Annotated in this window: 52 protein-coding genes (1 of these 52 running past the window's edge); 19 read left to right on the plus strand and 33 right to left on the minus strand. The window is 62.5% G+C overall.

All coding sequences use genetic code 11. From position 1 onward, the window contains the following. On the plus strand, nt 1-1285 hold the 3' end of the coding sequence (tssH, locus tag ACN9MU_RS10070) for a type VI secretion system ATPase TssH (protein WP_426170289.1). Its footprint begins 1400 nt before the window's first position; the window shows 1285 of its 2685 coding nt (coding positions 1401-2685); its start codon lies beyond the left edge, outside the window; it ends in the stop codon at nt 1283-1285. Here the strand turns inward: tssH and tssA are convergent, their stop codons facing one another. From tssA to ACN9MU_RS10095, 5 genes are all read right to left on the minus strand, one after another. Further along, nucleotides 1286-2326 carry a type VI secretion system protein TssA gene (gene tssA / locus ACN9MU_RS10075; RefSeq protein WP_426322086.1) on the minus strand — a complete coding sequence of 347 codons (1041 nt, stop codon included), beginning with the start codon at nt 2324-2326 and terminating at the stop codon, nt 1286-1288. It abuts the gene before it with no gap. Between the two features lie 14 nt (nt 2327-2340). After that, nucleotides 2341-3090 (minus strand): OmpA family protein, encoded by a 750-nt coding sequence (locus tag ACN9MU_RS10080; RefSeq protein ID WP_426170292.1) that lies wholly within the window; start codon nt 3088-3090, stop codon nt 2341-2343. Between the two features lies 1 nt (nt 3091). Beyond that, nucleotides 3092-4069 (minus strand): type VI secretion system-associated protein TagF, encoded by a 978-nt coding sequence (gene tagF, locus ACN9MU_RS10085; protein WP_426170293.1) that lies wholly within the window; start codon nt 4067-4069, stop codon nt 3092-3094. Then, a complete protein-coding gene (gene tssM / locus ACN9MU_RS10090) occupies nt 4066-7908 on the minus strand; it encodes a type VI secretion system membrane subunit TssM (protein WP_426323722.1) in 3843 nt (1280 codons plus the stop codon). The genes tagF and tssM overlap by 4 nt, the downstream gene beginning before the upstream one ends. 160 nt (nt 7909-8068) lie before the next feature. Beyond that, the gene (locus ACN9MU_RS10095) at nt 8069-8908 is read right to left on the minus strand and encodes a M15 family metallopeptidase (RefSeq protein ID WP_426170295.1); all 840 of its coding nucleotides are present in this window, start codon (nt 8906-8908) and stop codon (nt 8069-8071) included. Between the two features lie 379 nt (nt 8909-9287). On the opposite strand from ACN9MU_RS10095, the gene ACN9MU_RS10100 reads away from it, so the two are divergent. Next, nucleotides 9288-9908 carry a hypothetical protein gene (locus tag ACN9MU_RS10100; protein ID WP_426170296.1) on the plus strand — a complete coding sequence of 207 codons (621 nt, stop codon included), beginning with the start codon at nt 9288-9290 and terminating at the stop codon, nt 9906-9908. Between the two features lie 27 nt (nt 9909-9935). On the opposite strand, the gene ACN9MU_RS10105 is transcribed toward ACN9MU_RS10100, so the two are convergent. From ACN9MU_RS10105 to ACN9MU_RS10185, 17 genes are all read right to left on the minus strand, one after another. Beyond that, on the minus strand, nt 9936-10856 hold the full coding sequence (locus ACN9MU_RS10105) for a hypothetical protein (protein ID WP_426344517.1): 921 nt from the start codon (nt 10854-10856) through the stop codon (nt 9936-9938). Between the two features lie 6 nt (nt 10857-10862). Continuing rightward, the gene (locus ACN9MU_RS10110; RefSeq protein ID WP_426170300.1) at nt 10863-11855 is read right to left on the minus strand and encodes a hypothetical protein; all 993 of its coding nucleotides are present in this window, start codon (nt 11853-11855) and stop codon (nt 10863-10865) included. A 24-nt stretch (nt 11856-11879) separates the two neighbouring features. Next, complete coding sequence (locus tag ACN9MU_RS10115; RefSeq protein ID WP_426344518.1) at nt 11880-12842, minus strand: hypothetical protein; 963 nt, start codon at nt 12840-12842, stop codon at nt 11880-11882. After that, entirely contained in the window at nt 12843-13364 is a 522-nt protein-coding gene (locus ACN9MU_RS10120; protein WP_426170303.1) for a carbapenem self-resistance protein CarG family protein, read from the minus strand. 13 nt (nt 13365-13377) lie between these two features. Then, nucleotides 13378-15072, minus strand: a complete 1695-nt coding sequence (locus ACN9MU_RS10125) for a PoNe immunity protein domain-containing protein (RefSeq protein ID WP_426170304.1) — start codon at nt 15070-15072, stop codon at nt 13378-13380. 164 nt (nt 15073-15236) lie between these two features. Further along, nucleotides 15237-16529, minus strand: a complete 1293-nt coding sequence (locus ACN9MU_RS10130; RefSeq protein WP_426322103.1) for a tetratricopeptide repeat protein — start codon at nt 16527-16529, stop codon at nt 15237-15239. 95 nt (nt 16530-16624) lie between these two features. Beyond that, entirely contained in the window at nt 16625-17722 is a 1098-nt protein-coding gene (locus tag ACN9MU_RS10135; protein WP_426322105.1) for an ABC transporter ATP-binding protein, read from the minus strand. A 3-nt stretch (nt 17723-17725) separates the two neighbouring features. Then, complete coding sequence (locus ACN9MU_RS10140) at nt 17726-19015, minus strand: MFS transporter (RefSeq protein ID WP_426322107.1); 1290 nt, start codon at nt 19013-19015, stop codon at nt 17726-17728. A gap of 16 nt (nt 19016-19031) precedes the next feature. Beyond that, complete coding sequence (locus ACN9MU_RS10145; RefSeq protein WP_426337250.1) at nt 19032-20519, minus strand: glycoside hydrolase family 3 N-terminal domain-containing protein; 1488 nt, start codon at nt 20517-20519, stop codon at nt 19032-19034. Then, nucleotides 20516-21319 carry a carbohydrate ABC transporter permease gene (locus ACN9MU_RS10150; protein ID WP_426344519.1) on the minus strand — a complete coding sequence of 268 codons (804 nt, stop codon included), beginning with the start codon at nt 21317-21319 and terminating at the stop codon, nt 20516-20518. The genes ACN9MU_RS10145 and ACN9MU_RS10150 overlap by 4 nt, the downstream gene beginning before the upstream one ends. Next, nucleotides 21316-22155, minus strand: coding sequence for a carbohydrate ABC transporter permease (locus ACN9MU_RS10155; protein ID WP_426170313.1), 840 nt, complete (start codon nt 22153-22155; stop codon nt 21316-21318). The genes ACN9MU_RS10150 and ACN9MU_RS10155 overlap by 4 nt, the downstream gene beginning before the upstream one ends. Next, nucleotides 22152-23516, minus strand: a complete 1365-nt coding sequence (locus tag ACN9MU_RS10160) for an ABC transporter substrate-binding protein (protein ID WP_426170314.1) — start codon at nt 23514-23516, stop codon at nt 22152-22154. The genes ACN9MU_RS10155 and ACN9MU_RS10160 overlap by 4 nt, the downstream gene beginning before the upstream one ends. 17 nt (nt 23517-23533) lie before the next feature. Next, the gene (locus ACN9MU_RS10165) at nt 23534-24547 is read right to left on the minus strand and encodes an SIS domain-containing protein (protein ID WP_426170316.1); all 1014 of its coding nucleotides are present in this window, start codon (nt 24545-24547) and stop codon (nt 23534-23536) included. After that, nucleotides 24537-25649 carry an N-acetylglucosamine-6-phosphate deacetylase gene (gene nagA / locus ACN9MU_RS10170; RefSeq protein ID WP_426322118.1) on the minus strand — a complete coding sequence of 371 codons (1113 nt, stop codon included), beginning with the start codon at nt 25647-25649 and terminating at the stop codon, nt 24537-24539. Before nagA ends, ACN9MU_RS10165 begins: the two co-directional genes overlap by 11 nt. After that, a complete protein-coding gene (locus ACN9MU_RS10175; RefSeq protein ID WP_426172167.1) occupies nt 25646-26323 on the minus strand; it encodes a GntR family transcriptional regulator in 678 nt (225 codons plus the stop codon). Before ACN9MU_RS10175 ends, nagA begins: the two co-directional genes overlap by 4 nt. 60 nt (nt 26324-26383) lie before the next feature. Beyond that, complete coding sequence (locus ACN9MU_RS10180) at nt 26384-27253, minus strand: BadF/BadG/BcrA/BcrD ATPase family protein (protein ID WP_426170319.1); 870 nt, start codon at nt 27251-27253, stop codon at nt 26384-26386. A gap of 283 nt (nt 27254-27536) precedes the next feature. Next, on the minus strand, nt 27537-28901 hold the full coding sequence (locus ACN9MU_RS10185) for a GIN domain-containing protein (RefSeq protein WP_426344520.1): 1365 nt from the start codon (nt 28899-28901) through the stop codon (nt 27537-27539). A gap of 193 nt (nt 28902-29094) precedes the next feature. On the opposite strand from ACN9MU_RS10185, the gene ACN9MU_RS10190 reads away from it, so the two are divergent. The 8 genes from ACN9MU_RS10190 to ACN9MU_RS10225 all read left to right on the plus strand — a co-directional run bounded on the left by ACN9MU_RS10190 (nt 29095) and on the right by ACN9MU_RS10225 (nt 35085). After that, the gene (locus ACN9MU_RS10190) at nt 29095-29280 is read left to right on the plus strand and encodes a hypothetical protein (protein WP_057261510.1); all 186 of its coding nucleotides are present in this window, start codon (nt 29095-29097) and stop codon (nt 29278-29280) included. 3 nt (nt 29281-29283) lie between these two features. Further along, complete coding sequence (locus ACN9MU_RS10195) at nt 29284-29760, plus strand: hypothetical protein (protein ID WP_426344521.1); 477 nt, start codon at nt 29284-29286, stop codon at nt 29758-29760. Between the two features lie 9 nt (nt 29761-29769). Further along, the gene (locus tag ACN9MU_RS10200; protein ID WP_426344522.1) at nt 29770-31440 is read left to right on the plus strand and encodes an AAA family ATPase; all 1671 of its coding nucleotides are present in this window, start codon (nt 29770-29772) and stop codon (nt 31438-31440) included. A 1-nt stretch (nt 31441) separates the two neighbouring features. Further along, nucleotides 31442-32314: a general secretion pathway protein GspB gene (locus ACN9MU_RS10205; RefSeq protein WP_426337255.1), complete on the plus strand. Its 873-nt coding sequence runs from the start codon at nt 31442-31444 to the stop codon at nt 32312-32314. Then, nucleotides 32311-32832: a molybdopterin-guanine dinucleotide biosynthesis protein B gene (mobB, locus tag ACN9MU_RS10210; RefSeq protein WP_426344523.1), complete on the plus strand. Its 522-nt coding sequence runs from the start codon at nt 32311-32313 to the stop codon at nt 32830-32832. Before ACN9MU_RS10205 ends, mobB begins: the two co-directional genes overlap by 4 nt. 52 nt (nt 32833-32884) lie before the next feature. Next, complete coding sequence (locus ACN9MU_RS10215) at nt 32885-33085, plus strand: YjfB family protein (RefSeq protein WP_426344524.1); 201 nt, start codon at nt 32885-32887, stop codon at nt 33083-33085. A gap of 116 nt (nt 33086-33201) precedes the next feature. Next, the gene (locus ACN9MU_RS10220) at nt 33202-33468 is read left to right on the plus strand and encodes a DUF2282 domain-containing protein (protein WP_426337257.1); all 267 of its coding nucleotides are present in this window, start codon (nt 33202-33204) and stop codon (nt 33466-33468) included. A gap of 3 nt (nt 33469-33471) precedes the next feature. Next, the gene (locus ACN9MU_RS10225) at nt 33472-35085 is read left to right on the plus strand and encodes a DUF692 family multinuclear iron-containing protein (protein WP_426337258.1); all 1614 of its coding nucleotides are present in this window, start codon (nt 33472-33474) and stop codon (nt 35083-35085) included. Here the strand turns inward: ACN9MU_RS10225 and ACN9MU_RS10230 are convergent. Genes ACN9MU_RS10230 through fumC form a run of 3 tightly spaced genes read right to left on the minus strand, consistent with a single transcriptional unit; the run spans nt 35065 to nt 37059 of the window. After that, on the minus strand, nt 35065-35352 hold the full coding sequence (locus ACN9MU_RS10230) for a DUF883 family protein (RefSeq protein ID WP_426322131.1): 288 nt from the start codon (nt 35350-35352) through the stop codon (nt 35065-35067). The genes ACN9MU_RS10225 and ACN9MU_RS10230 overlap by 21 nt on opposite strands. A 25-nt stretch (nt 35353-35377) precedes the next feature. After that, nucleotides 35378-35608 carry an RNA-binding S4 domain-containing protein gene (locus tag ACN9MU_RS10235; RefSeq protein ID WP_028100522.1) on the minus strand — a complete coding sequence of 77 codons (231 nt, stop codon included), beginning with the start codon at nt 35606-35608 and terminating at the stop codon, nt 35378-35380. 53 nt (nt 35609-35661) lie between these two features. Then, nucleotides 35662-37059, minus strand: coding sequence for a class II fumarate hydratase (gene fumC, locus ACN9MU_RS10240; RefSeq protein ID WP_426337259.1), 1398 nt, complete (start codon nt 37057-37059; stop codon nt 35662-35664). A 125-nt stretch (nt 37060-37184) separates the two neighbouring features. Here fumC and ACN9MU_RS10245 point away from each other — a divergent pair, with 125 nt between their 5' ends. Next, the gene (locus ACN9MU_RS10245; RefSeq protein WP_426344525.1) at nt 37185-38393 is read left to right on the plus strand and encodes a type IV pilus assembly protein FimV; all 1209 of its coding nucleotides are present in this window, start codon (nt 37185-37187) and stop codon (nt 38391-38393) included. A 331-nt stretch (nt 38394-38724) separates the two neighbouring features. Here ACN9MU_RS10245 and ACN9MU_RS10250 read toward each other — a convergent pair whose 3' ends face one another. Together ACN9MU_RS10250 and ACN9MU_RS10255 are read right to left on the minus strand one after the other, a co-directional pair. Next, nucleotides 38725-38991, minus strand: a complete 267-nt coding sequence (locus ACN9MU_RS10250; protein ID WP_426170339.1) for a flagellar protein FliT — start codon at nt 38989-38991, stop codon at nt 38725-38727. 162 nt (nt 38992-39153) lie between these two features. Then, on the minus strand, nt 39154-39969 hold the full coding sequence (locus ACN9MU_RS10255) for an HDOD domain-containing protein (RefSeq protein ID WP_426170341.1): 816 nt from the start codon (nt 39967-39969) through the stop codon (nt 39154-39156). Between the two features lie 232 nt (nt 39970-40201). On the opposite strand from ACN9MU_RS10255, the gene ACN9MU_RS10260 reads away from it, so the two are divergent. The 3 genes from ACN9MU_RS10260 to ACN9MU_RS10270 all read left to right on the plus strand — a co-directional run bounded on the left by ACN9MU_RS10260 (nt 40202) and on the right by ACN9MU_RS10270 (nt 43158). Then, nucleotides 40202-42247, plus strand: coding sequence for a M13 family metallopeptidase (locus ACN9MU_RS10260; RefSeq protein ID WP_426170343.1), 2046 nt, complete (start codon nt 40202-40204; stop codon nt 42245-42247). Nucleotides 42248-42256: 9 nt separating this feature from the next. After that, entirely contained in the window at nt 42257-42871 is a 615-nt protein-coding gene (locus ACN9MU_RS10265) for a class I SAM-dependent methyltransferase (RefSeq protein ID WP_426322140.1), read from the plus strand. A gap of 80 nt (nt 42872-42951) precedes the next feature. After that, nucleotides 42952-43158, plus strand: coding sequence for a CsbD family protein (locus tag ACN9MU_RS10270; RefSeq protein WP_057261494.1), 207 nt, complete (start codon nt 42952-42954; stop codon nt 43156-43158). A gap of 51 nt (nt 43159-43209) precedes the next feature. On the opposite strand, the gene ACN9MU_RS10275 is transcribed toward ACN9MU_RS10270, so the two are convergent. From ACN9MU_RS10275 to ACN9MU_RS10290, 4 genes are all read right to left on the minus strand, one after another. Continuing rightward, complete coding sequence (locus ACN9MU_RS10275; RefSeq protein WP_426344526.1) at nt 43210-45336, minus strand: hypothetical protein; 2127 nt, start codon at nt 45334-45336, stop codon at nt 43210-43212. Nucleotides 45337-45491: 155 nt separating this feature from the next. Further along, on the minus strand, nt 45492-46154 hold the full coding sequence (locus ACN9MU_RS10280; RefSeq protein ID WP_426337260.1) for a glutathione S-transferase family protein: 663 nt from the start codon (nt 46152-46154) through the stop codon (nt 45492-45494). 637 nt (nt 46155-46791) lie between these two features. Next, nucleotides 46792-49008, minus strand: coding sequence for a DPP IV N-terminal domain-containing protein (locus ACN9MU_RS10285; RefSeq protein WP_426170350.1), 2217 nt, complete (start codon nt 49006-49008; stop codon nt 46792-46794). Nucleotides 49009-49088: 80 nt separating this feature from the next. Further along, complete coding sequence (locus tag ACN9MU_RS10290) at nt 49089-50456, minus strand: MATE family efflux transporter (RefSeq protein WP_426322146.1); 1368 nt, start codon at nt 50454-50456, stop codon at nt 49089-49091. A 97-nt stretch (nt 50457-50553) separates the two neighbouring features. Here ACN9MU_RS10290 and ACN9MU_RS10295 point away from each other — a divergent pair, with 97 nt between their 5' ends. From ACN9MU_RS10295 to ACN9MU_RS10315, 5 genes are all read left to right on the plus strand, one after another. Continuing rightward, a complete protein-coding gene (locus ACN9MU_RS10295) occupies nt 50554-51240 on the plus strand; it encodes a beta/gamma crystallin-related protein (RefSeq protein WP_426322148.1) in 687 nt (228 codons plus the stop codon). A gap of 175 nt (nt 51241-51415) precedes the next feature. Beyond that, on the plus strand, nt 51416-53239 hold the full coding sequence (locus tag ACN9MU_RS10300) for a hypothetical protein (RefSeq protein ID WP_426337261.1): 1824 nt from the start codon (nt 51416-51418) through the stop codon (nt 53237-53239). A 401-nt stretch (nt 53240-53640) separates the two neighbouring features. Further along, nucleotides 53641-53829, plus strand: coding sequence for a hypothetical protein (locus tag ACN9MU_RS10305; protein ID WP_426170357.1), 189 nt, complete (start codon nt 53641-53643; stop codon nt 53827-53829). 648 nt (nt 53830-54477) lie between these two features. Further along, nucleotides 54478-55344, plus strand: a complete 867-nt coding sequence (locus tag ACN9MU_RS10310) for a DnaJ C-terminal domain-containing protein (RefSeq protein WP_426170359.1) — start codon at nt 54478-54480, stop codon at nt 55342-55344. 3 nt (nt 55345-55347) lie between these two features. Then, entirely contained in the window at nt 55348-55659 is a 312-nt protein-coding gene (locus tag ACN9MU_RS10315) for a chaperone modulator CbpM (RefSeq protein ID WP_426322153.1), read from the plus strand. Nucleotides 55660-55671: 12 nt separating this feature from the next. Here the strand turns inward: ACN9MU_RS10315 and ACN9MU_RS10320 are convergent, their stop codons facing one another. Further along, nucleotides 55672-55986, minus strand: coding sequence for a hypothetical protein (locus ACN9MU_RS10320; protein ID WP_426170362.1), 315 nt, complete (start codon nt 55984-55986; stop codon nt 55672-55674). Nucleotides 55987-56078: 92 nt separating this feature from the next. Next, nucleotides 56079-56996 (minus strand): LysR family transcriptional regulator, encoded by a 918-nt coding sequence (locus tag ACN9MU_RS10325; RefSeq protein ID WP_426170364.1) that lies wholly within the window; start codon nt 56994-56996, stop codon nt 56079-56081. Between the last annotated feature and the right edge of the window lie 8 nt (nt 56997-57004).

A 57004-nucleotide genomic window follows, 5' to 3' on the forward strand; every position in this document is an offset into this window, starting at 1 on the left:
CGAACTGGCGGCCGGTGGGGCGCATGAAGAGCGCCTCCAGGAACTGGCTGGCCTGCGCAGCGTGGCACAGGAAGAACTGGCTGCACTGCAAGCGCGCTGGGAGCAGGAGAAGGCGCTGGCAGCGCAGATCGGCGAGGCGCGTGCCAGCGTCGAGGCGGCATCTGCGCAGCAGGCCGGCGCCGGCGGCGCAGCGAGCCAGGCGCACGACATCCAGGCGATGCTCAAGGAGCTGCGCGCGCTGCAAGGCGAAGCGCCGATGGTGCCGGTGCAGGTGGACGGCAACGTGGTGGCTGAAATCGTTGCCGGCTGGACCGGCATCCCGCTGGGCAAGATGGTGAAAGACGAAATCCAGGCCGTGCTGAAGCTGCGCCCTGCGCTGGAAGAGCGCGTGATCGGCCAGCCGCACGCCATCGAAGCGGTGGCGCAGCGCGTGCGCACGGCACGCGCCAACCTGGACGACCCGAACAAGCCTAAGGGCGTGTTCCTGTTCGTCGGCCCGTCCGGCATCGGCAAGACCGAAACCGCGCTGGCCCTGGCCGACGCGCTGTACGGCGGCGAGCGCAAGATGGTGACCATCAATATGAGCGAGTACCAGGAAGCGCACAGCGTCTCCGGCCTGAAAGGCTCGCCGCCAGGCTACGTCGGCTACGGCGAAGGCGGCGTGCTGACCGAGGCAGTGCGCCGCAACCCGTACAGCGTGGTGCTGCTCGATGAAGTGGAAAAAGCCCACCCGGACGTGCTGGAACTCTTCTTCCAGGTGTTCGACAAGGGCGTGATGGACGACGCGGAAGGCCGCGAAATCGACTTCCGCAACACCATCATCATCCTGACCTCCAACGTCGGCTCGGCGACCATGATGCAGGCTTGCCTGAACAAGGAGGCGGAAGAAATGCCGTCGCCGGAAGAACTGGAAGCGGCGATCCGCCCGCAACTGGTGAAAGCCTTCAAGCCGGCCTTCCTTGGCCGCCTGAAAGTGGTGCCGTACTACCCGCTGGGCGACGATGTCCTGGCCAGCATCATCACGCTCAAGCTGGACCGCATCGGCCAGCGCGTGGCCGCCAACCACAAGGCGACCTTCCATTACGACGATACGCTGGTCGAAGCCGTGCTGGCGCGTTGCACCGAAGTCGATTCCGGCGCCCGCAATGTGGACAATATCCTGAATGGCACCTTGCTGCCTGAGATTGCGGAAGCGGTGCTGGCGAAAATGGCGGAGGGCAGTGCGATCGGCCGCATTGAAGTAGCGGCCGACCAGCAGGGGAATTTCAGCTACAGCGTAGTCTGATCAGTTGGACGAGGAGATGCCCAGCATCTCCTCGATATGCTGCAGCGAGTTGGAGTCTTTCACCACGCTGCGCAGCCAGGTGTGCAGGTCCTGCTCACCGGCGTCGGCGGCCTTGTCCGCGAAGTACGAGACGGGGCTGTGCGGCTCGGTGCGGCGGAAGAAGCTGGCGATCTCGCGCAGTTGCGTGATGGCCTGGGCGCGCGAAGCAATCGGGCCGCTCGCTTGCGGCGCAACGCCGGCCACCGGCTGCGCAATGATGATCTGCTCGCCGGCGGGAGCCGTGCCAAGCGGCGTGCCGACCGTGGCCGGCAGGCTGGCGTGCGACGGCATCGCGTCGATCATGGCCTGCACGGCATCGCGCGCTGCTGCAAAGCCGGGGCTGTCATTGCCCAGGAATTCATCGGACACCTGTTCCAGTTCTTTCAGGGCATCCATGCAATAGCGCGCATCGGTCGCGAATTGTTCGCGGAAGCGCGGCGAATTGCGCGAGCGAGCCGTCTCCATGTCGGCCAGTTTTGGCCAGTCCGGATTGCGCGCATGCTCCGGCAGGCTGGCCTGCTTGCGGGCCATGTCGAAGTCGATGGCGGAAAACGCCGTGCCCTGGCCTTCGGTCAGCGGCATTTCACGCAGCAGGGTGGGGGTGCGGCCCAGGATCCAGGCCAGGTTGCCGACGCGCTGCTCCATATCGTCGCCGTCCGGCTCAGGATACAAGCCGTTGTTCCAGAATTCACGGATCAGGCCCGCCAGCAGGCGGAAGGCTTCGCCCAGGCCCTGCATGCGGTGCTGCTTGGCCGCGGCTTCCGCCAGCCAGACCGCCACGCGCAGGTCTTTGCTCTTTTCGCCCAGCAGGGTGCTGCAGCGCTTGACGACGAAGTCCCAGTCGGCCTCTTTCAGTTCGGTGACCCATTCGCCCTGCTCCAGTGAAGGGTCGTCAAAGCGGCGCGCCTGCGCAATGGCGTCGAAGTCGCTGGAGAAGGACAGGTCGTCGCCGGCCGGTTGTGCCGGCGAGATCGGCGCCAGCAAGGTTTCTGCGTTAAACATGGATATCTCCTCGGTTACTGCGCCATGCGGAATTCAATACGGCGGTTGCGTGCACGGCCTTCGACCGTGTCGTTGCTGGCGATCGGGCGATCCGGGCCGGAGCCGGAAGCGACCAGGGTCTCGGCAGCAATGCCCTTGCCGGTCAGGTAGTTGCGGACTGCTTCGGCGCGCGCTTGCGACAGGTTCTGGTTGCTGGCGCGCAGGCCCACGTTGTCGGTATGGCCGATGATTTCAACCTTCTGGCCTTTGAGCTTCAGCATCGCGGCGCCCATTTCGTCGAGGATGGCCCTGCCGGTTGGCGTCAGCACGGCCTGGCCGCTTTCGAACTCGACGATGCGGTTGGCCAGCGTGCGATCGAGCACGCCCTGGTCGGCGGCCGACACGCGCAAGCCGTTGGTGACGGTATAGGTAGGATTCAGCCGGGTGGCAAAGTCGCTGGCAATGCGCTGGCGCTGGGCTTCGTTGGCGACTTCGCCGCGCACGGAAACCGTGGTGCCGTCGATCTTGAGCTGGCCGCGGCTGACCTGTTTCAGGTCGGGCGTAATGAGCTTTTGCACGTAATCGCTCCAGTTGGCCGGCGTGGTGACCTGGCCCACGTTGATCTGGTCGAGCACCTTGTCGGCGCCATAGACTTCGCGCAGCTTGGCCAATACTGCAGCCTTGCTGGCTTCATCGGCCACGGTGCCGCTGGCGACCACCTGGCCGGGTACTTGTGCCTGCGCCGCAAAGGCGGCGCACAGCAGGAGGAGGGGAAGGTAACGCATATCAGTTTCCAATAAAGGAAGTACGCAACGAGTCGTGCGCAGATTTCAGGGAAAGTCCGGGATTGGCGAGGTAGGCCGACACCCTCTGGATCGCATGGTCTTCATTCACCTGGTCCTCGACCCAATTGACCTCGTCGAAGGCGATATGGTGGCCTTCGCCGACCTGCGGGTCCATGATGCTGAGCAGGGTTTGCGGCGAGGCGCCGCTGAAACCGAGCACCAGCACCGGCTTGTCATCCAGCCGTGTCAGGAACAGCGACAGCTCGAAGTCGGCGCGCGCCAGGAATGGCGTGACCACGTGCATCCAGAACGCCGCCACCAGGTAGCGGTAGATCGGGTCGGTAGGCAGGGGCAGCACCAGGCTCTTTTCCAGGCGGCTCGAGCTGCTTGCCATCACCGGTTGCAGCAGGATGCCAAGCGCCAGCAGCACCTGGCGCACGCTGCCGGTGAAGCCGGCCTGCGCCAGCATGGCGTCCAGGCCGCCGACAGTCTGCAGTTCGAGGAAATCGGCAAAGGCGGCATCGTAGGCGCTGGCATGGGTGTCCAGTTCCACGGTGTTGCCGTTCAGGGCTTGCAGCGGCGCGGCCGCATCCTCGGCAGACAGCACGCCGCCGCTCAGGTTTTCCAGGCGGTTCCACAGGCGGTTCAGCACCAGCGGGCTGTTGGCGGCAAAAGACGACGGTTCATCGACGTCGATGCTGCCGGCCATCAGGAACGGAAAGCGGCGGCTGGACTGGTCGCTGCTGGCCGCGATATGGCCGGCGATCGCCGCGCGGCGGCGCGGCCCGAACAGCGCAAAGTGCAGCGGCTGCACGGCGTCGTAGGTCAGTTTCCAGCGCGCGTCGGTGCTCAGCATGTCCATCGAGCGCGCCATCCAGTCGTCCATCATCTGCAGCACTTTCGGGTCGCTGCCGCCTTTTACGAAGTCAGCCCGGCTCGGAATCTTGCCGAAGTAACCGATAGCAGCAGCGCGACTCATTGCGCACCTCCCGCGGCGGCAATGGCTGGTTCGCCACCGGCGCCGGCCGGGGCCGGACCGCCAACCACGGTGTCAGGCAGGCGCAGCTTGCGGAAGCCCTGGCTGGCCTGGGCCGGTGCTGCAACCGGAGCAGGCGCCGAAGGCAACAGGCGCAGGTTGGCTGCCACGGTCACGCCGCCGTTGGTCCAGTTCAGTTCAAAGCTGCCATCCGGACGGCGCTTGCGCTGCGCCGCATCGATCATCTTCTTCAGGCCGAAGTGTCCATTCTCTTCCAGCACCACGACCTTCCTGCCGTCCGGCGTGAAGGCGGTAATGCGCGAACCGGGCACGCCTTGCGGGTTAGGCCAAACCATCGACACCCACGGCTGTTGCTGGCCTTTCCAGCGTACCGACTGGCCATCGATCTCGATGGTGTATTCGCTGACGCCCGTCACGGCCACGGTCTGCAGTTCGAAGCGGGTTTGCGCTTCCTCGCTGCTGGCGGCCTGGTTGGCGACGCCGTTCGCACTGAGCGGCGCAATCCAGCCCGGGAAGGCGGTAGCGACGGCAGGCGAGAGGGTAATGCCCATATTGGCCCAGGTCTTGGCGCTCAGGGAGTCGCCGCGGCGCACCACCAGCGGGCCGATGGTCGTGTTGAAGAATTTCGCCACGGCGCCTTCTGGACCGAACACCTGGCCGATTTCGGCATTGCTGGCTTCCTGCCTGGATTCGGCCGCGAACGGATACTTGGTCTGCAGGTCGCGGCGGAACGGCTCCAGCACCTGCGCCGCCCATACCTTGTTGATCTCGGCTTCGGTCGGCTGCACGATGACAGCAAAGGTTTGCATCAGTGGGCGCACCAGCAACGGACGGATGGCCTGCTTCTGCGGGTCGCTCATGCCGACCAGCATCTGCTCGTCGACATATTTCAGGGCGTCGGCCAGTTCGGAGCCGCTGCCATCCAGCGTTTGCTGCATGAGCTGCTTGGCGCCGGGGCCCGGGTCGCCCTGGTTCTTGATCTGGTTGAAGCGCGCGCGCAGCTTGCCCAGGCTATCCATATAGCCGCGCATCAGCGACGCGTTGTTGTCCTTGACGACCACCAGTTGCGCCACGCCGGCGAATTCCCGGCCGACAGGACCGAGCGGCAGCGGTGCGCCAGGCTGGCCTTGCGGATTTGCCGGCAGGTTGATGTTCACCTGCGAAGGCTTCTGGCGCAGGATGGTTTCGCGGAACCAGTCGCCGATGCCGCGCTGGGCACGCTGCAGGCCGCTATCCAGCAGGGTAGGGTTATCCCACGAGGTTTCCTGGTACACGGTGGTGACCAGCTTGGAAATCGGCGAAGTCTGCGGATCGCCCAGGCGATTCATCGCGGTTGCCGCCGCTTCGAAGCCGTTCAAGTCCTTGATCGCCACGCCCTGCAGGAATTTCTGCCATTCCTTGGCATAGTCGTTCTTGTACAGGTCGACCAGGGCTTTCTGGATCTGCTCAGGGCTGCCTTCCAGCGTCAGGTCGTCCTTGGCGGCGGTCTTCAGCACCCAGTCGGCGCTTTGCAGCTCGTGGTTGGCGGCTTCCTTGAAGGCGTCGCGCACATAGCCTTCCCAGGCGGCACGGGTGTAGGCGCCCGAAATCGAATAGCTGCCCACGACCAGTTCGCGGTCCTGGTCGCCAACGATGCGAGCCACGGTCATGGACGGGAAGCGGGTCGAGGCGCGGGCCTTGACGTCCGCATACACGCGTTCGCGCGCCGGCATGCCGCGCACCACGCCGCGCAGGGTGTTGCGCGACTGGTCGACCAGCGCCAGGCGGTTCTCGACGGTCGGCCAGGAAGGATCGTTGATCTCGGACAGGTAGAAGGCGATCAGGCGTTCGGCGCTGCGGATCATCTGCTCGCGCGGCATCGCCCCGCGATTCGACTCCAGCCATACGCGCCAGAAGCGGGTCAGCTGGTCGTTCAGGTGGCTCGCTTCGGCGCGCGACTTATCACCCAGCATCAGGTAGGTTTTCAGCGCGTTGTAGGCGTCTTCCACGTTTTCTGGTGAGGCGTCCTTGAACTGCTGCGGCCCGGCGTGTGCCACGGCAGGCGCCGGCGTTGCAGGCGCAGTGCCTGGCGTCGCGCCTGGCGCTGCAGGCGCCGCTGCGGCTGCCGGCGTGGCCGCGGCATTGCGCGCCAGCGGTTGCAGGCGCTCGGCATTGGTATTGACTTCGCCCAGGAAGGTTTCCAGGGATTGGCCAACGGGTTTCAGCATCACTTCACGAACGCCGGCGAAGTATTCTTCGCGCAGCTTGCGTTCCAGATAAGCACCCTGGTACAGGCCCAGGCTGACCGACAGTGGACGGTTGTCGCGGAAGCGGTCCAGTTGTTCGATACGGTCCTGCAGGATTTCCAGCGCCTCCAGGCGTGCCGCCAGGTCAGGGCGCTGCTTTTGCAGCTTCACGACTTTGTCGAGATCGGCCTGCACATTGGCCACCAGGGTGCGGTTGCCCATGTAGGACCAGCTCCAGCCGCCCAGCAGCAAGCCGCTCAGCGCCACCGCGCCGAAGAAGGCCGCATAGCGCATGCGCACTTTTGCCGGGCTGGCGTATTGCGCCACCAGGTTCTTGTCCGCAAAGATCACGTTGCGGAACAACTTGAGCAGGAAGTAGCCATGCTGCTGTTCGCTGCCGTGGTGCTCTTCGCGTTGCAGGCTCAGGTCGAAACGCTGCGCCACGCGGTGCGAGGTGGCGGAGACGCCTTCGCCTTCCTGCAGCGCGCTGGTGAAGTAGAAGCCGCGGAACACGGGCTTGAACTGGAAGGGGTTTTCTTCGAACAGCGTCGCGATGAAGGTGCGCAGCGGCGCCTTGACCGAGTTGAACTCCAGCGGGAATGTGAACACGCCGGACGGCAGGCGTTCGCGCCATTGCAGGGCCATATTGGCCAGGCTCATTTCCTTCAGGCCTTCATACAGCTCGTCAAAGCGCGCATCGAACTGGCGCAGCAGGTCTTCGTTCGGCTGGTTCTTGTGGTAGGGCAGGGTGGCGCCCCAGACGCGGTCGCGTTCGCCGATTTCGGAATCGTGGAAGAAGTCGGTGAAGCCGTTGATCAGGTCGGCCTTGGTAAAGACGACGTAGACCGGCGCATGCACTTCCAGCTTTTCGGTCAGCTCCTGCACGCGCTGGCGCAGGTTCTTGGCCAGTTCGATCGCGAATTCCGGGCGCTTGCCGGTCAGCTCGGCGATGCTGACGGCAATGATGATGCCGTTGATCGGTGCTTTCTTGCGGTACTTCTTCAGCAGGTTGAGGAAGCCAAACCATTCGGCGCGGTCTTCGTCGTTGACCGCATAGCGGCCGGCGGTATCGAGCAGGATGCCGTCGGTGGTGAAGAACCAGTCGCAGTTACGGGTACCGCCCACGCCTTGCACGATACGGCTGCCGGCCAGCGGAAACTGCAGGCCGGAATTGGCGATCGCCGTGCTCTTGCCGGCGGCCGGATTACCAATGATCATGTACCAGGGCAGCTCATACAAGGCAGCGCTGCCGGAGCGCAGGCCCAGCTTGGAAGTCTTGATGGTCTGGATCGCATCGAGCATGCGCTTGCGCAGGGCTTCCGTTTCGTGGCGCGGCGCTGGTTCGGCCTTGGCAGGCGTTGTGACGGCCTGCTGTTCCAGCATGCTGCCCAACTGGGTGGCGGCGCGGCGCGCGCGATAGCGACGCCACGACCAGACCATTATGCCAAGCAGCAGGGCGGCTGCCAGCACGGCAAAGGCCAGGGTGTATGGCAATTCCAGCAGCACCGCCGCCACTAGCAGGAATGCCGCGAAGGCAAGCCAGCCGTAGATAAGGAAGGCGGTGCGCGAGGTCAGGATTTCCCGGATTCTGTGCATCATTTTTCTACTCTTGCAAGGTTAGCTAAGGGATTGCGCTTTATTTGCCGGGGCCGGGTGCGGCCGGCCAGCAAGGCGTAACGTTGGGGTGGGGCGCTGTTGGCCAGCGTGAGCGCAAGGGCGCCGCGTCTTGTAAATGTGCTCCAGGCATTCCGAATTCCTATTTCCTTCTCACGCCGTCCACACGCAACTCCGTGTGGCCGAAATCCATCATCTTCCAGCGGCCGCCCCAGGTCAGGCCCAGGCTTTCCGCCACTTCACCGAACAGCTGGTATCCGCGCATGGCCCATGGATCACGCTCCGAGATCACGAGCTTGCCGTCGCGCAGGAAGGCGCAGTCGGCGGCCAGGCCGTATTGGTGCCAGCTCTGGAAGGCCTTGGCATTGGTCACGTTGCTGCCTTGCGCCGCCAGCGCGTCCTGGCGCTCAGGACTGCGGTAGCCTTCCAGGATGGCCATGTCGTAGCCATGGCGCTCCTTCATGATGCGGAACGCCTGCAGCAAGCGCTGCGAATAGTCCTTATCCAGCAAGGCCCAGTCGCGGCTTGCCGACACCAGGCCAGGGCGCACGATTTCGACTTCCGGTGTCATGAACAGCATCGGAGGCAGGGGAGCCGGCGGCACCAGCTGCTCACCGTGCAGCAGCTCCGATACCTGCTGGTTCGCTTCGCGCACCGGCGCATCGAAGCCGCCCACCATGGTGCGGCTGCTGGCCATCCAGGCGACGACTGCCGGCAGCAGCATGATGAACAGCGCCGCAAGCGCGGTCCATTTGTGTTCGCGCAGGAAGTTTCCGCCCTGGCGCATGGCCAAGGCCGATTCCGAACCCAGTGCACCGGCCTGCTCGCCGCCGCGGCGCGCGATGTTCTGCACGCGGCGCTGGAAACGGCTGCCCACCAGCTCCAGGCGGCGCGAGACATAGGCCCGCCCGGCAGGGAACAGGACCATCCAGCTCAGCGCGCAAGCCAGCAGGAAATACAGCACGACAGCGACGAACACCACAATTAACCTCTGGAATCTAAATTACTAATTTGATAACATCGCGGGCGCGTGTCGCCTTAGCAATAAATTATTGCGGGAAAGTATATCTTGAAGTTCTGATAATCTGCTTTTACTTGGATTTCAATCGTGCGCGCCCCCGTTAAAGGCGGTCTGCCCTAGAGTGCGCACCTTTTTCCTGGGATAAAGTATATTAATGATAACCTTTGCCAGGAGTAATCCATTGTCATCAAGCAACGAAACCCGGAAACCGGCAGGCCGTCCAAGCCTGCTTTCGGCCGAGCAGCAAAATGCTCTAGAGAATCAACCAGCTTCGCCGGCAGCGTTTGAGCCGCCGCCTGCGGAAGCTCCGCGTCGCAAACACTTGTGGATTGCCGGCGGCGTGAGCGTCCTGCTGATCGCCGTCGCCCTGGCGTTTGTGTCGTTCGGCGGAAGTGAACCGGCTGCCGAAACAGTGGCTGCCGCAGCGGCGCCTGCAACAGCGCCGGCATCCGCAGCAGCGACCGCGCCTGCTGCCGCACCCGCCGGTGCAGCAGAGCAGCCCGCACAGCCAGCAGACAATTCGCCGCTAGGCGCCTTGAATGCGCCACAAGTCGCAGCCATCATCGATGAATCGCCGCCGCCTGTCGTCGGCAAGCCAAAGGAATCGCTGAAGCAGATGCTGGAAAGCGGGACTCCGGCCGCAAGCAAGCCCGCTGCGGCAAAGGCGGTACGCAAGCCGGCCAAGGAAAAACCAGCCAGGGAGTCCGAGCAGGAAGCCACGCAGCCATCCGCGGAAGAGGAGAATGACGTCCAGCTCCTGGCGGCGCTGGTGGCCCACGCCAAGTACGACACTTCAGCAAACGCCCGCATGTCCTTGTCGAAGGCGCTCGACCAATGCAAGAAGCAGGGCAAGCAGGATGCGGCCCGCTGCCGTATCCGTGTCTGCGAAGGTCGCTGGAAGAAAAACGAATGCCGCGTGTACAGCCGCAGCAAGCTTGAAAAAGCCGCGATGGGCGCTTGAGGCTCTGAGCTCGGAAGGGGCGCCCCTTCAGTTCGTCGCCGGCATTGCGCGACCTTCGTCATAGTGCGCACTAGGCAGCAACGACAGCATCAGGATTGAGAGGGAATTGTTGGCGGACCGAATCGCGCCTTCCGACGGAAGGCCGAGTGCTCCGTCATAGCCACATGCCAGGACGGCAACCGGCCGTGAGTCCAGCCATCCGCGCCTTGCTTTCTCGATCGTCACATGCGCGTTTTCCATTTTCAGGAAGGGCAGCGGGAATTGAAAGACTTCTGCCAGCACGCCCGTTTCTTCCGGGGCGGCCTGATGGACTAGCTCCTTCAGCATTTCGGGATCGCCGCAATGCTGTTCAACCAGTTGCGAGAAGTTGTCGGAATCCAGACTCTCAATCCCGAACTGAGGCAATGCCGAATACATGATCTTTTCAACGCCAGTTGATTCGGGCGCAATCCGCGCGCTCCAACCGAAGGTTACCTGGCTTTGCCAGTTGTCGATGCGGATGCCCTGTAGCAGCGGCAGCTTCTCGAGCTTTTTCCAATGGATCTCGTTCGAGTAAATCCGGCCAAGGCCAGCCTTGCGCAGGACAGGGGTGATGTCCTGCCCGAGGAAGAAGGCCCGTTGAGTACTCGTTACGCGCAATGGGGCGCCGTCATGGAACGCCTTCAGATCGCGGAAGGTCTTGTCTGCATACGCTTCGCCTTCGCCAAGGTACTCGAACAGGGGAGTCGCGGCGTAGAGACCGGCATACTGCGGATGCTTCGTCGCGTTGTGAAAAGAGAGCGCCAGTTCCACCTCATGGCCGTTCAGGCGAATCCGGACGTCGTTGATCCTTGTCTCGCCCAGCTGGACGCCGACCGTCAATGGCACTGCATTCTCGAAGTCGTAAGCGAAGCCTGTGCTGGCGAAGCAGGCAGAAATGATGAAGGCCAGGGTGGTCTTAAGCCGCATGTTTGATTAATTTGCTGGTCTGATTCGCTTGAATTTACCGCTTTCGAGAAGCTGGTATTCCGGGTTGCCGTCCTCATCGACGCAGATATATTCTTCAGTGAGGTTGCAGCGTACATTGAGCTGATCGACGACCTTTCCGGATTTAATGGAGAGGTAAGCGCCACCCATGACATCGCGGCCTCCGTTCTCGCCCGCCTCAAGGTCGTTCACTCGAACGACGACAATGCCTTTGAATGGTGGGAGAACGTTAAAGACCGGGTGCAGGCCGTGTGAGAAAGGCGTTGCGTAGTCATCGGCAAAACTTGCGCCACCTTTTCGATAGTCGTGGTGGCCAACAAGCTGCGCGATATAGTTCGCGCTCTCTTTCCTGGCGATATAGGGGTTGAAAACCGGCGAGCATTGACTGGTTTCCCGCAAACCTCCGCCGCGGCCGGCCAGATGGCTCTCGCAATGGTTTGCAAAAATCTCGGCATCGAACGGCAGGTGAGATGGCGAGAGTCCCGCTAACTCGGGCTGGCGGGCTTCGTTGTTCGCGGCCATGCCTCCAGCGCGCACAAAGCTATAAAAGGTCTCGCCACCGGCTGCGACCAGCAATCTATCTCCGTCAACCAATACATCTTCGAATTCTTCGCTGCAGTCCTGCGAGGGGCCTTCCAGATGGTAGTAGAAACCGTTCTTGGGGAGTGCAACATCAAACTCTTTCCTGATGAAGGCGCCCAGGGCAGTCTCGCTTACCCCTCCTTTAAGCGCCAACTGAAAGAGTTCGCTGTAATAGTACTTTTTCCGCTGGTACGTGCCTAAGCAACGCGGATCAAAGTTGGTTCGATTGTTGACGATCTGGAGTATCTTTTTGCCGGGTGGTAGAACAGTTTTCTGATGACGGTAGTAAGCGCTGGCCTTTTCAAATCGCCAGGTGCCGGAAAGGTCCGCGGCAGACGAATGAGAACAGGGAAGGAGAGCCAGAAGGTAAAGAAGAGTGAAGGATGTTAACCGGTTCATTCGCGTGGCGATCCAGGGCTTTTGTTAGAAGTGCTTGAACTTGCCTGTCGGCTGAAGCTGGTATTGCCTGGTTTCGCCCGCCATGCAGATGTAGTTCTCATTCATGACGCACGTGGCGTCGACCTGGTCGACCACCTTGCCGTCTTTGATCGACAGGAATACGCCGGACATCACTTCGCGTTCTCCATTCTGCGGCTCGAGGTCTTCCACATGAACCACGGTCACGTCTTTCATTAGCGGCAAAACCGTATACACGGGATGAAGCTTGTTCGCAAACGGAGGAGCGTAGTCTTGCGCCATCTGTGCTCCTCGTTTCTCGTAGTTATTACTGCCAATTAGCTGTGCGAGCCTGTTCTTGCTTTCGCTATCTGCCACATATGGGTAATAGACGGGGGCACACTTCGTGGTCGCACTGGGTTTGCCGCTCTGGCCAGTAATGTTGGCGGCACAGAGCTTGTAGAAGCCAAGGGTATCGTAAGGCAGCTGCGAGAATTGATGGCCGTCCGCGATCGTCGAGGGCGGATTCGAATTGCCCTGGCCGGCGCCCGTGCGTCGGTAAACGCGAAGAACAACGCCGCCAACAGGAACGAGCAGGGTGTCGTCCTGGACCAGAAGCCGTTTGTAATCGTCGCCGCACTTGGGCGAACCGACGTCCGATTTGAAGTAGACAGCCTTCGGGCCTAGGTCGAATGAAGCCTGCCCCTTCAGGAAATCCTTCAATTTCACTTCATTGAAGCCATTCTTTAACAGCAGCTGGAAGGCTTCCGAGTAGTTGAACTTCTCCTTGTTCGCTTTTCCGGAGCAGTTTTCATTCACCCAGACCCCATTGTCAACAATTTGCCGATGGGGATTTGCAGGGGGCTTCGGTGAATCCATGACCTGGAGAGGATCGAGGCTGCGTTCATACTTCCACGTGCCATTGATGTCAGAACCAGAAGCGGCTTGAATTGAGAGTACGCCAACCAGGGCTGCAGTAAAGCGCATCATTTACTTGAACAGGCGGGCTGCTTCAGCGGTCATTGCTTCGTTCACGTCGCAGAAATTGCGCTTGCTGGCGACCTTGCCGACCTCTCGGAAGGACAGTGCCGGTGCGTCCACCGTCTCGGGATCATCATTCTTTTTCAATTCCAGCACCGTGAAGTTCACGCGGCGCTCGTCTGCCCACATGCCATCGCGCTCGGCATAAACCACACGCAGGCCAGACTTTGTCTTGAAAGCGCGGAATCCGCTGATGGCGCAATCGGCGCCAGATTCCAGTTGCAGCGCTGGGACGAAGCGCTTCTTGATTTCGAAGGGAATCTGCTGTGCTGGACCCTTGTCATTGGCGCGGAAGAAGGTAATGGCGCGCAAAGTGTGGGGCGTGTTCCTGTCGATGTCGGTGTACAGCATTTGCAGTTCCATGCCGTTTGTCGAAATGCTTGTGATGTCGCGTTGTGGGGTGATGAATTGCTGCGCGTGCAGCGGCAGGCCGATGGCGAGCAGCAGCGCGCCAAGGAGATGAGCTTTCATGTGACTCTCCGGGTTATGCGATGTGCGAGCGGGCGAAGTCGATCAGCTCGCGCGGATAGAAGTGGTCTTGGCGGTAGCTGGCGTCGTCGATGCCCAGCACGAAGCTGATGGCTGCGGCTTCCAGCGACCAGTAGCCGAAGAACTGGACGCCCTTGCGGTTGGTGCCGAAATACGGTTCGTCTTCGCTCATGTCGTACCAGGCACGCATGTAGCCGGCCATCAGGGCGGGGCGCATTTCGGGAGCTGCGGCGAAAATCGGCAGGGCTTGCGAGTAGGGTCTGCCCCGCGTACATTTTTTTGGCGGGGCTTCGCGGCCAGGCACGAAAGGTGCGACCAACTGCTCCAGCAGCGCGTCGCGACGACGGTTGCCATAATCAAGGATAGGCATGATGCGGGCCAGCTTCTCTTCATGGCCCAGCAGGATGGCGAAACACACCAGCGACAGGCCGGTGTGATAGTCATCGTCTTGCAGGTCCAGCCAGTGCTTGTAGCAGTCCTCGTCCTCGCCGCTCTCCGGCCGTGTAAATGGCGTTAGGAAGCGCGCGTAGTCTTCCCAAAAGCTGAGAGCCAGCGGAAAAAAAGTATTGAGGTCCTCCAATGCATGGCCGGCGCTGTAGCTATTGCGCAGGTGATTCACGGACTCCCATGCCAGCAGGTGTGCTCCGTCATACTGATCCGGGTCGGCGCATTCGTAACAGACCTTGTCGGTGAAGTGCGCCAGGTTTTCCTCGTAGCTGTCATAGCGCATGCGGCTGGAGCGGCGCCGCTGCTCGAAATCGGCAGGGGACAGCTTCTTGTGCCGCCAAAACATGGCCAGGTCTTCGAGCGTATCGGGCGGCGCCAGTTCGGCGCTTTCCACGATGGATGCGGCGACGTACGTCGGCATCTTGCCTGCATTGGCCTGGCGTGCAAAGGCGGCCATGTGCGCCGGATAGTAGGGCAGGTGGCGATAGCTCGCATCGTCGATGCCCAGCACCAGGGTGATGGCGGCCGCCTCCCACGACCAGTAGCCGACGAACTGGTAACCAGATTTGTGCAGGTCGTAATAGTTTTCGCGGCGGCTGGCCTCGTACCATTCTGCGAGATATTGCGCCATCAGTGCCGGCCGTTCGGCGGGCTGCGCGGCAAAGATGGGGAGAACCTTCGAATACGGCAGGTTGCGGCGGCAGATGCCGACAGACGGATCGCGCCCTTCGACGCAGCAACTGAGCAAGCGTTCGACCAGCGCGTCGCGCTTCTCATTGCGGTAGTCGATCAGCGGCACCAGGCGATGCAGCATATCCTGCTTGCCGAGCAGGAGGCCAAGGCAAACCATGGTCAGCGCCTGATGGTACTCCGGACCGGCCAGCGCAACATGCGGCCAAGGAGTCTCGCGATCATTGCTGTCGTTATAGGCTTGGTTGTAGTGGGCGTAGGTTTCCCAATGTTCGACCGCACGGTCGTAGAAAGCTTGAAGCTGGGCGATGTCATGCCCGCCGCTATAGCAGTTGACCAGGAACGCGGTGGCGTCAGTCGCCAGGCGCTTGGTCGTGTTCATCAGGTTATAGAGCGGGATCGCCGAGATCATCTCGGGCGGTTGCTGCAGGCGTTCCCTCACATGCTCGAACGTCTCGAGCTGGTCATGGAAGTTTTCTTCGTAGCCGTGATACCTAAGCAGGGGTTCGCGCAGGGACTGGTGAAAGTCGCTTTCTGACAGCGGGGCATGCATGGGTGTTGCTCTTTCTGTAACGATGCGGACCGCCATTACAGCCTAGAATTTCGTGAACGGCAAGAGTGATTCAATTGAATCGGGGGTGGCAGGCGAAAAAAAGCGGGAAGAGCCCGAAAGCCAATCCCGCTTTGTTGTATTGCATAGACGTTCAGGCGTCCTGCTTAGCCTTGTTTCTCGTCGTCGCCAGCAGTCGCTGGGTACGGACGGTTGACCCACAGGATCCAGTAGCGCGCCAGGTCGGCACGGCCATCGGCGCCTTGCACGGTTTCCAGGATCTTGATGGCTTCATCCTTCTTGCCGGCCATCGCGTAGGAGTAGCCCAGGCGCAGCTTGGCATCTTCCGCGTTTTTCAGGCCGCCCTTGGCGATGCCGTCCTGGATCAGCTGGATACCCTTGTCATACTGGCCCATGGTCACGAACGCGTAACCAAGGTTGACCATGCCGGTGCCGTTCTTGGCCTTGCGGGCCGAAGATTCGGTGGAGGCGATGTTCTTCATGTCGTCTGCGGCTTGCCTGTCAAGTTCGCCCTTCAGCTTCTTGATCTTGGCGTTCTGGGTCACAGCACCGTTGGCGATGCCGGCATCCAGGACGGCCTTGCCTTCGATGAACTGGCCTTCGAGCTGGTCGACTTCGGCCAGTTCCACGTAGTCCTGTTCTTCCATCTTGGTGGTGGCCACTTTCTGCAGGCGAATGATGTCAGCCGAGAAGCGGGTGGAGTAGTTTTCCTTGCCGCGGGTGCGGTACAGCATGTCCGACCAGTAGCGGTCACGTGGATGCCAGCGCACCAGGCCTTCCAGCGCCGTCAGGTAGGTAGCCTTGTCCTTCAGGCGATGCGAGGCGTCGGCCAGCATGTGAAGCTCTTCGCGGGTCATTGGCTGGTTAGCCTTGATGCTGTCGTTCAGCTTCTTCAGTAGGTCGGCCTGCACGCCCTTGTAATCGCCCGATTCGAAGCGGATCGCCATGATCTGGCGCGCCACTTTCGGGTCGCCGGACAGTTCGCCGTACTTCTGCAGGTTTTCGATGGTCTTGGGGTAGTTCTTCTGCTCCTGGTAGTAGCCCGCCAGCGCTTGCGTGAACTTGGCCTTCTCATCTTTCTCCAGGCGGCCCGAAGCCAGCACGTACTCCAGCATTTCGATCAGCTTCGGCTTGTCGCCCATGCCAAGGGCGGTGGCCAGGCGCATGCGGTTGATGAAATACTGCTCGTAGGAGGATTTGTTCGGCATTGCATCTGCCTGGTCCAGCAAGGCGTTCACTTCGCCATATTTTTTGGCATCCAGCAGAGGGGCCAGGATTTTGCTGTCCAGGAATTTAACCATCTCTTTGCGCACCGTCTCTTGTGGAGCCGCGGCAGCCTGTTTGTCTTGCGCGTGTGCGGTCTGGACCAGCGCCGGGACGGCGCCCAGGCCGATGGCTGCCAGCAGCAGGCCGATACGTGCGAAACGATGTTGGGTCATGGTATGTGATCCTTCTTGTGGTTGAGGCAAACGTCTATTCTCCCATAATTTCGTCATGGGACCGGTTTTCTGAAGTAGCCAATTGTAACGATATATTATGGCCGGTCGAGAGCCGTGCCGTCAGCCGCAAACAGCATGCAGCGCTCCGGCGGCAGGAACAGCGTGGCAGCTGCGCCGGGTGCTGGCAGCGGATGATCCTGTGCCAGTTTCACCGCCAGCGCCTCCGCCATGCCGGGCAAGGCCGCGTAAACGATGGACTGATCGCCAAGATACTCCACATGGCTGATCGCGACAGCGGCCGCATTGTAAGCTTCTTCCCGCATTTGCAGGTGTTCCGGACGCACGCCAAGCGTGACGCTGGCGCCGCGCTCGACCTCGCCGGGCAGGACCGCCACTTCGACGATGGCGCCGCCCGGCAGTAGCACCGCCACGTGCGTGGCGCCTACGGCCATCACTTCGCCCGGGATGAAGTTCATGCGCGGCGCGCCGAGGAAGCCGGCCACGAACAGGTTGGCCGGGCTGTTATACAGTTGCTGCGGCGTGCCTGCCTGTTCAACCTTGCCGCCGTTGAACACCACGATGCGCTGGCCCAGCGTCATTGCTTCCACCTGGTCGTGCGTCACATAGATGGTGGTGGTGCCCAGTTCCTTGTGCAGCCGGCCGATTTCCAGCCGCATTTGTACGCGCAGGCCGGCATCCAGGTTGGACAGCGGTTCGTCGAACAGGAACAGCTGCGGCTTGCGCACGATGGCGCGGCCAATGGCCACGCGCTGGCGCTGGCCGCCGGATAGTTCCTTTGGCTTGCGATGGAGCAGGTGGCCGATCTGCAGCGTGGCGGCGGCGCGTTCCACTCCCGCGCGCAATTCGGCGGCGGGCGTGCCGGCCAGCTTCAGGCCGAATGCCATGTTTTCATACACCGTCATGTGCGGGTACAGCGCATAGGACTGGAACACCATCGCCAGTCCTCGCTGGGCCGGCGGCACGCTGTTGGCGAGCCGACCGCCGATATGCAGTTCGCCGCCGCTGATTTCTTCCAGCCCGGCGATCATGCGCAGCAGCGTCGACTTGCCGCAACCGGACGGGCCGACAAACACGGTGAATTCACCGTCCGCGATGTCCAGGTTTATGCCCTGGATGACCGGGTCATTGTCGCCATAGCGCTTGGCGATATTGCGCAGCGAGACCGATGCCATGAATCAGGCCGCCTCGGGCACGGCGTCGCCGCCGGATCGCTCGCGCGACTCCATCGGAATGAACTGCGACAGGACGGTGACGGGGATGGCAGCCACCAGTACCCACAGGAAGAAGTTCTTGTAGCCCAGCGCCATCTGGATATCGCCGCTGATCCAGCGGAATAGTACAAAGCCCCCCTGCATCACGCCGGTAGAGAAGGCGTAGTGCGCCGTGGTGTACTTACCCGGCGCTACGACTTGCATCATGTACAGGATGACGCCGACGAAGCCAAAACCGTAGCCGAACATTTCCACGCTGAGGGCGACGCCGATCGTGGTCAGGTCGGTCGGCAGGGAGTGCGACAGGAAGTAGAAAACCAGGTTTGGCAAGTTCATCGCCAGGATCAGGAACAGGATGGCGCGGCGCAGCGACAGCCAGGACGTGAAATAGCCGCCGGCGATGGAGCCGATGATGAAGGCGATAGTGCCGCTGGTGCCGTAGACGGCGCCTACTTCGGCAGTGCTCAGGCCAAGGCCGCCCGCCTCGCGCGCTTCACGCAGGAACAGCGGGCCAATCGTCTGCACCTGCGCCTCGCCGGCACGGAACAAGATGATGAACAGGATCGAAATCAAGATGCCCGGTTTGCGGAAGTAGTCGGCAATCACTTCCACCAGGGTGCGCGCCACGCCGCCCACGGTATGGTCGTCCATGCGGGCGTTGGGGCTGAGGGGCAGCGCCCAGAGGTTATATGTGCCCAATGCGCACATCGTCAGGCCGAGGATGCCGAAGATGACGGTCCAGGCGGCGGTAACGCCCTGGGTCTTCTCCAGGTAGCCAGCCAGCATCAGCAAGCCGCCTTGTGCCAGGAATCGGCCGGCATTGAAGAAAGTACCGGTCCAGCCGGCGTATTGCGCCTGTGCCTTCTTGTTCAGGCTGGCGATGTACAGCCCGTCACAGGAAATATCATGGGTAGCGGAGGCGATCGACACCAGGAACAGCACGCCGATGCTGGCGCTGAGCCAGAACGGGAATTGCAGCGCGAGCGCCACCAGGCCAAGGCCCACGCCGCCGAACAGCTGCAGGCTGACCACGACCAGCTTTTTGCTGGACGCCAGTTCCAGGAATGGACTCCACAAGGGTTTGAAGATCCAGGCGCCGCCGAGGAAGGCCAGCCAGTGGCTGATTTCCGCGTTCGACATGTTCATGCTCTTCATCATCTGGCCGAAGACGAGCGCAATGGCGAAGTAGGGCAGGCCCTGCGCCAGGTACAGCGTGGGGATCCATTTCAGCGGGTTGTGGCGTGCGGCGTCCATCTTCTCTCCTTAAGCCTTAAGCAAAGCCGGGAACCGGGCAGCGGCCGGTGGCTTCAAGTTCGCCCGACAGCCAGGCGTTGACGGCTTCCAGTGCGGGAGCGGCGAAGCCATAGGTCATCAGGGCCGGGGACTGGATGTCCAGCGCCTGGTACGGGTTCCACAACGCCAGGTGCAGGTCCGGCTTCCAGTTGTTGCGGGCGTTGTCGCCGTAGCGCAGGCGCGATGTGGAGGCCAGCACGGTGAAGCGGCCATCCTGCGGCAGCGCCGACCAGTCAAAGGTGTTGGCGTCGGCGAAGGTGACCAGGTCCACGTCGTACAGCTTGCCCAGCGAAGCGGCCACGGTGGCTGCCGGTACGCCGGCTTCGGAAACGCCATCGCTGACCACATCCTGCCGTACCACCAGGCGCAGTTTGCTGCCCGGCGCGGGACGTTGCGGATTGCCGCGTGCTGTCAATGCGCGACGCCAGCCTTCGGCCATGATCACGCGGTCCGCGGCATCTTCCTTATAGGAGCGCTGCTGGCAAGGATAGGCTTGCGCCAGCGCGTTAAGGCGCGCCAGGCGTTCGTCGACAGCAGACTGCGACAGGGAACCATCGGCCAGCGCAGCCGCGATGGCGTCCAGGGTTTCGTTCTGGGTTTCGGTGGTGCCAAGCGCCATCACCATGTCGGCCCCGGCCAGCAAGGCGCGCACGGCGGCGTTGCCCACGCCGTAGCGGCCGGCGATGGCGTGCATGTCCATGCCGTCGGTGATGATAATGCCCTTGTAGTTCCATTGCTTGCGCAGGATGCCGTCCAGGATGGCCGGCGACATGGTGGCGGGATTATCCGGATCGATGGCAGGGTAGACGATGTGGGCGGTCATCATGGCCGGCGCCACCGGGGCGGCGGCGCGAAATGGCGCCAGCTCCAGCAGGTCCAGTTCCGGCAATGCCTTGTCGACGGTCGGCAGGTCGCGGTGCGAATCGACGTGGGTGTCGCCGTGGCCGGGGAAATGCTTGACGCAGCAGGCGACGCCTTCGGCATGGCTGCCGGCCATCCAGGCCATGGCCAGTTCCACCGCGCGTTTCGGCTCGGCACCGAAGGAGCGCTCGGCGATCACAGGATTGTCCGGATTGTTGTTCAAGTCCAGCACGGGCGCGAAATTCCAGTTGAAGCCGAGCGACTTGGCGGCGCGCGCCACGGCAGCGCCGGTGCGGTAGGCCAGGTCGGCATCGTCGGCCGCGCCCAGGCCCATTGCCGCAGGCGGCGCCGGCACCCAGGTCGAACGCACCACAGCGCCGCCTTCCTGGTCGATGGCGATCAGCGCGTTCGGGCCCATGGCGTCGCGCAGGTCGGCGGTCAGCCTGGCCAGTTGCACGGAGTCGGTCATGTTCCCGCGGAACAGGCACACGCCGCGGATGCCGTTCGCGCGGATGAAATCGGCAGTCGCCTGGTCCAGCACCGTGCCGGGAAAGCGGATCATGATCAGTTGTCCCGCGATTTTTCGTAGTTCTTGTGTGCTCATTTGACTGCTCCGTCCATGCCGCGCATGAAGTAACGTTGGGTGAAAAGGAATGCCGCCAGTGTCGGCACTATGGTGATGATGGTACCTGCCGCGATCACGCGCGTGCTGCTGCCGAAGGTGCCGCGCAAATACAGCACGCCCACCGACAGCGGGAATTCGTCCGGCTTGCTCATGACGATCGATGGCCAGATGTATTCGTTCCATGCTTCGACGGCGGTCAGGATGCCGACTGTCGCCAGCCACGGGGCGATCAGCGGCAGCATGATCTTGCTGAAGATGGTCCATTCCGAGGCGCCGTCGACGCGGGCAGCATCGACCAGGTCTTGCGGGACTTCCTCGAAAGCCTGTTTCAGCAGCAGGATCGCGACCGCATTCACCACGTTAGGCAGGATCACGCCCGAGTAGGTGTCGACCAGCCCCAGTTCCGTCACAGTGATGAAATTGACCAGGAAGTTGACTTCGGACGGCAGCACCATGGTCGCGACGATCAGGCCGAATACCAGCTTCTTGCCCCTGAAGTGCAGGCGCGCCAGCGGGTAGGCAGCCATGGAGCACAGCACGAGTTTCCACAGCACGGCGCAGGCCGTGATCAGGATCGAGTTTTTCAGGAAGGCCCAGATCGGGATGACGCGGAATACCTCGGCGAAGTTCTCCAGCGACGGCTGCCTGGGCCAGAAAGTCGGCGGGTAGGAGAGGACATTTCCTTCCGTGGACAGCGCCGTGACCAGCGTCCACCAGAACGGAAAGATGCACAGCAGCGCGATGGCGGCCAGCAGCAGGTATTGTGCGGTCTTTTTCATCGGTGCTTTGGCTTCAGGTAGCGCAGGCAAAGCAAGGCGATGCCGATGCAGATCAGGGAAACGATGAAGCTTGCCGCCAGGGCGCGCGGCAGCTTCAGGTGCTTGAGTCCCTGGTCGTAGGCGTAGTACAGGGCGGTGAAGGTGGAATTCATCGGCCCGCCCTGGGTCAGGACGTCCACTTCCTGGTAGGCCTTCAGCGCGCCCAGCACGGAAAGGATGGTGCAGACCATGATGGTCGGGCGCAGCATCGGTACCGTGATATGCCAGAAGCGCTGCCAGCGCGAGGCGCCGTCGAGAATCGCCGCCTCCTGCATTTCCTGTGGCACCGATTGCAGCGCGGCCAGGTACATCACCATATACCAGCCAAGGCCGCGCCACAGCGTGACGAACATGATCGCGGCCAGCGCAAAAGTATCGTCCTGCAGCCAGCCGATGCGGGTGCCGAGGATGTAATTCAGCGCGCCCTGTTCGTGGAACATGAAACCCCACATGATGCCGACCACCGAGACAGTCGTCACCACAGGCACGTAATACGCGGCGCGGAACATCTTGACGCCCGGGAGCTGGTTGTTCACCAGCACAGCCAATGTAATGGCGCCGAGCTGCACGCAGGGCACGATCAGCAGGAAAACCAGCGAGTTTTTCAGGCCGGTGACGAACATCTCGTTATTGAAGATGTAGCGGAAGTTGTCCAAACCGGCCCAATGCGTCGGCCGCACCAGCGAGAAGTCGGTGAACGCCAGCACGGAGCCGAAAAGCACCGGCCAGAACGCAAAGACGGCCAGCAGCACCAATGCCGGTGCGAGAAACAGCCAGGCAGCCAACGAGCGCTTCATTGTCCGTCCCTTACAGCTAACAAGTCGGGGTCAGGTCTGGCAATCGGACACGGGCTCAACCGTAGGCAGGGCCTACGGTTGAGCCCGTGTCCGATTGCCAGACCTGACCCCGACTTTATTAACGCAAGCTTGCGGTTCCAGATGGCGACTGCGGCGTTGAGCGCTTGCTGGATATCCTGGCGGCCGGTGACGCCGGCTTCGACTGCCTTCACCAGCGCGCGCCGCAGTTCGTCGTAGTCTTCGATGCCGGCCACGTACATCGTGCGGGAATAGGGCATCGATACGGCGCCGGCGGCAACGGCTTTTTCCGCTGCGCCAGCATTCGGCGGCACGGCGGTGAAGAAGGGATCATTGGCAGCCTGCGCCGAGGCTGGAAACACGCTGGCCTGGCGCGCGAATTCAAGCTGGTTCGCATCGCTGGTGAGGAAGCGGGCGAACTTGCCGATGCCGGGCAAGTCCGCCGCTGGCACACGGGCCGGCACGCCAAAGTGGATCAGCCAACCGCCGTCGGCGATCCCGGTCGGCCCCAGCGGCGCGGGCGCCACATCGGTGTGGGCGTAGACTTCGCGCGCATCGGCCTGGATGCGCTTCAACGCCGTCGGCGGCGCCAGCAGCATTCCCAGGCGTCCGCTCTTATAGGCCTCCACCGCAGGCGGGAAGTTATCCTCGGCAAACAAGCCATCCTTCAGCAGGCCTCCAGCGCGATAGGTCTCGGCCAGCTTGGCGACAAAGGCGACGTGCGCAGGCGTGTTGAATACCGCCCGTCCGCCAGCCAGTACCGGAAGGCCTTGCTGCAGCATCAGGCCATCAACCTTTGAAAGGGCGGGGCACAGGCCGGCCTTGCCGGTACGCTGGGCGATCTGGCGCGCGAACGCGAGCTGTTCATCGAGATTGCGCGGCGCGTGTGGAATGCCGGCGGCGCGGAAGATCTCGCGGTTATAGGCGATCACAGCGACATTGCTGTACATCGGGAAGCCGTAAGTCTTGCCCGAGAACGAAAGATCGCGCAAGGTGCTTTGCAGATAGCGTGCGCGATCGGCGCCCAGCAGCGGATCGACAGGCGTCAACAGCCCGTCGCGCGCGAACTCCTCGGCCCACGGCACGTTCAGGTTGACCAGCGCCGGCGGCTTACCCGCCACGATGCGCGTGACCAGCTTGGTCTGGATGATGTCCCAGGGGAAGTCGACCCATTCGAGCTTGACGCCGGGATTTGCGGCCTCATAGCGCTGTACCACGTCCTCGAAGTAGGGCGTGAAGCGCGGCTTCATGCTGAAGGTCCAGAACTCGATATGCTGCACCGGCGCGGCGAATGCGGCGCCGGCAACGGCCATCAATGCAGCAAGCAGGAGTCTGTTCTTCATTGATGGCCGCGCGCAAATCAGTGGGTCTTGGTGACTTTGTTCAGGTGGCGCGGACGATCCGGGTCCAGGCCGCGCGCTGCGGACAGCTTGGCCGCCATCACGTAGAAGGCCTGGATCGCAACAATCGGGTCGAGATCCGGCGTGGCCGCAACCGGCAAGGTCAGGTCGCGCGTTGCCACGTCCTCCGGCGCCGCCAGCAGCACGCGCGCGCCGCGGCCGCGCATTTCTTCCGCCAGTGCCAGCAAGCCAGCCTGGGTCGGGCCGCGCGTTGCGAAGATCAGCAGAGGATAGCCTTCCTCGATCAGCGCCATCGGGCCGTGCTTGATTTCCGCGCCGGAGAAGGCTTCCGCCTGCAGGGCCGAGGTCTCCTTGAATTTCAGCGAAGCCTCCAGGGCGACCGGGAAGCTGATGCCGCGCCCGACCACCATGATGTTGCGGGCCGGGGCCAGGACTTCAATGGCCGGCGACCAGTCCACATTGCAGGCTGCGCGCAGTGCATCCGGCAGGGCCGCCAGGCCTTCCAGCAGGTCCGGGTCGTTCTGCCAGTGCGCAACGAGGCGCGCGCCGGCGACGAGGGACGTGATGAAGCTCTTGGTGGCGGCCACGCTCTGCTCCTTGCCAGCGCGCAGCGGCATGGCCCATTCGGCGCTGTGCGCCAGCGGCGATTCAGCGTCGTTGACCAGTGCTACGGTGGTCGCGCCGCCGTCGCGGAAATAGCGGATTGGTTCTACCACGTCCGGGCTCTGGCCGGATTGCGAGACCGACACCACCAGCGTATCGCGCGTGATCAGCGGCGATTTGTGCAGCGTCACCAGGGACATTGGCAGCGAAGCGACCACCCGCCCCAGGCGCGACATGATCAGGTAGGCGATGTAGTTGCAGGCATGGTCCGAGCTGCCGCGCGCCACCGTCAGCGCGGAGTTGAACGGCGTGCTCCTCAGTTTGCGGCCCAGTTCCGCGTAGCGGTCGGTGTCGTTCGCCAGCTGCTGTTCCACGCAGTCGGCGGCAGACAGGGCTTCTTTAAGCATCATTGAGGTCACAACGTTCTCCTTCGATATAAACGGCTTTCAGTTTCAAGTCCCGGTCCATCACGACCAGGTCGGCATACGCGCCGCGTGCCAGGCGGCCGCGGTCCTGCAGGCCGAGGTAGTCGGCTGCATGGGTGGAAACTCGTTTGGAGGCGTCGGCCAGGTCGAGGCCCAGCCCGACCAGGTTGCGCAGCGCCTGGTCCAGCGTCAGCGTGGAGCCGGCCAGGGTGCCGTCGGGCAGGCGCACGCCGCCCATGCATTTATGGACGATGTGGCGGCCCAGCATGTATTCGCCGTCCGGCATGCCGGTGGCAGCCGTGGAATCGGTCACGCAATACAGGCGCGGGATGGCGCGCAGCGCGCCCTTGATTGCGCCCGGATGCACGTGCAGGAGATCGGGAATCAGCTCGGCGAATTCGGCGTGCGCCAGCGCGGCGCCGACCATGCCGGGCTCGCGGTGGTGCAGGCCGCTCATCGCGTTGAACAAATGGGTGAAGCCGGTGGCGCCGTGGTCCAGCGCCGCCACGCCTTCCTCATAGGAGCCCAGCGTATGGCCGATCTGGACGCGCACGCCGTGGTTGGCCAGGTCGCGCACCAGTTCCAGGTGGCCCGAGATTTCAGGCGCCACGGTGATCACGCGCATCGGCGCCAGCGTTTCCAGTCGATGGACTTCTTCAATGGTGGCGGCGCGCGCAAAATTTGGCTGCGCCCCGAGCTTGCCGCTATTGATATAAGGGCCTTCCAGGTGAGCCCCCAGCACGCGCGCTTCGCCCTTGCCGCGCTGGCGCACGGCCTTGCCGATGGCGGCCAGCGCCACGTCGATGTCTTCCGGCGGGGCCGTCATGGTGGTGGCCAGCATGGAGGTGGTGCCGTGGCGCGCGTGGATTGCCGCAATGGCGTGCACCGCATCGCCGCCCTCCATCACGTCCTTGCCGGCGCCGCCGTGCACGTGCAGGTCGATAAAGCCGGGCAGGATATAGTCGTCGCCGTTCGCTGCCGGGTCGGTGCTGCTGCCCGCGACGTCCTCGATCCGCTCGCCGAAGGAAATCGTTCCGTTCAGCCAGCCGGACGGTGTCAGGATATTGCCTTTGATTGCCTGGTTCATCGACGCGACTCCGCTACAAATTCATAATAGTCACTCCGGCAGTAGGAGTGGGTAAGTTCTACCGCTGCGCCGCTTTCCAGGTAGCTCACGCGCGTAATGTGCAGCATGGCGGTGCCGGGCGCGATATTGGCCAGGCGCGCCTGCTCGGCATTGGCATTGATGGCGCGGATGTGCTGCAGCGCGCGCATCGGTACATTGCCGCTGGCTTCCAGGTAGCCATACAGCGAGCCGTGCACCGTGCCGGGATCGGGCATGTACATGGCCGGAATGGTCGAGGTCTCGATCGCCATCACCACGTCGTCGGCCGTGCGCAGGCGCTTCAGGCGCGCCACCGGCATGTTGGGCGACAGGCCGAGCGACAGCAGTTCCAGCGGCGCCGCCACGCCGATCTCGCGCTGCAGCCAGCGCGAGCCGGCAGTAAAGCCGCGCTGGCGCAGCTCTTCCGAAAAGCTGGTCAGGCGCGACAGCGGCTGTTCCAGCTTGGGCGTGATGTAGGTCCCGGAACCGCGGCGGCGCGTCAGCATGCCGCGCGCGCACAGCATGTCGATCGCCTTGCGCGCGGTCACCCGCGAGATATTGAGTATTTCCGACAGCACGCGTTCGGAAGGCAGCGCCTCGTTGGCGCGCCAGTCGCCGCTTGCTATGCCATCGGACAGCTTGTTTGCCAACTGCATGTACAGAGGGGTGTCGCTGTCGGCGTCAGGCCGGAAATCGCTCAACTGGGATAGCACGGGCTACTCCTTCAAATGTTGTTGGATCAGGCGCAGGCCACCCGCGGCCGAATCGCCCCTGGGGGGAACAATCCGCTGCAGCAGGGCAGGCGGCAGGAAAGCGCGCAGCGGCTCACCGAGGCCGCCGCACAGGGCGATAGGCAAGGTGCCGCTCGGGTCCAGGCCATGGGCGATCAGCGCCACCTGCTGGCCAGCTTCGGACAGGATGCCGCGCGCGGTCGCATCGCTTTCCCCAAATTGCAGCACGATGCGAGCCAGTTGCGCAAAGGCGGTCTGGTTGGCATTTGCCAGCCAGACCTGGATGCGGTCACGGCTGCCTCCGCACGCCTCGGCCACCGCCTGCGAGAAGGCGCTGCCCCGGACCCGGCCGTCGACCACTTGCTGCACATGGTTGATCGCCTTCATGCCGATCCATGCGCCGCCGGCTTCGTCGCCGGAAGGGAAGCCCCAGCCGCCCACTTCATGGCGCGCGCCATCGGCATGCAGGATTTCGCCCACGCTGCCGGTGCCCAGGGCGATGATGGCGCCCGGCTGGCCTTCGTGAGCACCGAGCACCGTGGTAAACGCATCGGTTTCCAGCGCCACCGCGGCAAAACCGGGATTGGCGGCCACGAAATTGGCGGCCCACTGCTTGTTGTGCACGCCGGCCAGCCCCAGCCCGATCGCAATGTGTTCGCGCGCCGGTTGCGTCACGCCGGCCGCTTCGAAGGCGCGCCCCACGGCTTCTTCAACGGCAGCCCATGCATTCTTAATGCCGTGCAGCAGGGCAGATGGACCGGCTTGGCCTTCGCCCAGCAACTGTCCGTCGGCCCGCGCCAGGCGCACCCGTGTGCCGCTGCCGCCGCCATCGACGCCTATCAGGAATTCGATCATTTTTTCAAGGGATGAAAAGAACTGTGGCGACTATATGAGGAGCACACCAGCTTGTCAACAGGTATTTAACTGGTATTGTTTAGGTCTGCAGCTAAACTCGGATTTGCAATCACAAGTCTTTGATTTGTAATTGAAATTGTGCTGTCGCTAATGGTATGCACTTTGGTATGGACTGTGGTGCCAAAGTTGCAATATGGACGAAAAAAAGCCCGGCACGCTGGCCGGGCTCGGGAGAAAAGCTAATCGCTGCCGGCGCCTCAGGCGTCAGCAGCGATTTCGTCAATCATTCGGCGTGGGCGCCACGACGGTCGACCGTCAGCACACGCTGTTTGTCGGAAATCAATTGCTGGCCCTGGGCTGCGACCTTGCCTTCCACATTAACCGTGGCGTTGCCTGGACCGCGTACATTGACTTCTGCCTGCTTGGCCAGCATGTCGCGTGCATCAAGGCTGCCCGAGCCGGTGAGCTGCGCGTTAAGCGTGCCAGTCCAGCCGCGCAGCTGCACGCCGCCAGGGCCGCTCATCGTGACCTTGACGTCCTTGCACTCCGGTTCGGCCTTCAGGTCGCCCGAGCCGCGCACGTCGGCATCCAGCGAATCGCTTACCTTGCTCAGGTAGATATTGCCGGGGCCCTTGCTGCGCGCAATTGCCTTGGCTACCCGGAGCTGCTTGGCATCGAGGTCGCCGGAACCGCTGACGTCCGCGCTCAGGGTCTCGCTGCTGCCGGACAGATTCATGCCGCCGGGGCCGCTCAGGCTGACGCGCGTATTCTGGGTTTGCAGGCCGCGCGCTTCCAGGTCGCCGGAACCGTGCACTTCGGCGTCGAACTTCCTGATCTGGCCGCTCAGGCAAGCGCTGCCCGGCCCATTCAGCATGGCGCTGACGTTTTCGACCTGCATGCCGCACGCTTCCAGGTCGCCCGAGCCGGAAATCTCGACGCGCAGGTCGCGGCTGCTGCCGCGCAGTTCGACCGAGCCGGGGCCGCTCATCGCTGCGTTCACTTTATTGGCGCGCACGTCGCCCGCTTCCAGGTCGCCGGAGCCGGACAGCACGGCATTCAGGTCGCCGGTAATCGCCGGCGCACTGACGTCGCCAGGGCCGCTCATGACCAGGTTGACGTTGGTGGCCCGCATACGGTGCAGGTGCATGTCGCCGCTGCCGCTGGCCTTGACGGTCAATTCGGTGGCGGTGCCGGAAGCGCTGACGTCGCCCGGGCCGGTGGAGATCAGCTTCAGTTCAGTGCTGTCCACGCGTTCCAGTTCCACGTCGCCGCTGCCGCTGTTGCTCAAGGCTTTCAGGCCCTTGGCGCTGATTTTAACGATCACCGGTTCGCGCTGTTTGCCGAAGCTGAACACCCAGTGGTGGCGGCGCAAAGGCCGGACGTGCAGGGTATCGCCCTGGACCACGGTTTCCAGCTGTTCGACCTGGCGTTTCGGCCCGCTGACTTCCACTGCAGGCTCGCCTTGGGCATTGATCAGCACCTTGTAGGGGCCGTCCACCTCGATGCGCGAAAAAGCCGTCACCGGGCGGTTTTCCCGGGTCGGCGTGACATCGGCCTTCTTTTCGCTTTCCGGAGGGCTCGCGTGCAAGGCCGTAACGCCCAGCGCGATCAGGGAAGCAGCGGCGCCGTAGGTGATCAGCTTATTCATTTTGATTGTCACTGTTCAGGATTGGTGATGCTGCAACGATAGGCGAATCGGCGTCGCCGCCTGGCCGGAAAAAGACAGACGCGCAAAAACGAGGAGCCAACTGCATTTTTCCGATACTGAAATGCACACGGTACCGGGCAAAAAGTTGTGATTTCGCCTTGAAATGTCATAATGCTCGTCAGGAGAGACACTTATGATCAAGTACTTGGGAACCAAAAAGACCGACCAGGGTGGAACGGTATACGTGTTCCTGATCAATGGTTTGCAAAAGGAAGTCCGCGAGGGTTCCCTGAAGCAATACCCTGGCTGCTATGAAGCGTTGCCTCCCTCGGCCAAGGCCAAGATCAGTGCCAACCGCGCCTGGTTCCAGAAGTTGTAACTGATGCGTCGATTGCGCTTTCTCACGGCGGCAGGCGTGCTCGCCGCCAGCCAGGCGACGCAGGCAGCGCCGCCTTCCCACTTCGGCGACGTGCTTGGCAATGGCCTGCTGTGCCGCGACCAGACCTCCAACCGTTATTATTTCGACTACCTCAGCCAGTATTTCGGGCGGCCTTACAAGCGCGAGGGCGGAGCCTACTGGTTCCGTACCAATGACGCGATCCTGTGGGGCTTTCCCGTGCTGGAAGTGATGATCAGCGACGAGAGCTTCCCCTACAGCTTTGTCGGCGCCGTGACCGACACCACGCCGGAGGAGCTCGAAAAGGCCATCCTTCGCCAGGACGGCCAGGCTTATGCGAAAATCGACTCTTCGCGCTACCCGGTGCGGGAGTCCAAGCCGGGCAGCCGCATCGTCTATTTCAATACGCGCTCCAAGATATACTGCGCCAAATTCAAGCAACTGCCGCCCGCGCTGCGCTAAGCGCCCACCATGTACACGCAATACTTCAACCTCAGACAGCAGCCGTTTTCGATTGCCCCCGACCCGCGATACCTGTTCATGAGCGAACGGCACCGCGAGGCGCTGGCGCACCTCCTGTATGGCGTGGGCAGCGGCGGCGGTTTCGTGCTGCTGACCGGCGAGATCGGCGCCGGCAAGACCACGGTGTGCCGCTGCTTCATCGAACAGATTCCGGCCGACTGCCGCCTGGCCTATATCTTCAATCCCAAGCTGACGGTGGAGGAGCTGCTGCAGTCGGTGTGCGATGAATTCGGCGTGGCGCCGGAAGGGGCGAGCGTCAAGTCCTATGTGGATGCGGTCAACAGCTACCTGCTGGAGTCGCATGCGGCGGGCCTGAATAATGTGCTGGTGATCGACGAGGCGCAAAACCTGTCGGCCGACGTTCTGGAGCAGCTGCGCCTCCTGACCAACCTGGAAACGAGCGAGCGCAAGCTGCTGCAGATTATCCTGATCGGCCAGCCGGAACTGCGCCAGATGCTGGCGCGCCCAGAGCTCGAGCAACTGGCGCAGCGCGTGATCGCGCGCTATCACCTGGGGCCATTGTCCGAGGCGGAAGTAGGCAGCTATATCCGGCACCGGCTGGCAGTAGCTGGCGCTGGCGCGGTGGAGCTGTTCCCGCGTGGCCTGCTGCGGCGCATCCACCAATTGAGCAAGGGCGTGCCGCGCCGGATCAACCTCTTGTGCGACCGGGCTTTGCTTGGCGCCTACGTTGAAAATCGCGCGCAGGTCAATGCCGTCATCCTGCGCCGCGCGGCGCAGGAAGTGTTTGCAGGCGAGAGCGCTCCAGTCGGTGCGCGGGCGTGGCGCGTGGCTGCAGCCGGTGTCTTGGCGGGGGCTGCTCTGACAGCCGCCGCGGCCTGGCAGCTGATGCCGTCGGTGCGCTCGCCGTCCGCTACCGGGCATGCCGCCGCGCCGCAGGCGCCGGCTGCCGCGCAGGCTGCTTCCCGTGCCTCTCAGGCGGCTGGCCGCGTGACGCAGGCAGCCGCCGCAAGTTCCGCTTCGGCCGCCGCCACGGCGCCGCAAGGGGCTGCATCGCCAGCCACGCTCGTCGCGCCAAGCTGGCTGACGATGGATGCCGCCCTGGGCCAACTGGCGGCGAAGTGGGAAGTGGCATTGTCGGAAGGCGAAGGCTGCGCCGAAGCTTCCCGGCACAACCTGCGCTGCATGCAAGGCAAGGGCGGCCTCGAAGAAATCCGCAATCTCGACCGTCCCGCCATCATCAAACTACGCGACGGCGATTCGCTGCCGCGCAATGTCCTGCTGACGGCCATCGACGGCAAGAGCGCCACGCTGGTTGGAGCGCGCGGCAGCGAAACGGTCTCGCTCGACGCCCTGGACGCCCGCTTCGACGGCACCTTCACCACCTTCTGGCGCGCGCCGCGCTCCTGGCGCGAGGAAGTCAGCGAAGGCGATAAAGGCCCGGACGTCGACTGGCTGGCCCGCCGCCTGGCACAAATAAACGGGGTCAAGAAACCGCGCGAGAACCTGCCACTAGCCGGCGAAACTTTGCGATACTTGCGCGAGTTCCAGCTTGCCCAGGGTTTGAAGGCCGACGGCGTGGCGGGACCGCGAACTTTCATCCGCCTGTCGCAGCCGGGCCGGGAGACCGAGCCGCACCTGTTGGCCAAGGCGGGTAATTAACATGTCCTATATTCTCGAAGCACTCAAAAAGGCGCAGGCCGAACGCCAGATCGGCAGCACCCCGACCATCCACGCACCCACGCTGGCCAGCGTGCCGGCCGGGCAGGGGGCGCGCAGCAGGCGTACGCCGGTGATCGTGGCCATGGCCCTGATGGCAGCCGCCATCGCCGGCCTCGCGACGATGCTGGTGCGCCAGCAGCCGGCCGCGAGCCAGCAGCCCGCCGCAAGCGCGCCGGTTGCCGCCGCTCCGGCCGCGGGTCCAGCGGCCGCCAACGGCAGCGCCACGCCTGTGGCCACGGCTTCCGGCCCGGGCGGCAACGCCCACAGCGCACCGGCAGCTCCTGCAGTCACCGTTGCCGGCGCCGCCCCGGCAGCGCCGGCCGCAGCGGTCACCGCAAGCCAGGCGCCAGCACGCCCAGGAGAAGCGCCTCCTGCACAGCAAGCTCCCGGCCAGCCAGCGGCCAACCAGCGTGCTGCCGACGCCCACGTCGCCGCTGCGCCACCCGCAGCCCGCGCTGCGGAGGCTCCCCGGTTGCCCGCCCAGAAGCAAGCCGGAAACGCGGCCCGCGGTGCAGACGTGACGCAGGCGGTCCCGGTCGCAGCGCAACCGCAGGCTGCAGTCCCGGCGCCAGCGCCGGCAGAAGAACAGGTGCAATCCCTGCGCGAGCTCCCTGAACCAATCCAGCGCGCCATCCCCCAGATCACCCTTGGTGGCTACATGTATTCGAAAAATCCAGCCGATCGCCTGCTCCTGATCGACAAAGTGCTGCGCAGGGAGGGCGAGGAAGTGGCCCCCGGCCTGATCCTGGACAAACTCCAGCCCAAGCAAGCCATCTTCAGCTTCCGCGGCTACCGCTACCGGGTACCGCTATGAGCAGCAAGCAGAACGTCGTCGGCGTCACCGGCCCCTCGGGCAGCGGCAAGACCACCCTGATCGAGTACCTGGTCACCGAGCTGGCCGCGCGCGGATGGAAAGTCAACGTCATCAAGCATAGCCACCATGACTTCGAGCTTGAGCCGCCAAGGAAAGACAGCGCCCGTTTCCGCCATGCCGGCGCCGCCGAGGTGATGATCGCCTCGCCTTATCGTTTCGCCATCATCCATGAACTGCGTGGAGCCGAAGAACCCGGCGCCGACGAGCAACTGGCCCGCCTGCAGCCCGCCGACCTGACCCTGGTGGAAGGCTTCCATGCATGGCAAATCGACAAGCTGGAAGTTTACCGCGCCATCGCCGGCCAGCCGCCGCGTTACCTCGACGACCATACGATTGTCGCCGTCGCCTCCGACCAGCCCGCCCCGGAAGGCCTGCCGCCCCGCCTGCAATGGCTCGACCTGAACCGTCCCGACACCGTTCTGGCCTGGTTAATCAAAAAAATCGCGCGTCAGACCTAAAGTTCGCCAAATCCCATCCGTAAATCTGGATAGATATCAGTGGGAGGTTTAAATGGATGCGGTGAGCATTGCAAAGCTGGCAACAACAATGGCCGATACGAGCAATCGTACCGAGGTTGGTTACGCCGTGTTAAAAAGAGCAATGGACGTGCAAGCCTCCAGCGCCCAGGCCCTGATCGAAGCGATTCCGCCAGCGACGCCTGCCGCCAACCTGCCATCCCACCTCGGCCAGAACATCAACACGACCGCCTGAACGCCGGTCGCCAGACCTCGCGCAGGCCGCAACGAACCCGCCGCACCGGCACCGGTGTCAGCGGGTTTTTTTTATGGTCTAATCGCAGACCTGCAAACCTACAGAGGAGACTCCGCATGAAAAACCGTCAAGCCCTGATCGCCGCCGCCCTGGCCACCGTCTGCGCCGCTACCAGCAGCGTTGCTTCCGCAGCCCAGGACAAGCCAGCAGCGGAAAAAGAAAAGTGCTACGGCATCGCCAAGGCTGGCCAGAACGACTGCGCCACCGGCACCCATGGCTGCTCCAACCAGGCCAAGACCGACAATATGGCAGGCGAATGGAAATTCGTCGCCAAAGGCACCTGCGAAAAAGCCGGCGGCAAGACCGCTGCGCCAGCCAAATAATCAATGACGCAACACGCGGTGGCGCGGGGAGCAGGCATTGGATTGCGGGCACCGCACTACCGCCAGTTCCTCGAGCAGCGGCCACGCGCCGCCTGGCTTGAAGTTCACACTGAAAACTACCTCGACCAGGCCGGCGGCGACTTCCACGTATTGCAGGAACTGAGGCGCGACTACGCGATCAGCCTGCACGGCGTAGGCCTGGGCCTCGGTTCGGCACGCGGATTCAGTGCCGGTCACCTGGAGCGTGTCGTGAGCCTCGCCCAGCGCATTGAACCGGCGCTGGTCTCCGAACACCTGTGCTGGGGCGCCATTGTCGACCGCCACCTCAACGACCTGCTGCCGCTGGCGCTGAACCACGCCGCGCTCGACCTGATGGCGGAGCGGGTAGGACGCATGCAGGACGCCCTTGGGCGCGCCATCCTGCTCGAAAACGTTTCCAGCTTCGTGCGCTTCGCCGACGACGCAATGAGCGAAGCAGAATTCCTCGCTGCGCTCGCGCGCCGCAGCGGTTGCGGCCTGCTGCTGGACGTGAACAACCTCTACGTCAACCAGCTGAACCACGGCGAAGACGCCATGGCGGCGCTGCAAGCGATCGCCCCCGGCACAGTCGGGGAAATCCACCTCGCCGGACACCTCGTCACACCCGATGCCGTGGTCGACCATCACGGCGCAGTCGTCGCCGATCCGGTCTGGCGGCTGTACGAAGCAGCGTTAAGCCGCTTCGGCGCCGTCCCCACGCTGATCGAATGGGACACCGATATCCCGCCCCTGGAAGTCCTGCTTGGCGAGGCCGGCAAGGCAGCTGCGATTGCCGAACACTTCCCGCCTCCTGAGAAAGTCGACTGGGGCTCCGGGAGCCGGAGCGGGCAATGCCTGCCGGTCGGCTGCGACGCCTTGGCCGCGCAGCAGCAAGCATTTTCCGACGCCTTGTTCTCGCCTGCTGCCGAGGCCACGCTACAGCTCAGGCACGGCGAACGCTTCGGCCTGTACCGAGGCAACCTGGCTTCGACCTGGACCAGGGCCCTGGCCGCCGCTTATCCTGTGATTGCGCAACTGGTGGGCGCAGAATTCTTCGCCGCCCTGGCGCGCGAATACGGCCGCGCCCACCCTTCCGACAGTGGAGACCTGAACCGCTTCGGCGCACACTTCGAGCCCTTCCTGCGCAGCTTCGAGCACGTCAAGGACTTGCCCTACCTTCCAGACATGGCGTGCCTGGAATGGCAGCTGCACCGCATCCATTACGCGCGGCACGAGCCCGCGCTGCAGGCGAAGGACATCAACCCGCAAACGGTGGAGGGCCAAAGCTTCCCCTGGCAGCCTACCGCCAAGCTATTTGAATCGGAATGGGCAGTCGTGCCCCTCTGGCTGGCCCATCAGGGCATGCCATTCCCACGGAAGATGGACGAGCCAAGCCGCGCGCTGCTCAGCCGCCCCGAATGGACAGCCCAGGTCACGCTGCTGCAAGTGCCGCAATACGCAGCGCTGCAGGCATTAAAAGAAGGGAAGGCATTCGGCGACGCGCTCGACGCCGCCTTTGCGCTGGATGAGAACTTCGACGTTGCCGCCAGCCTCCAGCAATGGCTGCAGCAGCAAATCCTAGTTAAACGCCCGCATTAACTTGTCTTCGCCGGACAAGTCCCGGTGCAGCAGGTTGGCGCGGTGGGTCGCCTCGATCATGCGCAGGAGCTGCGCGTCTTCACACCGTTCCAGTTCCTCGTTGGCGGCCAGCAAAGCCTGGGCGAGCTTGGCGCGCGCCGACTGGTACAGCACGCTGGTGTAATGATCGGTATTCTTGAGCAGCTCCTCGGCATTCTCGATGACCTGCCGCAGGTCGCCGATCAGTTGTTCCTGGGACTGCACTTGCTTCTCGTCGGGACCATCCATGGAGCTAACCCTCCGCGCGGATCAATCAGGCCGCACTGCCCTCGGCATGAACGTCGATCTGCACGTCGCCCAGGCGCACCTTCTGGCCCGCCCGGATCTTCGCCGTCTTGCGCAACTCCTGTTTGCCGTCGACCTTGACGTCGCCGCTAGCCACGATCTGCTTGCCGGCGCCGCCGCTGTCGCACAGGCCGACCACTTTCAGGAGCTGGTTCAGCTCGATGTACTCGCCTGTCAATTCGAAATCTACTTTCTGCATTTTAATCCTCTTTCTGTTGGGTTGGCGCGGAGGTGTTGTATTCCCACCTGGCATTAACCCTTGCCGCCTGGCTTGGTCATCTCCAGTGGAACAATCCACTCGTTGAACTGGCTTTCGTTCACAAAACCAAGGGCCAGTGCGGCTTCTTTCAAGGTCGTGCCCTCGTGCTGCGCCTTCTTCGCGATTTGCGCGGCGCGATCATAACCGATGTGCGGGGCCAGGGCGGTGACCAGCATCAGCGACCGTTCCATCAGTTCTTCGATGCGGCCCAGGTTCGGCTCGATACCGTGTGCGCAATGCTCGTCGAAGCTGCGCATGCCATCGGCCAGCAGGCGGGCGCTTTGCAGGAAGTTGTGGGCGATCAGCGGCTTGAAGACGTTCAGCTCGAAATTGCCGGACGAGCCGCCAACGGTAATGGCCACGTCGTTGCCGAACACCTGGCAGCACAGCATGGTCAGTGCTTCGCTTTGGGTGGGGTTGACCTTGCCCGGCATGATCGAGCTGCCCGGCTCATTCTCGGGGATGCTGATTTCACCGAGGCCGGAGCGCGGGCCGGAAGCCATCCAGCGCACGTCATTGGCCAGCTTCATGAGTGCCGTGGCCAGGGTTTTCAGCGCGCCGTGAGCCGATACCAGGGCGTCATGCCCGGCCAGTGCGGCGAACTTGTTGTCGGCGGTGCGGAAGGGGAGTTTCAGGCGGCTCGCCAGTTCGGCTGCGATACGGCTGGCGTACTCGGGGTGCGAATTCAGTCCCGTGCCCACCGCGGTGCCGCCGGCTGCCAGTTCCAGCACGGCGGGGAGGGTGGCTTCGATGGCTCTCTCCGCATAGTCCAGTTGGGCGACGTAGCCGGAAAACTCCTGGCCAAGGGTGAGCGGTGTTGCATCCTGCAGGTGCGTGCGGCCGATCTTGACGATGCCCTCGAACGCCTGCGCCTTCGCCTGCAAGGTGGCGCGCAGCTGGCGCAGGGCTGGCAGCACATTGTTCGCGACTGCCTGCGCCGCCGCCACATGCATTGCGGTGGGGAAGATGTCGTTCGACGACTGCCCCTTGTTGACGTCATCGTTCGGGTGCAGCTTGCGCCCTTCGCCGCGCTCGCCTCCCATCAGCTCGGAGCCGCGGTTGGCCAGCATCTCGTTCATATTCATATTGGACTGGGTGCCCGAGCCGGTTTGCCACACGGCCAGCGGGAACTCGCCCGGATGCTTCCCATCCAGGACTTCATCGGCGGCCTCCATGATGGCCTTGGCTTTGACGCTATCGAGCACCCCGAGGTCGACGTTCACCTTGGCCGCCGCGCGCTTCACGCTGGCGAGGGCGGCGATCAGTTCGGCCGGCATGCGTTCGCTGGAAATGCGGAAGTGCTCGAGCGAGCGCTGGGTCTGCGCACCCCACAACTGGCTGGCTGGAACTTCAATCGGGCCAAAGCTGTCGCGCTCGGTTCTGCTGTTCATGTACGGCTCCCTCGTTGGAAAGTGATGACTGGATTCTAACGCCAATGCTGCTTACTCTGCCGAGGCCTACAAAATCGGGATATTCTGCCGTTAATGAGTACATTGAAGTAATAGGCCTGTCCTCCATGTTAAGCAAACGATTGATCATTCGCGCCTTTGCGCTGCCGATCTGCGCTGCTGCCCTGTGCGGTTCGCTGCGGGCGGCCGAGCTGGGCGAAATAAAGGTCAATTCCCACATTGGCCAGCAGCTTTCGGCGGACATCGAATTGGTCGACCTGACTGCGGCCGACCTGGCCGACATCCAGGCTCGGCTCGCCAATCCGGACGTGTTCAAGGGCGCCAATGTGGACATGCCGCCTGCGCTGGGCGGCCTGTATATCTCGATTGCCAAGCGCGACAACAAGCGCTTCCTGCACCTGACCACGCTGCAGCCAGTGAATGCCGAGGCCTTGCATCTTTTCCTGGAGTTGAATAGTGGAGGGCGGCAGATCATCCGAGCCGCTTCGCTCTGGCTGACGCCGGAACCTTCGGGCCAGCGCGCTGCGGCTGTGGCCGCGATGCCGGCGGCGGAGCCGCTGCCTATGGCCGTTGCAGCAAGCAAGCCGGCCGCAGCCCCTCCCACATCGGGAGACAACGGCGAGGCGGGATTGAATGAAGCCGCCCAGCGTGCCTTTGCCCACCGCCAGCAGGTCGCCTTGGCGAAGGCACAGGAGCGAAGTGCCAACCCTGCGCCGCAAGCTGCACTGGTCACCGGCCCGAAGGCGGGGCCAGGCCTTGGGTCCGGGACGACGGCGCCTGTCCGCCAGCCAACCTCCAAACCGGCACAGCTGCCCACAGCCGTTCCCGCTGCGCCGGCGGCTTCCGCGCCCGCACAGTCTTGCGCCCCTGCGCAGCAGGTGGAAGCCCAGCTCCGTCAATGTGAAGCCATGACAAGCAAGCTGGCCGATATCGAAGGCAAGGTGCATCGCCTGCAAACCGCCATGGTGGCGCCTGCTGCCGCTGCGCCTGCGCGAACAGTCGAGTTGAAACCCGAAGCCGCGCCTGCCAAGCCAGCCGTTGCCCCGAACAAGCCAGGCGCGACGCCAGCCAAGCCGGGCGCCACTCCTGTCAAGCCCGGCGTTGCAGCAGATCTCGCGGCCAACCCGCGCAGCCGGCTGGCCATGATCGCCGGTGGTGTGCTGGCGGGGTTGGCGGCGCTCGGCGGCCTGATCTACTTCCTGCGCAAGCGCCAGGCGAAAGGCCCGCTGAAGATCTGGCAATCCTTCCGCAAGAAAGGGAGCGCGGAGGATGACGTGCCAACGCTGGAGGACGCAGTGGAGGTTGCTGCACACTAGTAACTACCGTTGCATTCCAGTGCTGGACAAGATTTTTTTACCTGCGTTATACTGGGCTCACACGGACCGGGTTCTGCCGCAGTCACCACCGATAGCGTGACGCGAACCGCAGAGCGACGTTGAAGAAACGACCCCGTCTGGAAGCAGTTCATAGCCGACTGAGGCGATATGAACGCCGGGTGCAACCGGCGCTGAGGCGACGCCAGGAGATACCTGGTGCTCGCCCCTCCGAATTCCAGGGCGCCCCAAGCGGGCGCCTTTTGTTTTAAAGGGTACGTCCCTTTAAAACAAAAAAGCGCCCGGAGGCGCTTTTATTGAGGGGCAGGCCGACTTAGCCGTTCAGGCGACTCTGCCAAGGATCGGTCACTTCGCGGATGGTGCGGTCGTTGGCCATGATCTGCTTCAGCAGTTCGATCTTGCGCTTGCGGGCGTCACCCTGCAGGGGAGCGGCACCGCCCATCAGGGCTACCGAAGCCGCAGCGCACTGGTTTTCCATGCTGTCGAGCGAATCCCAGTCGCTGGCTTGCGCGGCGCCCACCATCTGGCTGGTCAAACCGGCAATTTTTTCGTAGGTAGCGAGAATTTGGGTCGAGGACATTTTGAGCCTTGGATTCTGTGCGCGGAGTACCGCATGTCAGGATTAACGTCAGGCTCGGAAGGAACTTTAGGGTCTTTTTGAAAAATATTTGAGAAAATTCCAAAAAAATGCCGTTGCGCCCCCATCCCAAGGGTCACAACGGCAGACATCAAGCGAAATCGATTAGCTGATCAACTCATCCAGGCCGGCGCTCAGCTCGTCCAGCGATGGCATCTGGTCAATCAGCGCGTTCTCTTCCAGGCCCAGGCTTTCGGCAACTTCGGTCGGGTAGCAGGCCGCGATTGCGTCCGGGGACAGTTTGTTCTCGTCGACGCGGGCACGCCAGGCCGCCAGGTGAATCACTGCAGCCAGTTCGTTCTCGCCGGGATTAGGGATGGCGGCAATGGTCTCGCCAAAGGTTGGCGGGAATTTCCAGCGGTTGGCCAGTTCGGCGCCCACGTCGGCATAGGTGTAGCCCAGCGCGTTCTTTTCAATTTCCAGGCGGCGCTCGTCCAGCGGGCTTGCCACTTTGTCGAGTGCCTGCGCTTGCTCGGACATGCCGGCATGGATTACCAGCTGGCCGATCGCATGCATCATGCCAATGGTGAAGGCGAGGTCGGTGTTTTGCTTGCAAGCCTTGGCGATGAACTTGGCGCCCACGGCGGTGCGCAGGCTGTAGCGCCAGAACTGGCGCAAATCCATGCCGGGAACGGTCTTGAAGCCGCTCACCAGGCCGGAGCTGATCACCAGCGTGCGCACGGTGACAAAGCCCAGCATCAGGATGGCATCTTCAACGGTGCCAATCGAACGCGACACATGGTAGTAGGCGGAATTCGCCAGGCGCAGCAGTTTGGCGCTCAGCACGGGGTCGGCCGACAGCTTCTTTGCAATTTCCTCGGTGGAGACGCTGGCCTTGTCGAAGCTGCTGATCAATTCGTCAACAACCTTCGGGGCGGTTGGCAACGCAGTTGGATTCTGGAACAGTGCTTCGAGCTTCATGAAAAATCTCCTCTAAATTCGGCGTTGCTGTGGGTGAAACTATATAGCGATTCCAGAGGGGAGTGCAGCAAGTTTTTAACATTCGTTGGCCGCGCTGCACAGCATTCCCAGCTTTCTGCATTTGATCCCCGAAATTTGCAGTCTGTCGCAACGGGGCGATGTCACGCTTGCGTTGCAGTTAGAGTGCAGCCTGGCTCATTCCGCCACTTATAACTAGATAGGGATACAAAAAATGCAAGCATCCAACCGCGTTACGCCGCTCAAGCTGGCCCTTACCCTGGCCTTCTGTGGAGCCACCTTTGGATTGGCCCCGGCGATTGCCCAACAGGCAGCCCCGGCCGCGCAAACGCAAGACGCCGTCCCGCTGCCGGGCGACGATTTCTTTGGCCATGTGAACGCCGAATGGCTGGCCAAGACCCAGATCCCGGCCGACAAAGGCAGCTGGGGCGCCGGTTCGGCGCTGGGCGATGCGACCAACGAGCGCATCGTCAAGCTGATCGACGAAACCGCCGCCAAGTCGCCAACCGGCGACACCCGCCGCGTGACGGACTTCTACCGCAGCTTCATGGACGAAGCGGCAATTGAAGCGCATGGCCTGAAATCGCTCAAGCCGGAACTGGAAAAGATCGACGCCATCAAGGACAAGGCCGCGCTGGTTCGCGCCCTGGCTACCTCCATCCGCGCCGACGTGGATCCGCTGAACTCCACTAATTTCTACACCGAGAACCTGTTCGGCATCTGGATCGCACAGGGCCTGACCGACCCGAAGCACTACACTCCATACATCCTGCAGGGCGGCCTGGGCATGCCGGACCGTGCCTACTACCTGGACGACAACCAGCGCATGCACCAGCTGCGCACCGCCTACCAGGCCCACATCGCCGCCATGCTGAAGCTGGCCGGCTATAGCGAGCCGGAAACCCGTGCCGCGCGCGTGTATGAGCTGGAGCGCAAGCTGGCCCAGGCCCACGGCAGCCGCGAGGATTCGGCCGACATCCAGAAAGCCAACAACACCTGGACCATGCGCGACTTCGCCGCCAAGGCGCCAGGCATGGACTGGCGCGCCTTCTTCCGCGCCGCCGGCCTGGGCAAGCAGAACAAGTTCATTGTCTATCACCCGACCGCAATTACCGGTAGCGCCGCCCTCGTGAATGAGATGCCGCTGCAAGCCTGGAAGGACTTCCTGGCCTTCCACACCGTGAACCACTTCGGCGGCTTCCTGCCGAAAGCCTTCGTCGACCAGCGCTTTGAATTCTACGGCCGCACCATGAACGGCACGCCGCAACTGTCGCCGCGCTGGAAACGCGGCCTGAGCGCAGTCAATAACGCGGTGCCGGATGCCGCCGGCAAGATGTACGTCGAACGCTACTTCCCGGCTGAAGCCAAGGCGCGCCTGCAAACCATGGTGGCCAATATCGTCGACTCCTTCCGCAAGCGCGTCGATGCGCTGGACTGGATGGCGCCTGCCACCAAGAAGGAAGCGCAGGAAAAACTGCGCACCCTGTACGTTGGCGTGGGCTATCCGGACAAATGGACTTCCTACGAAGGCCTGGAAATCAAGGCTGACGACGCCATGGGCAACGCCCTGCGCGCCGAGCAGTTCCACTACAAGCAGCAGCTGGCGAAACTGGGCAAGAAGGTTGACCCAACCGAATGGTGCATGCCGCCGCACGTGGTGAACGCCGTGAACATGCCGATGCAGAATGCGCTGAACTTCCCCGCCGCCATCCTGCAGCCGCCATTCTTCGACATGAAGGCCAGCGATGCGCTGAACTATGGCGCGATCGGCGCCGTGATCGGCCATGAGATCAGCCACAGCTTCGACGACCAGGGCGCCCAGTTCGACTCCAAGGGCCGCCTGCGCGACTGGTGGACCAAGGAAGACGGCGAGCACTTCAAGCAGGCAGCCGCCAAGCTGGTGGCACAGTACGACGCCTATGAAGCCTTCCCGGACCTGAAGTTGAACGGCACCCTGACCCTGAGCGAAAACCTGGCCGACCTGGCGGGCCTGGCTGCAGCCCTGGACGCCTACCACGTTTCGCTGGGCGGCAAAGCCACCCCGGCGCAGGACCGTGACTTCTTCAACGGCTACGCCGCAAGCTGGGCCAACAAGGCCCGCGACGCCTCGCTGCGCAACCAGGTCATGACCGACGGCCACTCGCCGGCCAAGTGGCGCACCTACACCGTGCGCAACCTGGACGCCTGGTACCAGGCCTACGACGTGAAGCCTGGCCAGAAGCTGTACCTGGCGCCTGAACAGCGCGTGCGCGTCTGGTAAAGTAGGAGGATGGACGACATCGAGCAGATCACCCGCCGCACGCTGGAACACTACGAGCGCAACGCGCAAGCCTTCCTCGAAGGCACGCGCGACCACGACGTAAGCCAGAACATTGCGGCGCTGCTCGATGCGATTGAAGGAACGCCTCCGTTCCGCATCCTCGACCTGGGTTGCGGCCCTGGCCGCGACCTGCGCACCTTCAAGGCGCTTGGACATGAGCCGGTCGGCCTCGACGGCTCAGCCCATTTCGTGGAAATGGCGCAGAACTGGAGCGGATGCACAGTCCTGCACCAGGATTTCGTCGCGCTGGACCTGCCGCCCGTGTCGTTTGACGGCATCTTTGCCAACGCCTCCCTGTTCCACGTTCCCAGTGCCGTGCTGCCCGATGTGCTGAAGCGCCTGCATGCAGCGCTGAAACCGCGCGGCGTGCTGTTCAGCTCCAACCCTCGCGGTCACAATGAGGAAGGATGGAACGGTCCTCGTTATGGCTGTTACTACGATTTCGAGACCTGGTTTGAAGTCGTCACCGCAGCCGGCTTCGAGCCCATCACCCACTATTACCGCCCGGCAGGCTTGCCGCGCGAACAGCAGCCATGGCTGGCTTCAGTCTGGCGTAAAGCCTAGTTCTGTTAGCTTGCGTACAGTGGGTCTCGATGCCGATTCGTATCATTTGCTCGTCTCACTTTTTTAATGAGGAGCGCATCATGAACAAGGACCAAGTGAAGGGCAAAGCCAAGGAAATCGGCGGCAAGATCCAGGAAGAAACCGGCGAACTGGTCGGCAGCTCGAAACAACAGGTGAAGGGCGTCGCCAAGCAGGTTGAAGGCAAGCTGCAGAAACAGCGCGGCGACCTGCGTGAAGCCATCGACGATGCCACGGACGAGCTGATCGACCGCGGCAACCGTCAATAAGTGAACACACGGCAAGGCCGGCCCTCCCGGAGCCCGGCCTTGCTGTGCTAATCAGCTACAGGTAGGGCAGGGCTTGGCGAGCGCGAATGCGGCGTGGTCGTGGGCGTCATAGGTATAAATCTGCCCGTAGCCGTTGACTGCCCAAGCCTGGACCGACAGCGCTTCCGAAAATGCCGCGTTGTCGCATTCGCCCAGGATGTCCGACACCGTGACGTCTTTCCCGTAGACGAAATCCGCGCCTTGGGTAAAGCCATGGGTCCCCGCAGGGTCGCCACTTCTGCCGGTCGTGTCCGCGGCCCCGCTGCTGATTGATGTCGCCGCCCGAGTTGTCTGGAACGTGAACGTGGCAAAGTGGTTCGGATGCCGGGCCAGGAATGACACGTGCGCCTGGCTGTCCGGGCCGGCGTACAGGTGGAAACCGCATTCCGGGTCTGCCGAGACTCCCCCGTCCACTGGCAGGATATCCGCCGCGCAGCGGTTGTTGTCGACGCGCAGTACCATGCGGAAGGCGCAGGTCTGTCCTGCTTCGCGCACCCTGTTGTACTCTGGTGCGCTGCTGGTGGTCAGGACGGGTGCTCCGGCCGGTTGATCCATGACGCGCAAATCGATATGCCGGGCATCCCAGTCCACGACCCTCGCGCCGGATGAGTCAAACAGTTCCAGCTTCACTTCATACAGGCCGGCGGCCATGTCTTCCGCCAGCACTGCGTCGGCTCGCGGCGCGCCGGGCAGGATATCGGTTTCAAAGTAGGCCGTCGCCTTGTCAATATGCTCCGACATCTCGTACCAGTAGCCTGAGGTGGACGGGGGATTTGCGGGCTGGATCCTGAACAGGTTTTCGGGACTTGGGCCGACAGCGGGCACTGGACCCATTGGTTCGGATGGATAGCTGTCGCCGTCGCGGTAATAGCGGTAGACGGCATGTGTCATCACGCGCCAGTCGCCCAGCGGAACCGAACCGGGAGCGACAATGGTTGATGTGCCGTTCGGCCCGGTCAAGCGCCGATATGACCATTGATAGTAAGGAATCCCCATCGCGATCAGCGTGGTCCGGCTGAAGTCGACGCGCATTTCCAGGGTGCCGCCAAGCGGTGCTCCGCCCAGGGTCGTACCTTCCGCGCCGGAGGTTTGCAACTGGTTTACCGTGATATTGGAGCCGATGGTGTTGAAGATCAGCTGGCAGCCGGACAGGTCAAGGTTCGGGTCGCACGATGGCACCCTGGGGTCGGTGATACGGATCGTCACCTCGCTGCCGCAATGGTAATTCCAGTAAGTATGGCAAGCCATGGCGGGCCGGTAGACCGTCTCGTAGCCTGCGCCAAAATTGAACTCAACCCAGAAATACAGGTCGGGCTGGTCGCCGTGGCAGGGGATGATCAGGGTGGCGTCGAAGTGGCCATTCCCGTCGGTTTCGACGACGGCCATCTCGTCACAGCGCAGCCGGTGCCACCAGTGCGGCCAGTAGCAGAACCATGGAATCAGCACGGTCCAGTTCTCACGCAACATCGCCCTCAGGTGCGTCGACGACGCGCTGCGCAGCATGCGCGGCAAGCCGGCCGGCATGTCGGGCATCTGCAGCGCCATGTCGTTCATTGCCTGTGCTGCCTTGGAAGGAGCCGGTTGTGCAAAGCGTAACGGCAAGCGCAGGGGACCGGGATCGGGGTCTGGTACGGGCGGGAAGCGCAGGATGGCCAGCAAATCGTCGCGCAGGTGGAACAGGTCATGATCGGGCAGCGTATCGATCCAGAACGGAATGCGGTCCACTTCGCAGATGTGCACTCGCGCATGGCAGATCGGGCGATTATCGTCGTTTCGCACTACGCGGCCGCGCACACGGCAGAAGCAGAACGGCCAGATGTCGATCAGGGAGCCTGGAATGTCGATCAGGCTCTCCAGGCGGCCTTCGACATGCAGCACAGGTTCATAGGCGCCCATGCGTTCCAGCCTGGCCGGCGTTGCCTTGGCGTCGAGCCGCTCGTTGAACGGTGCGACGAACAGGCGCATATGCCCCAGTCCTCCCGGTGGCAGCGCAAGTTCCGCCTTGCCTTCCTTCACTTCAACGCGCTGCTTGAGTTGCTGTTGGGTGTCGAACAGGTAAAGCACCAGGGGATGTTTGAAGTCGGGACGTTCCTCGCTGGTGATGTGGAACGTAATGGATTTTTCGGCGGACTGAGCCATGGCACACCTCGCTAATGTTGACAATCCAGGGGATTTGCCACCCTGGGTTCCAGGGCGGCATAGCGAGCAATGTATTGCGCATGGGCCTGATGCGAATTGGTGCTGGCACTCAGATTTCGGTGATGGCCCTACTCAGTTTTCGCCGTTTGCGGCGCTTATTCCTCGCCGGCCGGGACGCCCAGCGGGAACATATGGCGGTACGGCTTGGCCTCGGCCCAGGCCCGGGCGAAGGAGGGGCGCGCACGCAGGCGCGCCAGATAGGCCAACACATGCTCATGCAGGGCAGGAATCGGATGTGACCAGTGCGCATACAACAGGAAGGGGGCGGCTGCGCAATCGGCCATGCTGAATTCCTCGCCGGCTGCCCAGATGCGATGTGCCATCACGTTGTCCAGCCACGCGTAGGCCGTATCGAGCTTGCGCCGCGCTTCGGCCGTGCCGTAGCCATCGTGCTCGCCTTCGGGGCGCAGGACGTCGGCCACCAGTTTTTGCTGCGGCGTGGCGATGTGGTTGTCGAAGAAGCGGTCCATCATGCGTACTTCCAGCGCCGCCTTCGGATCAGTGGGGAGCAGCTTTACCATCCCGGGATAGTGAAGCGCCAGGTGTTCGATCACGATGCTGGCCTCGACCACCATGCGCTCGCCGTCCAGTAGGATGGGGAATTTCTGGATCGGCCACAGTCCGGCAAACTGTGCGCAGTTTTCAGGATGTTCCGGCGACAGCATGCGGTACTCGAACGGCGTGCCGTTTTCATATAGCGCAATCAGCGCCTTCATGGAATAGGATGAAAGGGGATGGTAGAAAAGTTGCAGGGACATGAGGACTCCGTCGGTGGTGGTTGGATCGTACCACTACGACGGATGAGACTTTCTTAAATCGACATCTCGCTTCACTTCATTAACATCAACGCGGCCAGTGACCCCAAAAGGCAGGTAAAGCTTAGTCCTGCAATCCAGTTAAGGATGACTCTCGATGCTCGTTGCTCGTCTTTGAGAAATGCGGTGATTCTTTGCTTCATATCTTTTCCTTCGTGGGTACTCCCAGTCTGGCAGGGGAATGGCTATTTGCAAGCGAGCCCGAGCGCAAAAAGAACGACGCAATGCAAAACTGCGGCAATAATCATTGTGAATGTAGATACGCAAAGTAGTCGGTAGTGAAGGAGACAGGCGGCGACCGATCTAAACGTGATTGTCGGTTCGGCTACTGGGATTAGCGCTCCCAAGACGGCGAGCATGCAAGACCACCCGCGAGGCAAATGGTTCGATAGGCGTGCAGATCTTGCCGGCGATGAAGAGCAATGCCAGCGGGGCGAAAACCGGTAGCATGATATTGATGGAGAACCAGCCCATCTTATAAGCGTAGCGCGGCAGTATCGGCACGGGCTTGAGGCGCAGCAAAGAAAAAGCCCGCCGGATTGCGCGGGCGGGCTTCAGGGCAGGGCGCTTGGTCCGGGCCTTAGTTCGATTCCGGCTTCAGGTGCTTGCGGAAGAAGGCGTCGATGTAGGTTTGCACGTGGCGCTTGGCCAGGCGGTTCGACACGCCGTGCTTGGCGCCCGGGTAGGTCATCAGCTCGAACTGCACGCCGCGGTTCACCAGCGCATCGATCATCTTGGTGGTGTTGGTGAACAGGACGTTGTCGTCCGCCATGCCGTGGATCAGCAGCAGCTTCGACTTCAGCCCGTCGACGTGATAGAACACGTTCGATTGCTTGTAGCCTTCCACGTTGTCGGATGGGCGGTCCATGAACTGCTCGGTGTAGTGGGTGTCGTACAGGCCCCAGTCGGTCACCGGTGCGCCGGACACGCCGGCTGCGATCTTGTCCGAGCCTTGCGACAGCAGGCGCAGGGTCATGAAGCCGCCATAGCTCCAGCCGTACACGCCGATGCGCTTGGCGTCCACGAACGGCTGCTGGCCCAGCCAGTCGATGCCGGTCAGCTGGTCTTCCACTTCCACCTTGCCCAGGTTGCGGTAGATGGCGTCGGTGAACACGCGCTCGCGGCGCGAGGAGCCGCGGTTATCCAGGCGGAAGACCACATAGCCTTGCTGCGCCATGTACTGGTCGAATTGCTGGCTGTCCCATTTGCGGGTCACGTGCTGCGAGTGAGGGCCGCCGTAGGTGGACAGGTAGACCGGGTACTTCTTGCTGGCGTCGAACTTGTACGGCTTGATCATCGAGTAGTACAGGGTCTGGCCATCCTTCGCCTTCATGTTGCCGAATTCGACCGGCAACTGGTCCGATTTGTACTTGAAGTAGGGGTGCGACTCGTTGACTTCATTCTTTTCCAGCCAGCTCACCAGCGCACCGTCCGGACGGCGGATCGCGACTTGGGGCGGGGTGGCAGGATCGGACCAGGTATCCACGAACACTTCGCCATGCTTGGAGAAGGAGGCGTCATGCCAACCGTCAGCCTGGGTGATGCGCTTTGGCTTGTCGGCGGTCGAGCCGTCCAGCTTCAGTTCATAGACCTGCTTGTCGTAGACTGCGTCCTTGTTGGAGGAGACGAAGACCTTGCCCGATTTCTCGTCCACTGCCAGCACATCGTCAAAGCCCCATTCGCCTTTGGAGATGGCGTGTTTCAGCTTGCCGTCCATGCCGTAGAAGTACAGGTGATTGCGGCCAGTGCGCTCGGACGACCAGATAAAGCCCTTGCCGCTTTCCAGGAAGCGCAGGTCGTCGTTGATGGTGGTCCAGGTTTTCGAGGTTTCGGTCAGTACAGGGCGCTGTGTCAGCGTGGCCGCATCGACTGCGATCAGCTCCAGCGTCTTCTGGTCGCGCGACTGGCGCTGGAAGAACAGCGACCGGGAGTCCTTGCTCCAGTCGGCACGCACCAGGTAGATATCCTTGTTGGCACCCAGGTCCACGTTGCGGATTTCGCCGCCGTTTGGCGACACGATCTTCAGGCCGACGATGGCGTTCTTGTCGCCGGCGGCAGGGTAGCGCTGCTCCACTACGTCGGTGCGGTCGGCATAAATCTCGAAGCGGCGCGCCACCGGCACCTGCGCTTCGTCGTACCAGCGGAAGGCAATGGCGGAATCGTCCGGCGCCCAGTAGTAGCCGGTGAACTGGTGCATTTCTTCCTGCGCCACGAATTCTGCTTCGCCGTTATGCACGGTGCCCTTGCCGTCGGTGGTCAGCTGGCGCTCCTTGCCGGTGGCCAGGTCGATCACGAACAGGTTCTGGTTGCGCACGAAGGAAACGTATTTGCCTTTCGGCGAAATCTTCGGATCGATGACGCTGCCCGCAGCCACCAGGCGCGCGCTGTCCGGCTTGGACAGGTCGACCAGGTACAGGTTGCCGGCCAGCGGCACCAGCAACTGCTTGCCATCAGGTGACCAGTTGTAGGAGATAATGCCTTTCAGGGCCGCGGTGCGGGCGCGTTCGCGCAGTGCTTTTTCAGCGTCGGACAAGTTCTCGACCGGGACCAGGGCCTTGGAGTCGACCAGGCGGCGCGTGGTCTTGTCCTTCATGTTGTATTCCCACAGGTCCATCTGGTATTGGTCGTCCGCGCGGGCGCGCAGGAAGGTGACGCGGGCGCCATCCGGTGAAACCTTGAGGGCGCGCACGCCAGGGCCGGACAGTGCCGGGTCGGCGTACAGGCGCTCCAGTGTCAGGCGTTCAGCGGAAGCGGTACCGGCAGCCAGCAGGGCTGCCAGGGTGAGGATAAGGCGCATTGTTTGTCCCGGAATGGTTTACTTACGAATCGCAAGACAATACCAGAACCCGCCCCCGCTGAAATTCGGAATGCAACGCCCTATGCCGTTTTTCCTTCGGCCACCCGGGAATTCGACAGTGTGCGCAGGTAGGCCGTAAGCAAAATGGCAGCAATTGTCAGGCCGAGCACCAGCCCGATCCAGAATCCGGCTGCCGCCATTTCCTTCCACAAGCCCAGCAGGCAGCCGACCGGCAGCGCAAACACCCAGAACGCCAGCAGCTGGATCAGCATCGGCCCGCGCGTCACCTTGTAGCCGCGGATCGCGCAAGCCGCCGCCACCTGCGTCGCGTCGGACAACTGGAACAGCGCGGCAAACAGCAGCAGGGTGACGCACGTCTGCTGGACTGCGACATCACTGGTGTAGGCGGCCGCGATCTCATTGCGGAATGCGGCAATGAACGCAGCCGACACCACGGCAAACGCCAGCGACATGCCGAGCCCGACCCATGACGCCGAACGGGCACGGCGCGCATCGCCTTCGCCCAGCGCCTGGCCCACGCGCGTCACCATGCCGATGCCAAGGCTAAGCGGCACCATGAACACCAGCGAAGAGAAGTTCAGCGCAATCTGGTGCGCCGACTGTTCGATCACGCCGAAGCGCGCCACCAGCAGCGCCACCGCGCCGAAGGCGCTCACCTCGGCGAAGTAGGTCACGCCGATCGGCAGGCCAAGCCGCAACATGCTGCGGATTTCAGGCCAGTGCGGTCCCTCCCAATGCGTGAAAGGATAGGTGGCGCGATAGGCGCGCGAAATACGCATCCACGCCAGCATGGCGCCCAGCATCAGCCACATGCAGATCCCGGTCGACACCGCGCAACCGACGCCGCCCATGGCCGGCAAGCCCCAATGGCCGAAGATCAGCAGCCAGTTCACGAACACGTTGAAGGCCAGCCCGAACAGGGCAATCACCATCACGGGCTTGGTCTGGTTGATGCTGGCGCTGTAGCCATACAGTGCGCGATAACAGGCGAACGGCGGCAGGCCGATACTGATGATGTGCACGAACAGCGAAGCGCGCTGGTTGACTTCCGGCGCCAGTTGCAGGTGGTCGAACAGCAGGGTGCAGAGATTGGCCAGCAGCATGGCCACAATGCCGACGCCCAGGCCTTTCCACAAGCCCTGGCGCACCAGGTGCGGGATGCGCTGGTAATTGCCGGCGCCCACTTCATGCGCCACCAGCGTATTCATGGCCATCATGGTGCCCATCACGGTCACCAGCACGATCGACCAGATCGCAGCGCCGGTCGACACTGCAGCCAGCTCGGAAGCCCGGGTGTGGCCGGTCATCGCCACGTCCGCCACCGCCATGCCGACCGTGGCGAGTTGCCCAATCAATACCGGCCAGGCCAATTTCCATAATGCTGTTGCTTCGTTGCGTAAATTAGCGGTCGAAATTGTCGTCGGCATGTGTTGCACAGTAGGAATTTGTTACAAGGTAGGGTAGTCTAACGGCCTTTGCGCCGCGTTAGAGCGCTTAGGATGCCTGAATATCGGAGATTTAGTAATGAAGAATACCTTGACCGCCGCTATCCTGCTGGCCGCTTCCCTTCTTGGCCAGGCCGCTTCGGCCGGTGAACTGCAACTCTTCTCGCGCGAAGACTTTCGCGGCCAGCGCGTGGTGATTGCCGACGGCGCCGCCGACAACTTCCGCGACTTCGATTTCAACGACCGCGCTTCGAGCCTGGTGGTGCGTTCCGGCACCTGGGAATTGTGCGAGCACGTTAATTTCCAGGGCCAGTGTGCCGTCTTCGAGCGCGGCGAATATCCTAACCTGCGCCAGTTCAACAACAACTTTTCTTCTGCCCGCGAGATCGAGCGCCGCCGCGACCGTGGCCAGGGCTGGGGCTGGGGCCGCGATAATCGTGATGACCGTGATGACCGCTGGCGTGAAGAGCGTCGCGAAGAACGCCGCGACTATCGTGGATATGAGCAGGAGCAGCGCGGTCCGGCGGTGGAGCTGTTCAACGACAACGGCTTCCGTGGCCGCATCGTGCAGGTCAATAACGACTTGAGTACCCTGCGCGATGTCCATTTCAACGACAACGCGAACTCAATGGTCGTCAACTACGGTACCTGGGAAGCATGCGAACACGCCGACTTTGGCGGCCAGTGCCGCACCTTCGCCCCAGGCCGCTACCCGGACCTGAGGGACTTCAGCGACCGCATCTCCTCGATCCGCCGCGTACGCTGATCGGAAACTGCTCCCAAGAAGAGCGCGCTTCACAGCGCGCTTTTTTTTTCGCAACGCCGGAATTGAGCCGGGTTCCAGGGCTGTGCTAGCATTGTCTAATAGTATTTATAATTTCCATATGGAAATATTAATAATGTCTATTAAATAATCTAAATGCTAACAACCTGAGGGCAGAATGAAGTTCAATAAACTGATTTTGGCAAGTGCCGTGAGCATGGCCTTGGCCGCATGCGGCGGCGGCAGCAGTTCAAGCAGCGAAACGACGCCGCCACCGGTACAGACGTCCCCGGTTTCGGTGGTATTCAGCGGTACGGCAGCAGTGGGCGCGCCACTGGCCGGCAGCGTCACCGTCAAGGATTCGAAAGGCGCCACCAAAGTCGCCCAGATTGGCGTCAACGGCGCGTATTCGGTCGATGTCACCGGCATGACCGGCCCGTTCGTGTTCCGCGCCTCTGGCTCGGCCAACGGCCAGGTCTACACCGTGCACTCGATCGCCACCAGCGCCGATGCCTCCGGCAAGATCAATATCACCCAGCTTACCGACCTGATCGCCGCGAATGTAGGCGGCCAGCTTTCGGCGGATTACTTCGACCAGTTCGATAAAAACGCCGCCACCGCAACCGCTGCGACGATCGATGCTGAAGCTGCCAAACTCAAGGAAAAGCTGCAAGCGATTCTGACCGCGCTGGGCGTCGATGCCAACGCCGACCTGCTGCGCACGCCCTTCGTTCCATTGTCGAGCCCGCTCGATAAGGCACTGGACGCAATCCACGTCACGGTAGACTCGAGCACCGCCGTAGCCACCATCAGCACCAGCGCCAACACCTCGGTGATCACCGACGACCTGAAGCAGAAGGCAGCCGTCGAAACCAACCCGACGAAACTGGCAGCGGACAATATCAGCACCGCCACCACCGATGCACCGCTGGTGAAGAAGGCGCTGACCGACTTCATCGCCAAGTTCGCCGACGGCCTGCCGACGGTAGATGCGCTGCTCCCATTTGCAACCACCGGCTTCCTCAGCGACGACGTGGATGCCTCGGCCTTCTTCCGCCACCTGGTGAGTGAACCTGCCCTGGTAGGCGCCACCTTCAGCGACATTGAAATCCACCAGATCGATTACAGCGATCCGGCCAAGATCACTGCCCGCGTATCGTTCACCGTGAAGACCAAGTCTGGCCAGATCATGGACCGCCTGGAAAACTGGAAGATTCGCAAGAGCCCGACCGACGGCGTATGGCGTCTGCACGGCAACCAGCGCGCACTGGAGCTGGAAGCGTTTGCCAGCATGAGCAAGATTGTTGGCGCCAGCGGCACTTGCTACCGCACCGGCATCAATTTCAATATTACCGACCGTACCCTGAACAACAATACGACCGCTGGCACGCTCGACCACATCGTCATCACCGGTCCTGGCATGCCGCTGGCAGGCCTGCGCTACAACGCGCCAGGCGTGGGCGAAAGGTGGGTCAACGCTGTCAACTCGTCGGGTACCTATGTGATGGGCACCGACTGCGGCGGCAATTCTCCAATGGGCGACGATGGCATTGGCCGCCTGCCTGACAATGCGGTGTATGTGCTGACTGCGTATGACGCCGCCAATGCCAAGCTCTCCTTCGCTTCCGGCAGCGCCGACGGCACTTACGTCCTGAAAGTGCAGCGCCGTCCACTGAACCTGACCGAAACCAAGGCCAGCACCGCCTTCGCAACGCTGTCGGAGCAGAGCCTGGCAGCACTGTCCAGCTACAGCACCCGTGACCTCACGCTGGCAGTCTCCAGTGTCAACCCGGGCACAGTGACCTGGCTCTCCATCACCGAGGAAACCTCGAATGGCCGCACAGGCCTGGAGTCGACCGAGTCGCCGACCGCGGCGGGAACCTTCAGCACCAGCTTCAAGCTTCCAGCGCTGGCGACTGGCGAGACTGTCAAGGCGCGCACCGTCTGGATGGAGTCCCGGGACAACTACCAGCGCATCATGGAGACTGTGTATAAGCGCTAATCTGCAGTAATGCCAGGCCAGCGGCGTGCCAGCGCGCCGCTGGCCCTGGGCGCGGCTTCGCTGACGAAGTCACTGAGGCCGCTATCGGGACTGCTTTCTCCGGTCAACTTGGGCAGCTGTGCCTGGCACGTGCACGCGGACTTTTGATGCTGGCCGACCAAACACCTCTTCCGCCAGCGGCGCATGGACGCCGTAGAACAAGGCGGAGCGCAAACCTGCCTTAGCACCAAATGCCGCTCGAGTGAGCAGTGCAATGGACATTCGTTCTGCGGTAATAGTGTCGTGGCGCCGTGTCATGACATTTATGCTACAGCCGGACTCAAGAATAGGTCGCCACTTTGGAGTAAACGCGCGCATACTATCGGTATCAAGAGCACCTGCCATTTGACAAGAGGGCTGCCATGTCATCGGAACGGCCAGACCACAACAAGTGCGCGTTAGCCGATGACGCCATTGCGATTGCAAACAGCCAGTCTCGACTCGCCGCCGTTGAATTCCTGTTTGAGCACGGCTGTACCCCAGAGGTCATTGCCCACATCCTGGCGGCGCACATGGAAACTCAATTATCAAATCCGGCGACCGTGGCCTGACGGACCTTACAAAACAGTTGTTTTCGCACGCTCGTATTGTGAATATCCAAGCAAGCCATCTGACGTGTGCATATACTTTCTTTCGGCAAGGAGGTGCATATGTCTAACAGCTTAAGCAAGCCTCAACGGCGGCAAGATCACGAAATGGCGAAGATAGTGCAATGCGGCCTGTCGCTGCTGTATTTGGCAGGTGTGGCGGAAGCTTGCCAGTACATGACTCGTGCAGGGATATCGGGTCATATTGTCGAACGCATTGTGACAGCGCGAAATGTACGTGGGGCCAAGATTCCTGTCCGCGTGAGCGTTAATCGGAGCCCATGACTGGCGGTCTACTTTTCCTCGACCACTCCCCCCGATAAGGCGCCTGGGCGCAAATCCGATGGCTCACCTTACCTAGGGTGCATCATTGAACGCCGTTGGTGGAGGAGACCGAAGACACAGTCGAGAATGCTATTGCGCTATGCCCGAATGCCATCGTGAATCGCACTTCGGGTAGGCGGTTTTGCTAGTATTGTCATCGTATATCCCTTGAGTGAGCTCAATATTCTGTAGTCGTCATTCTGCGCCGTGGCACATGAGAATGCGGCAACGGACGTTTGTGGGCGTTTTCCGCTAGACTGGCAAGGACGCCATTTCGGGAGCGTGTACGTGGAATACAAGGACTACTACGCCACGCTGGGAGTCCCCAAGACTGCCAGCGAAGACGAGATCAAGAAGGCTTATCGGAAGCTGGTCCGCAAGTATCACCCGGACGTCAGCAAGGAAGCCGATGCCGATGCCCGCACCAAGGAGCTGAATGAAGCTTACGGTGTGCTCGGCGATGCCGAAAAGCGTGCCGCCTACGATTCGCTGGGCAGCGGCCAGTACCGCGCCGGCCAGGAATTCCGCCCGCCGCCCGATTGGAGCGCCGGCTTCGGAGGTGGCAGCGCCGAAGATTTTTTTGCCGACCTGTTTGCCCACGTGGGTGGACAGCGCGGCGGCCGCCAGGGTTTCCGCATGCGTGGAGAAGACATTCATGCCGTTCTCGAAATCAGCCTGCACGACGCCTACCACGGCGCCCAGCGCGAGATTTCGCTGGGCCGCGAACGGACGCTCAAGGTGAATATCCCGAAGGGCGTGACGGCCGGCCAGCAGCTGCGGCTGGGAGGACAGGGCCAGCCCGGCATGAATGGCGCCGAGGCAGGCGACCTGTACCTTGAAATCGCCTTCCAGTCCGATGACCGTTACCGTGCCGAGGGCCGCGACGTCTACGAGAAAGTCCCGATCCCGCCATGGCTTGCCGCGCTGGGCGGCGAGCGCGAAGTGAGCACGCCTTCGGGCCGCGTGACCGTGACCGTGCCGCCCAATTCGCAAAGCGGCCGCAAGTTGCGCCTGAAAGGACGCGGCATTCCCGCAGCCAACAGCTCGGGCGTGGCGGGCGACCTCTACCTGATTCTTGAAATCTTCGCCCCGCCAGCCGATACGCCCGCGCGGCGTGCGCTATACGAACAGATGCAACGCGAAATAGGAGGATGAGCGATGCCCAAGGAAGAGATTGTGGAAGGCGTGCCGCTGGAACACCAGGCGCTGACGCTGGATGAACTGGCGCGTGCCTGCGCTGTCGAGCCGGAATGGGTCGTGCATCACGTACAACGCGGCATCCTGGTCGGAAGGGAAGGGGCAAGCATCGAAACCCTGCAATTCACCAGCGTGGACCTGGGGAGGGCGCGTCGCCTGGCCCAGCTTGAACGGGATTTCGATGCGGACGAAGATTTGGCGGCGCTGGTGGTGGATTTGTGCGACGAGGTCCGCCGCCTGAAGTCGCGCCTGCGCGCCGCCGGAATGGCTTAGCTGCGTGACAGCTTAGCGTTGCTGGTCTCGGCCGCCGCGATTGCCGCGGTTGCCGGTATTGCCTTCTTCCTCATCCAGCAAGTCATCGCGGCTGCCCTGGCGCTGGCCCTGGCCGATGTCGCTCTGCTTGTTGCCGCGCTCCTGATCGGATTGCTTGCTGCCGCGGTCCTGGTCGGATTGCTTGTTGCCGCGGTCCTGGTCGGATTGCTGGTTGCCACCGGTCAGGTTTTCGCGCTGGCCTTGTTGGCGATTGCCGCCGCTCTGGCCAGCTTGCCCAGCCTGGTTGCGCCAATCGTCCGATTGCTCACTGTCCTTGCGTGGTGCCATGATCGCTCTCCTTTATGGTTGAAGCGAATCCATGCTAGGCCGAAGTAGCAGGCAAGCCTGTAGGTGCACACGCCGCTGGCCTGTAGGAATGTTTAGAAAGCATCCGGCGGCAGCGTATGGTCGATGTCGATGAATTTCTGGCGCAGCCATTTGCCGGCCGGCCCCAGCTCATCGTCGCCGCGGTGGATCACAAACAGCGGGTAATCAAGCTCGCGGCCCTCCTGGGTGTGCAGGCTCAGCAGGCGTCCTTCGGCCAAATCGCGCATGACCATGTGTTCGGGCATATTGCCCCAGCCTAAGCCGCCTAACAGCAGGGCGTGTTTGGAGCCGAGGTCGCCCAGCCGCCAGTCGCGCAAGCCCAATACGCCGAAATCGCGGCCTTCGGTCAACGGGCTGCGGTCGGTCACCACGAGTTGCAAGTGCTCGCGCAAGACCGCAGTCGGGATCGGCGCGGGTTCACGCGACAATGGATGCAGCGGCGAGCAGACCGGCATCATTTTGACGAAGCCGGCGGCATGGCGCTCGATATTGACGGGCGCGGTGGCGGCCATGCCGGCCACGCCCAGCTGGCAGCGGCGGTCGGCCACCATCTGCGCCACGGCGCCCAGCGCTTCCGTATGCAGGCGCAGCGAGACGGTCGGGAACTCACGCTGGAATTGCTCGAGCGCGCGTACCAGCACGCAGGCCGGGAACATGACGTCGACCACCACGCTCAGCTCGGCCTCCAGTCCCATGCCGAGGGCCTTGGCGCGGGAGCGCATGCCGTCCACCTTGCTGGTCACAGCGCGCGCATCGGCCAGCAGGGTCTTGCCCGCTTCGGTCAGGGTCGGCTTGCGCGTGCTGCGGTCGAGCAGGGCGATATTCAGCTGTTCTTCGAGGTTGGCGATGGTGTAGCTGATCACCGATTGGGTGCGGTGCAAGGCCCGCGCGGCATGGGCAAAACCGCCGTGGTCGATCACCGCGATGAAGACGCGCAACTGGTCGAGGGTGGGAAGGCCGGGATCTCGCATATCAAGAA

Origin of the sequence: Pseudoduganella sp. R-32 (genome assembly GCF_049913245.1) — a bacterium.
Classification (GTDB): Bacteria; Pseudomonadota; Gammaproteobacteria; order Burkholderiales; family Burkholderiaceae_D; genus Rugamonas.

Bases quoted from the DNA above. Each gene is read 5' to 3' on its own strand.
- mobB (WP_426344523.1), top strand. From the start codon at position 32,311: ATGAGCAGCAAGCAGAACGTCGTCGGCGTCACCGGCCCCTCGGGCAGC.
- ACN9MU_RS10185 (WP_426344520.1), bottom strand. From the start codon at position 28,901: ATGAATAAGCTGATCACCTACGGCGCCGCTGCTTCCCTGATCGCGCTG.
- ACN9MU_RS10255 (WP_426170341.1), bottom strand. From the start codon at position 39,969: ATGAAGCTCGAAGCACTGTTCCAGAATCCAACTGCGTTGCCAACCGCC.
- ACN9MU_RS10145 (WP_426337250.1), bottom strand. From the start codon at position 20,519: ATGAGCACACAAGAACTACGAAAAATCGCGGGACAACTGATCATGATC.
- ACN9MU_RS10135 (WP_426322105.1), bottom strand. From the start codon at position 17,722: ATGGCATCGGTCTCGCTGCGCAATATCGCCAAGCGCTATGGCGACAAT.
- ACN9MU_RS10150 (WP_426344519.1), bottom strand. From the start codon at position 21,319: ATGAAAAAGACCGCACAATACCTGCTGCTGGCCGCCATCGCGCTGCTG.
- tagF (WP_426170293.1), bottom strand. From the start codon at position 4,069: ATGAGTCGCGCTGCTGCTATCGGTTACTTCGGCAAGATTCCGAGCCGG.
- ACN9MU_RS10305 (WP_426170357.1), top strand. From the start codon at position 53,641: ATGTCATCGGAACGGCCAGACCACAACAAGTGCGCGTTAGCCGATGAC.
- ACN9MU_RS10130 (WP_426322103.1), bottom strand. From the start codon at position 16,529: ATGACCCAACATCGTTTCGCACGTATCGGCCTGCTGCTGGCAGCCATC.
- ACN9MU_RS10080 (WP_426170292.1), bottom strand. From the start codon at position 3,090: ATGCGTTACCTTCCCCTCCTCCTGCTGTGCGCCGCCTTTGCGGCGCAG.
- ACN9MU_RS10265 (WP_426322140.1), top strand. From the start codon at position 42,257: ATGGACGACATCGAGCAGATCACCCGCCGCACGCTGGAACACTACGAG.
- ACN9MU_RS10110 (WP_426170300.1), bottom strand. From the start codon at position 11,855: ATGAACCGGTTAACATCCTTCACTCTTCTTTACCTTCTGGCTCTCCTT.
- ACN9MU_RS10290 (WP_426322146.1), bottom strand. From the start codon at position 50,456: ATGCCGACGACAATTTCGACCGCTAATTTACGCAACGAAGCAACAGCA.
- ACN9MU_RS10120 (WP_426170303.1), bottom strand. From the start codon at position 13,364: ATGAAAGCTCATCTCCTTGGCGCGCTGCTGCTCGCCATCGGCCTGCCG.
- ACN9MU_RS10270 (WP_057261494.1), top strand. From the start codon at position 42,952: ATGAACAAGGACCAAGTGAAGGGCAAAGCCAAGGAAATCGGCGGCAAG.
- ACN9MU_RS10225 (WP_426337258.1), top strand. From the start codon at position 33,472: ATGACGCAACACGCGGTGGCGCGGGGAGCAGGCATTGGATTGCGGGCA.
- ACN9MU_RS10215 (WP_426344524.1), top strand. From the start codon at position 32,885: ATGGATGCGGTGAGCATTGCAAAGCTGGCAACAACAATGGCCGATACG.
- ACN9MU_RS10220 (WP_426337257.1), top strand. From the start codon at position 33,202: ATGAAAAACCGTCAAGCCCTGATCGCCGCCGCCCTGGCCACCGTCTGC.
- tssM (WP_426323722.1), bottom strand. From the start codon at position 7,908: ATGCACAGAATCCGGGAAATCCTGACCTCGCGCACCGCCTTCCTTATC.
- ACN9MU_RS10140 (WP_426322107.1), bottom strand. From the start codon at position 19,015: ATGGACGCCGCACGCCACAACCCGCTGAAATGGATCCCCACGCTGTAC.
- ACN9MU_RS10190 (WP_057261510.1), top strand. From the start codon at position 29,095: ATGATCAAGTACTTGGGAACCAAAAAGACCGACCAGGGTGGAACGGTA.
- ACN9MU_RS10205 (WP_426337255.1), top strand. From the start codon at position 31,442: ATGTCCTATATTCTCGAAGCACTCAAAAAGGCGCAGGCCGAACGCCAG.
- ACN9MU_RS10280 (WP_426337260.1), bottom strand. From the start codon at position 46,154: ATGTCCCTGCAACTTTTCTACCATCCCCTTTCATCCTATTCCATGAAG.
- ACN9MU_RS10325 (WP_426170364.1), bottom strand. From the start codon at position 56,996: ATGCGAGATCCCGGCCTTCCCACCCTCGACCAGTTGCGCGTCTTCATC.
- tssA (WP_426322086.1), bottom strand. From the start codon at position 2,326: ATGTTTAACGCAGAAACCTTGCTGGCGCCGATCTCGCCGGCACAACCG.
- ACN9MU_RS10105 (WP_426344517.1), bottom strand. From the start codon at position 10,856: ATGCGGCTTAAGACCACCCTGGCCTTCATCATTTCTGCCTGCTTCGCC.
- ACN9MU_RS10285 (WP_426170350.1), bottom strand. From the start codon at position 49,008: ATGCGCCTTATCCTCACCCTGGCAGCCCTGCTGGCTGCCGGTACCGCT.
- ACN9MU_RS10125 (WP_426170304.1), bottom strand. From the start codon at position 15,072: ATGCATGCCCCGCTGTCAGAAAGCGACTTTCACCAGTCCCTGCGCGAA.
- ACN9MU_RS10230 (WP_426322131.1), bottom strand. From the start codon at position 35,352: ATGGATGGTCCCGACGAGAAGCAAGTGCAGTCCCAGGAACAACTGATC.
- ACN9MU_RS10165 (WP_426170316.1), bottom strand. From the start codon at position 24,547: ATGATGCTTAAAGAAGCCCTGTCTGCCGCCGACTGCGTGGAACAGCAG.
- ACN9MU_RS10175 (WP_426172167.1), bottom strand. From the start codon at position 26,323: ATGCAGTTGGCAAACAAGCTGTCCGATGGCATAGCAAGCGGCGACTGG.
- ACN9MU_RS10300 (WP_426337261.1), top strand. From the start codon at position 51,416: ATGAAGTTCAATAAACTGATTTTGGCAAGTGCCGTGAGCATGGCCTTG.
- ACN9MU_RS10295 (WP_426322148.1), top strand. From the start codon at position 50,554: ATGAAGAATACCTTGACCGCCGCTATCCTGCTGGCCGCTTCCCTTCTT.
- ACN9MU_RS10250 (WP_426170339.1), bottom strand. From the start codon at position 38,991: ATGTCCTCGACCCAAATTCTCGCTACCTACGAAAAAATTGCCGGTTTG.
- ACN9MU_RS10200 (WP_426344522.1), top strand. From the start codon at position 29,770: ATGTACACGCAATACTTCAACCTCAGACAGCAGCCGTTTTCGATTGCC.
- ACN9MU_RS10155 (WP_426170313.1), bottom strand. From the start codon at position 22,155: ATGAAGCGCTCGTTGGCTGCCTGGCTGTTTCTCGCACCGGCATTGGTG.
- ACN9MU_RS10245 (WP_426344525.1), top strand. From the start codon at position 37,185: ATGTTAAGCAAACGATTGATCATTCGCGCCTTTGCGCTGCCGATCTGC.
- ACN9MU_RS10180 (WP_426170319.1), bottom strand. From the start codon at position 27,253: ATGATCGAATTCCTGATAGGCGTCGATGGCGGCGGCAGCGGCACACGG.
- ACN9MU_RS10315 (WP_426322153.1), top strand. From the start codon at position 55,348: ATGCCCAAGGAAGAGATTGTGGAAGGCGTGCCGCTGGAACACCAGGCG.
- nagA (WP_426322118.1), bottom strand. From the start codon at position 25,649: ATGAACCAGGCAATCAAAGGCAATATCCTGACACCGTCCGGCTGGCTG.
- fumC (WP_426337259.1), bottom strand. From the start codon at position 37,059: ATGAACAGCAGAACCGAGCGCGACAGCTTTGGCCCGATTGAAGTTCCA.
- ACN9MU_RS10160 (WP_426170314.1), bottom strand. From the start codon at position 23,516: ATGAAGAACAGACTCCTGCTTGCTGCATTGATGGCCGTTGCCGGCGCC.
- ACN9MU_RS10235 (WP_028100522.1), bottom strand. From the start codon at position 35,608: ATGCAGAAAGTAGATTTCGAATTGACAGGCGAGTACATCGAGCTGAAC.
- ACN9MU_RS10320 (WP_426170362.1), bottom strand. From the start codon at position 55,986: ATGGCACCACGCAAGGACAGTGAGCAATCGGACGATTGGCGCAACCAG.
- ACN9MU_RS10260 (WP_426170343.1), top strand. From the start codon at position 40,202: ATGCAAGCATCCAACCGCGTTACGCCGCTCAAGCTGGCCCTTACCCTG.
- ACN9MU_RS10275 (WP_426344526.1), bottom strand. From the start codon at position 45,336: ATGGCTCAGTCCGCCGAAAAATCCATTACGTTCCACATCACCAGCGAG.
- ACN9MU_RS10195 (WP_426344521.1), top strand. From the start codon at position 29,284: ATGCGTCGATTGCGCTTTCTCACGGCGGCAGGCGTGCTCGCCGCCAGC.
- ACN9MU_RS10115 (WP_426344518.1), bottom strand. From the start codon at position 12,842: ATGATGCGCTTTACTGCAGCCCTGGTTGGCGTACTCTCAATTCAAGCC.